The sequence below is a fragment of the Streptomyces sp. NPDC005202 genome (genome assembly GCF_040608235.1).
Lineage (GTDB): Bacteria > Actinomycetota > Actinomycetes > Streptomycetales > Streptomycetaceae > Streptomyces.
Map to the genome: position 1 here is coordinate 113802 of NZ_JBEXHW010000007.1, position 56503 is coordinate 170304.

At 71.8% G+C, this 56503-nt stretch carries 50 protein-coding genes, 7 pseudogenes and 1 riboswitch (2 of these 58 only partly in view); of the genes and pseudogenes, 23 read left to right on the forward strand and 34 right to left on the reverse strand.

Translation table 11 applies throughout. The features are described from left to right. Both ABZV31_RS14335 and ABZV31_RS14340 read left to right on the forward strand, forming a co-directional pair. Positions 1-675: the 3' portion of a 5-dehydro-4-deoxyglucarate dehydratase gene (locus ABZV31_RS14335; protein ID WP_355892736.1), read on the forward strand. The gene continues 267 nt to the left of window position 1, outside the view; only the last 675 of its 942 coding nucleotides appear in the window; its start codon lies off the left edge, out of view; it ends in the stop codon at positions 673-675. Further along, entirely contained in the window at positions 672-1835 is a 1164-nt protein-coding gene (locus tag ABZV31_RS14340) for a hypothetical protein (protein WP_355892739.1), read from the forward strand. The genes ABZV31_RS14335 and ABZV31_RS14340 overlap by 4 nt, the downstream gene beginning before the upstream one ends. Here ABZV31_RS14340 and ABZV31_RS14345 read toward each other — a convergent pair. Further along, positions 1772-3050, reverse strand: a pseudogene (locus ABZV31_RS14345) (MFS transporter). The gene ABZV31_RS14340 and the pseudogene ABZV31_RS14345 overlap by 64 nt on opposite strands. 141 nt (positions 3051-3191) lie before the next feature. Here ABZV31_RS14345 and ABZV31_RS14350 point away from each other — a divergent pair. The 6 genes and pseudogenes from ABZV31_RS14350 (at position 3192) to araD (ending at position 8269) form a co-directional block, all read left to right on the forward strand. Then, a pseudogene (locus ABZV31_RS14350) lies at positions 3192-3608 on the forward strand (DUF6010 family protein). A gap of 75 nt (positions 3609-3683) precedes the next feature. Beyond that, entirely contained in the window at positions 3684-4271 is a 588-nt protein-coding gene (locus ABZV31_RS14355) for a TIGR03086 family metal-binding protein (protein WP_355892742.1), read from the forward strand. Between the two features lie 144 nt (positions 4272-4415). Continuing rightward, a pseudogene (locus tag ABZV31_RS14360) lies at positions 4416-4786 on the forward strand (MBL fold metallo-hydrolase); the annotation flags it as partial. Positions 4787-4959: 173 nt separating this feature from the next. Then, on the forward strand, positions 4960-5628 hold the full coding sequence (locus ABZV31_RS14365) for a GntR family transcriptional regulator (RefSeq protein ID WP_355892745.1): 669 nt from the start codon (positions 4960-4962) through the stop codon (positions 5626-5628). Further along, complete coding sequence (locus ABZV31_RS14370; RefSeq protein WP_355892748.1) at positions 5625-6533, forward strand: dihydrodipicolinate synthase family protein; 909 nt, start codon at positions 5625-5627, stop codon at positions 6531-6533. The genes ABZV31_RS14365 and ABZV31_RS14370 overlap by 4 nt, the downstream gene beginning before the upstream one ends. Further along, the gene (araD, locus tag ABZV31_RS14375) at positions 6530-8269 is read left to right on the forward strand and encodes an L-arabinonate dehydratase (RefSeq protein WP_355892751.1); all 1740 of its coding nucleotides are present in this window, start codon (positions 6530-6532) and stop codon (positions 8267-8269) included. Before ABZV31_RS14370 ends, araD begins: the two co-directional genes overlap by 4 nt. A 108-nt stretch (positions 8270-8377) precedes the next feature. Here araD and ABZV31_RS14380 read toward each other — a convergent pair whose 3' ends face one another. Together ABZV31_RS14380 and ABZV31_RS14385 are read right to left on the reverse strand one after the other, a co-directional pair. Then, entirely contained in the window at positions 8378-8536 is a 159-nt protein-coding gene (locus tag ABZV31_RS14380; RefSeq protein WP_355892754.1) for a hypothetical protein, read from the reverse strand. After that, entirely contained in the window at positions 8497-9765 is a 1269-nt protein-coding gene (locus ABZV31_RS14385; protein WP_355892757.1) for a hypothetical protein, read from the reverse strand. Before ABZV31_RS14385 ends, ABZV31_RS14380 begins: the two co-directional genes overlap by 40 nt. A 157-nt stretch (positions 9766-9922) precedes the next feature. Between ABZV31_RS14385 and ABZV31_RS14390 the strand changes: the two genes are divergently transcribed. Further along, entirely contained in the window at positions 9923-10237 is a 315-nt protein-coding gene (locus ABZV31_RS14390; RefSeq protein WP_355892760.1) for a hypothetical protein, read from the forward strand. A gap of 330 nt (positions 10238-10567) precedes the next feature. Next, entirely contained in the window at positions 10568-11539 is a 972-nt protein-coding gene (locus tag ABZV31_RS14395; RefSeq protein ID WP_355892763.1) for an alpha/beta hydrolase, read from the forward strand. 2 nt (positions 11540-11541) lie between these two features. Here the strand turns inward: ABZV31_RS14395 and ABZV31_RS14400 are convergent. Next, positions 11542-11865, reverse strand: a pseudogene (locus ABZV31_RS14400) (hypothetical protein); the annotation flags it as partial. 23 nt (positions 11866-11888) lie between these two features. On the opposite strand from ABZV31_RS14400, the pseudogene ABZV31_RS14405 reads away from it, so the two are divergent. Then, a pseudogene (locus tag ABZV31_RS14405) lies at positions 11889-12476 on the forward strand (pectinesterase family protein); the annotation flags it as partial. Here the strand turns inward: ABZV31_RS14405 and ABZV31_RS14410 are convergent. The 4 genes and pseudogenes from ABZV31_RS14410 to ABZV31_RS14425 all read right to left on the reverse strand — a co-directional run bounded on the left by ABZV31_RS14410 (position 12458) and on the right by ABZV31_RS14425 (position 14184). Further along, the gene (locus tag ABZV31_RS14410; RefSeq protein WP_355893052.1) at positions 12458-13399 is read right to left on the reverse strand and encodes an RHS repeat-associated core domain-containing protein; all 942 of its coding nucleotides are present in this window, start codon (positions 13397-13399) and stop codon (positions 12458-12460) included. The pseudogene ABZV31_RS14405 and the gene ABZV31_RS14410 overlap by 19 nt on opposite strands. Further along, positions 13396-13938 carry a hypothetical protein gene (locus ABZV31_RS14415; protein ID WP_355893055.1) on the reverse strand — a complete coding sequence of 181 codons (543 nt, stop codon included), beginning with the start codon at positions 13936-13938 and terminating at the stop codon, positions 13396-13398. Before ABZV31_RS14415 ends, ABZV31_RS14410 begins: the two co-directional genes overlap by 4 nt. A 27-nt stretch (positions 13939-13965) precedes the next feature. After that, positions 13966-14013 (reverse strand): annotated as a pseudogene (locus tag ABZV31_RS14420) (hypothetical protein); the annotation flags it as partial. 42 nt (positions 14014-14055) lie between these two features. Beyond that, positions 14056-14184 carry an RHS repeat domain-containing protein gene (locus ABZV31_RS14425; protein ID WP_355892766.1) on the reverse strand — a complete coding sequence of 43 codons (129 nt, stop codon included), beginning with the start codon at positions 14182-14184 and terminating at the stop codon, positions 14056-14058. A 115-nt stretch (positions 14185-14299) separates the two neighbouring features. Here ABZV31_RS14425 and ABZV31_RS14430 point away from each other — a divergent pair, with 115 nt between their 5' ends. Together ABZV31_RS14430 and ABZV31_RS14435 are read left to right on the forward strand one after the other, a co-directional pair. Next, the gene (locus ABZV31_RS14430; protein ID WP_355892769.1) at positions 14300-15097 is read left to right on the forward strand and encodes an HAD family acid phosphatase; all 798 of its coding nucleotides are present in this window, start codon (positions 14300-14302) and stop codon (positions 15095-15097) included. Between the two features lie 276 nt (positions 15098-15373). Next, the gene (locus ABZV31_RS14435; RefSeq protein WP_355892772.1) at positions 15374-16825 is read left to right on the forward strand and encodes an NCS2 family permease; all 1452 of its coding nucleotides are present in this window, start codon (positions 15374-15376) and stop codon (positions 16823-16825) included. Positions 16826-16865: 40 nt separating this feature from the next. Here ABZV31_RS14435 and ABZV31_RS14440 read toward each other — a convergent pair whose 3' ends face one another. The 3 genes from ABZV31_RS14440 to ABZV31_RS14450 all read right to left on the reverse strand — a co-directional run bounded on the left by ABZV31_RS14440 (position 16866) and on the right by ABZV31_RS14450 (position 19719). Beyond that, positions 16866-18311: a penicillin-binding protein 2 gene (locus tag ABZV31_RS14440; protein ID WP_355892775.1), complete on the reverse strand. Its 1446-nt coding sequence runs from the start codon at positions 18309-18311 to the stop codon at positions 16866-16868. 160 nt (positions 18312-18471) lie between these two features. Then, on the reverse strand, positions 18472-18942 hold the full coding sequence (locus ABZV31_RS14445) for a GNAT family N-acetyltransferase (RefSeq protein ID WP_355892778.1): 471 nt from the start codon (positions 18940-18942) through the stop codon (positions 18472-18474). A 3-nt stretch (positions 18943-18945) separates the two neighbouring features. Further along, complete coding sequence (locus tag ABZV31_RS14450; protein WP_355892781.1) at positions 18946-19719, reverse strand: IclR family transcriptional regulator; 774 nt, start codon at positions 19717-19719, stop codon at positions 18946-18948. A gap of 176 nt (positions 19720-19895) precedes the next feature. On the opposite strand from ABZV31_RS14450, the gene ABZV31_RS14455 reads away from it, so the two are divergent. Both ABZV31_RS14455 and ABZV31_RS14460 read left to right on the forward strand, forming a co-directional pair. Next, positions 19896-21425: an aldehyde dehydrogenase (NADP(+)) gene (locus tag ABZV31_RS14455; RefSeq protein WP_355892784.1), complete on the forward strand. Its 1530-nt coding sequence runs from the start codon at positions 19896-19898 to the stop codon at positions 21423-21425. Between the two features lie 45 nt (positions 21426-21470). Beyond that, the gene (locus tag ABZV31_RS14460; RefSeq protein WP_355892787.1) at positions 21471-22079 is read left to right on the forward strand and encodes a DUF1349 domain-containing protein; all 609 of its coding nucleotides are present in this window, start codon (positions 21471-21473) and stop codon (positions 22077-22079) included. Here the strand turns inward: ABZV31_RS14460 and ABZV31_RS14465 are convergent. Next, a pseudogene (locus ABZV31_RS14465) lies at positions 22039-23344 on the reverse strand (MFS transporter). The gene ABZV31_RS14460 and the pseudogene ABZV31_RS14465 sit on opposite strands and share 41 nt — an antisense overlap. Before the next feature lie 73 nt (positions 23345-23417). Here ABZV31_RS14465 and ABZV31_RS14470 point away from each other — a divergent pair. Further along, positions 23418-24131, forward strand: coding sequence for a DsbA family oxidoreductase (locus ABZV31_RS14470; protein ID WP_355892790.1), 714 nt, complete (start codon positions 23418-23420; stop codon positions 24129-24131). A 71-nt stretch (positions 24132-24202) separates the two neighbouring features. Continuing rightward, positions 24203-25288 (forward strand): aminotransferase class V-fold PLP-dependent enzyme, encoded by a 1086-nt coding sequence (locus ABZV31_RS14475; RefSeq protein ID WP_355892793.1) that lies wholly within the window; start codon positions 24203-24205, stop codon positions 25286-25288. A 62-nt stretch (positions 25289-25350) separates the two neighbouring features. On the opposite strand, the gene thpD is transcribed toward ABZV31_RS14475, so the two are convergent. The 6 genes from thpD to ABZV31_RS14505 all read right to left on the reverse strand — a co-directional run bounded on the left by thpD (position 25351) and on the right by ABZV31_RS14505 (position 30652). Continuing rightward, entirely contained in the window at positions 25351-26238 is an 888-nt protein-coding gene (gene thpD, locus ABZV31_RS14480; protein ID WP_355892796.1) for an ectoine hydroxylase, read from the reverse strand. 7 nt (positions 26239-26245) lie between these two features. Continuing rightward, entirely contained in the window at positions 26246-26644 is a 399-nt protein-coding gene (locus ABZV31_RS14485) for an ectoine synthase (RefSeq protein WP_355892799.1), read from the reverse strand. A gap of 52 nt (positions 26645-26696) precedes the next feature. Further along, positions 26697-27968 carry a diaminobutyrate--2-oxoglutarate transaminase gene (gene ectB, locus ABZV31_RS14490; protein ID WP_355892802.1) on the reverse strand — a complete coding sequence of 424 codons (1272 nt, stop codon included), beginning with the start codon at positions 27966-27968 and terminating at the stop codon, positions 26697-26699. 64 nt (positions 27969-28032) lie between these two features. After that, positions 28033-28572 carry a diaminobutyrate acetyltransferase gene (ectA, locus tag ABZV31_RS14495; protein WP_355892805.1) on the reverse strand — a complete coding sequence of 180 codons (540 nt, stop codon included), beginning with the start codon at positions 28570-28572 and terminating at the stop codon, positions 28033-28035. Positions 28573-28876: 304 nt separating this feature from the next. Continuing rightward, positions 28877-29404 carry a DinB family protein gene (locus ABZV31_RS14500; protein ID WP_355892808.1) on the reverse strand — a complete coding sequence of 176 codons (528 nt, stop codon included), beginning with the start codon at positions 29402-29404 and terminating at the stop codon, positions 28877-28879. A 129-nt stretch (positions 29405-29533) separates the two neighbouring features. Continuing rightward, a complete protein-coding gene (locus ABZV31_RS14505; RefSeq protein WP_355892811.1) occupies positions 29534-30652 on the reverse strand; it encodes an aminotransferase class V-fold PLP-dependent enzyme in 1119 nt (372 codons plus the stop codon). A gap of 200 nt (positions 30653-30852) precedes the next feature. Between ABZV31_RS14505 and ABZV31_RS14510 the strand changes: the two genes are divergently transcribed. From ABZV31_RS14510 to ABZV31_RS14530, 5 genes are all read left to right on the forward strand, one after another. Further along, positions 30853-31701 carry a transporter substrate-binding domain-containing protein gene (locus ABZV31_RS14510; protein WP_355892814.1) on the forward strand — a complete coding sequence of 283 codons (849 nt, stop codon included), beginning with the start codon at positions 30853-30855 and terminating at the stop codon, positions 31699-31701. Continuing rightward, positions 31698-32543, forward strand: coding sequence for an amino acid ABC transporter permease (locus tag ABZV31_RS14515; RefSeq protein WP_355892817.1), 846 nt, complete (start codon positions 31698-31700; stop codon positions 32541-32543). Before ABZV31_RS14510 ends, ABZV31_RS14515 begins: the two co-directional genes overlap by 4 nt. Next, the gene (locus tag ABZV31_RS14520) at positions 32540-33340 is read left to right on the forward strand and encodes an amino acid ABC transporter ATP-binding protein (RefSeq protein WP_355892819.1); all 801 of its coding nucleotides are present in this window, start codon (positions 32540-32542) and stop codon (positions 33338-33340) included. The genes ABZV31_RS14515 and ABZV31_RS14520 overlap by 4 nt, the downstream gene beginning before the upstream one ends. Positions 33341-33540: 200 nt before the next feature. Next, positions 33541-34638, forward strand: coding sequence for an amidohydrolase family protein (locus tag ABZV31_RS14525; protein ID WP_355892822.1), 1098 nt, complete (start codon positions 33541-33543; stop codon positions 34636-34638). A gap of 247 nt (positions 34639-34885) precedes the next feature. After that, complete coding sequence (locus ABZV31_RS14530) at positions 34886-35794, forward strand: SCO1860 family LAETG-anchored protein (RefSeq protein ID WP_355892825.1); 909 nt, start codon at positions 34886-34888, stop codon at positions 35792-35794. Between the two features lie 187 nt (positions 35795-35981). Here the strand turns inward: ABZV31_RS14530 and cobC are convergent, their stop codons facing one another. From cobC to cobM, 6 genes are read right to left on the reverse strand one after another with little or no spacing between them, the layout of a single operon-like run. Continuing rightward, on the reverse strand, positions 35982-37148 hold the full coding sequence (gene cobC, locus ABZV31_RS14535) for an Rv2231c family pyridoxal phosphate-dependent protein CobC (RefSeq protein ID WP_355892827.1): 1167 nt from the start codon (positions 37146-37148) through the stop codon (positions 35982-35984). Next, positions 37138-38073 carry a sirohydrochlorin chelatase gene (locus ABZV31_RS14540; RefSeq protein ID WP_355892829.1) on the reverse strand — a complete coding sequence of 312 codons (936 nt, stop codon included), beginning with the start codon at positions 38071-38073 and terminating at the stop codon, positions 37138-37140. Before ABZV31_RS14540 ends, cobC begins: the two co-directional genes overlap by 11 nt. After that, entirely contained in the window at positions 38070-38657 is a 588-nt protein-coding gene (locus tag ABZV31_RS14545) for a precorrin-8X methylmutase (RefSeq protein WP_355892831.1), read from the reverse strand. The genes ABZV31_RS14540 and ABZV31_RS14545 overlap by 4 nt, the downstream gene beginning before the upstream one ends. Further along, positions 38654-40357 carry a precorrin-3B C(17)-methyltransferase gene (cobJ, locus tag ABZV31_RS14550; RefSeq protein ID WP_355892834.1) on the reverse strand — a complete coding sequence of 568 codons (1704 nt, stop codon included), beginning with the start codon at positions 40355-40357 and terminating at the stop codon, positions 38654-38656. Before cobJ ends, ABZV31_RS14545 begins: the two co-directional genes overlap by 4 nt. Continuing rightward, positions 40354-41601: a precorrin-6y C5,15-methyltransferase (decarboxylating) subunit CbiE gene (gene cbiE / locus ABZV31_RS14555; protein ID WP_355892837.1), complete on the reverse strand. Its 1248-nt coding sequence runs from the start codon at positions 41599-41601 to the stop codon at positions 40354-40356. Before cbiE ends, cobJ begins: the two co-directional genes overlap by 4 nt. Then, positions 41598-42416 (reverse strand): precorrin-4 C(11)-methyltransferase, encoded by an 819-nt coding sequence (cobM, locus tag ABZV31_RS14560; protein ID WP_355892840.1) that lies wholly within the window; start codon positions 42414-42416, stop codon positions 41598-41600. The genes cbiE and cobM overlap by 4 nt, the downstream gene beginning before the upstream one ends. Positions 42417-42500: 84 nt before the next feature. On the opposite strand from cobM, the gene ABZV31_RS14565 reads away from it, so the two are divergent. Beyond that, positions 42501-43229, forward strand: a complete 729-nt coding sequence (locus tag ABZV31_RS14565; protein WP_355892843.1) for a ZIP family metal transporter — start codon at positions 42501-42503, stop codon at positions 43227-43229. 17 nt (positions 43230-43246) lie between these two features. Here the strand turns inward: ABZV31_RS14565 and cobI are convergent, their stop codons facing one another. From cobI to ABZV31_RS14615, 10 genes are all read right to left on the reverse strand, one after another. Beyond that, positions 43247-43978, reverse strand: coding sequence for a precorrin-2 C(20)-methyltransferase (gene cobI, locus ABZV31_RS14570; protein WP_355892846.1), 732 nt, complete (start codon positions 43976-43978; stop codon positions 43247-43249). After that, positions 43975-45324 carry a cobyrinate a,c-diamide synthase gene (locus tag ABZV31_RS14575; protein ID WP_355892849.1) on the reverse strand — a complete coding sequence of 450 codons (1350 nt, stop codon included), beginning with the start codon at positions 45322-45324 and terminating at the stop codon, positions 43975-43977. The genes cobI and ABZV31_RS14575 overlap by 4 nt, the downstream gene beginning before the upstream one ends. Then, the gene (cobO, locus tag ABZV31_RS14580) at positions 45324-45932 is read right to left on the reverse strand and encodes a cob(I)yrinic acid a,c-diamide adenosyltransferase (protein ID WP_355892852.1); all 609 of its coding nucleotides are present in this window, start codon (positions 45930-45932) and stop codon (positions 45324-45326) included. The genes ABZV31_RS14575 and cobO overlap by 1 nt, the downstream gene beginning before the upstream one ends. Continuing rightward, the gene (locus ABZV31_RS14585; RefSeq protein WP_355892855.1) at positions 45932-47941 is read right to left on the reverse strand and encodes a putative cobaltochelatase; all 2010 of its coding nucleotides are present in this window, start codon (positions 47939-47941) and stop codon (positions 45932-45934) included. The genes cobO and ABZV31_RS14585 overlap by 1 nt, the downstream gene beginning before the upstream one ends. Continuing rightward, positions 47938-51600 (reverse strand): cobaltochelatase subunit CobN, encoded by a 3663-nt coding sequence (gene cobN / locus ABZV31_RS14590; RefSeq protein WP_355892857.1) that lies wholly within the window; start codon positions 51598-51600, stop codon positions 47938-47940. Before cobN ends, ABZV31_RS14585 begins: the two co-directional genes overlap by 4 nt. Further along, on the reverse strand, positions 51597-53129 hold the full coding sequence (locus ABZV31_RS14595; RefSeq protein ID WP_355892859.1) for a cobyric acid synthase: 1533 nt from the start codon (positions 53127-53129) through the stop codon (positions 51597-51599). Before ABZV31_RS14595 ends, cobN begins: the two co-directional genes overlap by 4 nt. Next, positions 53126-54067 carry a cobalamin biosynthesis protein gene (locus ABZV31_RS14600; protein WP_355892862.1) on the reverse strand — a complete coding sequence of 314 codons (942 nt, stop codon included), beginning with the start codon at positions 54065-54067 and terminating at the stop codon, positions 53126-53128. Before ABZV31_RS14600 ends, ABZV31_RS14595 begins: the two co-directional genes overlap by 4 nt. A 99-nt stretch (positions 54068-54166) precedes the next feature. Further along, positions 54167-54310, reverse strand: a riboswitch (cobalamin riboswitch). 132 nt (positions 54311-54442) lie between these two features. Further along, positions 54443-54664 (reverse strand): hypothetical protein, encoded by a 222-nt coding sequence (locus tag ABZV31_RS14605; RefSeq protein WP_355892865.1) that lies wholly within the window; start codon positions 54662-54664, stop codon positions 54443-54445. 33 nt (positions 54665-54697) lie between these two features. Then, complete coding sequence (locus tag ABZV31_RS14610) at positions 54698-55945, reverse strand: inorganic phosphate transporter (protein WP_355892868.1); 1248 nt, start codon at positions 55943-55945, stop codon at positions 54698-54700. Positions 55946-56087: 142 nt separating this feature from the next. After that, on the reverse strand, positions 56088-56503 hold the 3' portion of the coding sequence (locus tag ABZV31_RS14615) for a lysozyme (protein WP_355892871.1). It continues 334 nt past the right edge of the window; the window shows 416 of its 750 coding nt (coding positions 335-750); its start codon lies off the right edge, out of view — the gene reads right to left on this strand; it ends in the stop codon at positions 56088-56090.

A 56503-nucleotide genomic window follows, 5' to 3' on the forward strand; every position in this document is an offset into this window, starting at 1 on the left:
TACGGCACCGCGCTCGCCGTGCGGTACGCACGGCTGGCGGAGGCGGCCGGGGCGGACGGGCTGCTCGCCATGCCGCCGTACCTCGTGATCGCCGGACAGGAAGGGCTCCTGCGCCACTATCGTGAGGTGGCCGCCGCCACGGAACTGCCCGTCATCGTCTACCAGCGTGACAACGCCGTGTTCACCCCCAGGGCCGTGGTCGAACTGGCCCGCACGGACGGCATCATCGGCTTCAAGGACGGCCTCGGCGACCTGGACCTCATGCAGCGGATCGTGAGCGCCGTCCGCAGCGAGGTCCCCGGCGACTTCCTGTACTTCAACGGCCTGCCGACCGCCGAGCAGACCCAGCTCGCCTACCGCGGCATCGGCATCACCCTCTACTCCTCCGCCGTCTTCTGCTTCGTCCCGGAGATCGCCCTCGCCTTCCACCAGGCGCTCGCCTCCGGCGACGAGGCCACCGCGCACCGGCTCCTGGACGGCTTCTACCGCCCGTTCGTCGAACTGCGCGCCCAGGGCCGCGGCTACGCCGTGTCCCTCGTGAAGGCCGGGGTACGGCTGCGGGGGCTGGACGTGGGGGAGGTGCGGCCGCCGCTGCACGAGCCGGCCGAGGACCATGTCAAGCAGCTCGCCCAGCTGATCGAGCGCGGGTACGCGCTGCTCGAGGAGGACGTGTGAAGACGTCGGCCTTCGTCTACCCCTGGGACGTCAACGGCGATCCCGAGGCCCCCGCACGCATCGCCGCGCTCGGCGTGCAGCAGGTGACGCTCGCCGCCGCCTACCATTCCACGCGCGCGTTGACCCCCCGTCATCCGCGCCACCGCGTCGTCACCGCCGAGCACGCCGCCGTCCTCTACCCCACGGACGGCCGCTGGGAGGGCCGCGCCCTGCGCCCGTACCCGGCCGGTGACTGGGCGCCCGGGGACGCGTACGGCGAGGCCGCCGCCGCGCTCGCGGAAGCCGGTTTGGAGGTGCACACCTGGGTGGTGCTCGCCCACAACTCCCGCCTGGGCGCCGAGCACCCGGAGACCTCGGTCGTCAACGCCTACGGCGACCGCTACCCGTGGGCCCCGTGCATCGCGCAGCCCGTCACGCGCGCGTACCTGGTCGACCTGGCCGCCGAGGCGGCGGTACGGCCGGGGGCCCGCGGCACCGAGCTGGAGTCCCTCGGCTGGTACGGCCTCGCGCACCTGCACGCCCACGACAAGACGGCCGGGGTCGGCCTCGGGGATGCCGGGCAGTACCTGATGTCGCTGTGCTTCTGCCCGGCCTGCCGCGCGGGGTACGGCGAACGGGGCCTGGACGCGGAGGAGTTGGCGGACGCCGTACGGACCGCCCTGGAGCCGGTGTGGCAGGGCGCGCCCTCCGGCGGAGGCTGGGCGGGGGTCGAGAAGCTGCTCGGGGAGGCGAAGGCGACCGTCACGCGCGCGTGGCGCGACGACACCGCCCGCACGCTCCAGGAGGCCGCGGTCGCGGCGGTCCGCGCGGCGGCACCCGACGGCTTCCAGGTGCTGCTGCACGCCGACCCGGTGTCGTACCACTGCGGCGCCAACGCCGGCGTCGACCCCGCGCACATCCTGTCCGTCGCGGACGGCGTGGTCGTGCCCTGCACCGGAGGTTCCGGTCTGCTCACCCCGTTCGCCGAACAGGGGCGCGAGTGCGCCGTCCTGGCCGCCAACTTCACCATCGTCTCCGGCATGGGCGGCAGCTCGCGCCGGCTGGCGGCGGACGCCGCGCGGGCCCGCGACCTCGGGGCGACACAACTGCGCCTGTATCACGCCGGGTTGGCCTCGGACGGCGATCTGGCGGCGGTGCGTTCGGCGCTCGCCGGGCTCTGACCCAGCAGCGCCACCGTCACCAGCAGCGCCACCCCAGCAGCGCCACCCCCAGCAGCACCACCCCCAGCAGCACCACCCCCAGCAGCACCAACAGCAGCCGGTGGTCGACGAGTTCGACCAGCCCGGCCCCCGCGGCCAGTCCGATCACGTTCGGCACGAAGACCATCGTGTTGGCCGTGGCGGCCGCACGGCCGAACAGCTCTCCCGGCGTCTCGCGCTGCACGGCGGTGAACGCGGCGATCAGCACGCACGGCAGCCCCGCCCCGATCGCCGCGCTGCACCCGAGGGCCACCGGGGCGGACGGGATGGCCCGCAGGGCCACCGCGACCGCCGTGAGGGCGATCCCGCAGGCCGCGAACCGGCGCTCGCCCAGGCGTCGCAGCAAGGTCCCCGAGGCGAGCCCGACCGCGACCGACCCGGCACCCTGGGCGGCGTACAGCACTCCGGCGTACGCGGGGGAGTGCCCGAGGCCGTCCACGACGGCGTAGACCAGCGCGCCGTTGAGGCCCGCGAAGAGCATGGTGGTGCCGCCGGCCAGCACCAGCGGGCGCAGGCGCGCGTGGTCCCACAGATGGCGGGCGCCCTCGGCGGTCTGCTCCCGCCAGCTGCTCACGGGCCGGCCGGGCCTGTCCTCATGGACGCGCAGGAGCGCGTACAGGCCCGCGGCGAGCACGAACGTGACCGCATCCAGCAGGGCCACGCTCGGGCCGCCGTACGCCGCGTAGACGCCCGCGCCGGCCAGCGGGGCCAGGAGCTTCATGCCCTCCGTCGCGGTCGTCCGCAGTCCGTTGAAGTCGCCGAGCAGTGCGGGGTCGACGGCGGCGGCCAGCAGCGCCGACTCCGCCGCGTCGTGCACGATGCTTGCGGCGCCGTACCCGAACAGGACCGCGAAGAGCAGCCGGAGCCGGCCTGGGGAGTCGACGGTGAGGAGGGTGAGCAGGAGCGCGGCCAGGAGCAGGTTCGTGCCGATCAGCAGGGGCCCCCGGCGGGCGCGGTCGGCGAGCGTGCCGAGCAGCGGGCCGGCCAGGGTCGGCGCCCACAGAGCGAGCAGGCACAGCGCGGCCAGCCCGTCCGAGCCGGTGAAGTCCTTGACCCACACACCGACGCCAGCCACAGCGCAGACGTGCCGAAGCCGGAGACCACCACCGCGGCCAGACACAGTCCCGCCTCGCGGTTCCGCAGGACACGCACCGGTGTCCAGGTTGTCGTCGTCACGCCTGGTGATCGTGGTGCTGAGGCCCGGCCCCGCGGATGGGCCAGATGCCTTGGAAACGGCGCTCCCCTCGGCGGAAATCCGTCGGAACCTGTCAGTAATGATCCTGGGGCGCGTGCGGACACCGGCCTGGCGTCGGCCGCATGCGCTACCTCATGCCGATCGTCATCGCCGTCCTCTACGCGCTGGTCATGTCCCTCCCGCGCGAACCGCACCGTCGACGCCTCAACGCGATCATGGTCGCCGCGGCGGGCGCCGCCTACCTCAGCGGCGGTGGCCTCGGCGGCTGGGAGTTCGCGTTCGCCGCGGTCGCCACCTACGTCGCCTACCGTGGCCTGGAGTCGTGGACCTTCGTCGGCATCGGCTGGCTGCTGCACACCGCGTGGGACGTCGTCCACCATCTCAAGGGCAACCCCTTGATCCCGTTCTTCCACGACTAGTCGCTGGGCTGTGCGATCTGCGACCCGGTGATCGCGCTGTGGTGCCTGCGCGGAGGCCCGTCACTGCGCGAGATCATCCGCGGTGAGCGGTCCGCGCCGGTCGAGGAACCCGTCGCGTGACCCGGGCGGCGATGAGTTCCGGGATCGCCGTCGGTCCACCTCCTGAGCGGAGAACGAATCCCTGAGGAGAAACCGATGACCGACACGATCCTCGACCTCGGCCCGCAGGCGCGTGTCGTGGCGCGCCTGGCGGAGCACGTGAGCGACGAACAGCTCGCCGCCGGGACGCCGTGTCCGGACTGCGCCGTGCGCAACATGCTGGGGCACCTGGTGGCCCTGGCGGTGGCGTTCCGGGATGCCGGCCGCAAGCACCTGGGAGTCACGACGAACACCAGTCCGAACGCCGCCGTGCCGGACATCGGCCCAGGCTGGCGGGAGGAGCTGCCCAAGGTCCTCGACGAGCTCGCCGAGGCCTGGCGCGACCCGGCCGCCTGGTCCGGCATGACCCGCGCGGGCGGCGTGGACCTGCCCGGCGAGATCGCCGACGCCGTCGCCGCCGACGAGCTGGTGATCCACGGCTGGGACCTGGCGCGGGCCACGGGCCAGGCGTACGAGCCCGACCCGGCCGCGCTGTGGACGTCGTACGGCTTCCTCCGCGTGGCGGCCGATGACCCGAACCGCGGCAACGGCCTCTTCGGCCCCGTCGTGCCCGTCCCGGAGGACGCCCCGCTGCTGGACCGGGCGGTGGGGCTGAGCGGGCGGGATCCGGGCTGGAAGCCGTGAACGGACCGAACGGGCCGAACGGGTTGAGCGGGCCGAACGGGCCGAACATGCCGAACATGCCGAACGGGCCGAACCTGCCGAACGGGCCGAAAAGGGGAGCGACACGGGAGCCGTGACCGTGCCCTTTTCACCATGCCCCTGGGCCTCACGGTGCACGCCGGGCCCGGGGCCTTCGCGGAGTTGCAGCGGCATACGGACCCGGCGCGGCTCACGGCGATCCGGATCTCCCACCTCCACGCCGACCACGGCGCGGATCTGCTGTCTGCCGTCCATGCCCGGGGGGAGGCCCGCAAGGTTCATCGGACGGCCGGACGCGGGCTTACCCAGCGGCGTTCTCGACTTCCGGCCCCGGTACGACGGGCACGAGGCCCGGCAGCGGAACCTCCACCGCCGCGCGGGCCGGTGTCTTCCTCCGCGAGGCCGACATCGGCCGGCATCGCGACGGCGAACGTCCGGTGCGCCTCACCCCCGAGGACGCGGGCGCCTGCGCCCAGCACGCCCGCGAATGCCTCATCAGCCTCCGCCGGTCGGCAAGCTCAACTTCCTTTGTCGGAAGCATTGACGAAGCACAGGGCCGCTCCTACCTTCATCGCGTCGTACTTCATACGTCATATATGAGACGCGATACGCGAGAACAGATACACGCGATCCGATCCGTGATGTGATCGACGAGATCCGAGAGGCGCGCATGACCTCTGTGCCCACGCCGATTCCGTCCCGCACGCAGTTCGTGCTGGAAGGGATCAAACACCGCATCCTCACCAGGCAGCTGACGCCGGGTCAGGCCCTGGTCGAGACCGAGCTCGCCGCACAGTTCGGGGTGTCGAAGACCCCGGTGCGCGAGGCGCTCAAGACCCTGGCCGGCACCGGACTGGTCGTGATGAGCCAGTACAAGGGCGTCACGGTGCGCAGGGTGGACGCGGACATGGCGCGCGAGGTCTACGACGTGCGGCTGCTGCTGGAGCCGGAGGCCCTGAAGCGCTCCGTGCAGCGCGGCGCTTCCCTGGACGCCGCGCGCGACGCGCTGAAACGGGCCGACGAGGCCGCGGACACCGCCGAACGCTCCCTGGCCAACCGCGAGTTCCACCGCGCCCTGTACCTGCCGTGCGGCAACCCGCTGCTCGGCCGGATGCTCGACGAGGTCCGCGACCAGGCGGCCCTCGTCTCCGCCGTCGCCTGGGCCGCCGACCCCTCCTGGGCGCGGGAGGCCACCGAGCACCGGGAGATCCTGCGGCTCGCCCTGGAGGGCGACGCGGACGGCGCGGCGCGCGCCCTCCACGCACACATCGCGTCGTTCGTGCAACGGGCCTTCCCCGAATCGGAGTCCGAGGCCCAGGGAGAGGACGGTCAGGCATGACAACGACGTTCGAGACCCAGCGGGCGGCCCTGGCCGACGTGGTGGCGATCCCGGTGACCCCCTTCGCCGAGGACGGCACGATCGACCGGGACACCCACCGGGCCCTGCTGCGTCGTCTGCTCGACGGTGGTATCGGGACCCTCACGCCCAACGGCAACACCGGCGAGTTCTACGCCCTCACCCCCGAGGAGCGGCAGCTGGTCACCGAGGTGACGATCGAGGAGGCGGGGGACCGGGCGGTCGTGCTCGTGGGCGTTGGCCACGACGTGAAGACGGCCGTCGCCTCCGCACGGCACGCCCGCGAGCGCGGCGCGCAGATGGTCATGGTCCACCAGCCCGTCCACCCCTACGTCTCCCAGGGCGGCTGGGTCGACTACCACCGGGCCATCGCCGAGTCCGTGCCCGAGCTGGGCGTCGTCCCGTACATCCGCAACGCCCAGCTGCCCGGCGCCCGCCTCGCCGAACTCGCCGACGCCTGCCCGAACGTCATCGGCGTGAAGTACGCCGTCCCCGACGCGGCCCGCTTCGCCGCCTTCGCCCGGGACGCGGGGCTCGAACGCTTCGTCTGGGTCGCCGGTCTCGCCGAGCCGTACGCGCCCTCCTACTTCTCCGCGGGCGCCACCGGCTTCACCTCCGGCCTGGTGAACGTCGCTCCCGCCGTCTCCCGGAACATGATCGAAGCGCTTCGGTCCGGTGACTACCCGGCCGCCATGAAAGTCTGGGAGCAGATCCGCCGCTTCGAGGAGCTGCGCGCCGCCAACGGCAGTGCCAACAACGTCACCGTCGTCAAGGAGGCCCTCGCCTCGCTCGGTCTGTGCCGCCGGGACGTGCGTCCGCCGAGCAAGCCGCTGCCCGAGAGCGAGCGCGCCGAGGTCGCCGCCATCGCCGCCGGATGGTCGATATGAGCACGCCCGTCAGCAGAAAGCGTCCGGAGGAGCTCCGAAGCCACCAGTGGTACGGCACCGAGGGGCTGCGTTCCTTCAGCCACCGGGCCCGCACCCGCCAGCTCGGCTACCTGCCCGAGGAGCACCTGGGCAAGCCCGTCATCGCGATCCTCAACACCTGGTCCGACATCAACCCCTGCCACGTCCACCTGCGCGACCGCGCGCAGGCCGTGAAGCGCGGGGTATGGCAGGCGGGCGGTTTCCCCCTGGAGTTCCCGGTCTCCACCCTCAGCGAGACGTTCCAGAAGCCGACCCCGATGCTCTACCGCAACATGCTCGCGATGGAGACCGAGGAACTGCTGCGGTCCTACCCGGTCGACGGCGCCGTCCTGATGGGCGGCTGCGACAAGTCCACGCCCGCCCTCCTCATGGGGGCCGCGAGCGTCGGCCTGCCCACCGTCTTCGTGCCTGCCGGGCCCATGCTTCCGGGGCACTGGCGCAACGAGGTGCTCGGCTCCGGCACTGACATGTGGAAGTACTGGGACGACAAGCGCGCCGGCCTCATCGGCGACTGCGAGATGGCCGAGCTGGAGAGCGGCCTCGCCCGCTCGCCCGGCCACTGCATGACCATGGGGACGGCGTCCACGCTGACGGCCGCCGCCGAGGCGCTCGGTGTGACGGTCCCGGGAGCGTCCAGCATCCCCGCCGTGGACTCCGGGCACGACCGGATGGCCGCCGCCTCCGGCCTGCGCATCGTCGAACTGGTCCACAGGGACCGGAAGGTGAGCGACATCCTCACCCGGGAGGCCTTCGAGGACGCGGTGACGACGGTCCTCGGCCTCGGCGGCTCGACCAACGCCGTCATCCACCTGATCGCCATGGCCGGACGGGCCGGTGTCCGGCTCACGCTGGACGACTTCGACCGCATCGCCCGCACGGTCCCGGTACTCGCCAACGTCCGCCCCGGCGGCGAGCGGTACCTCATGGAGGACTTCCACTTCGCCGGCGGCCTGCCCGGGTTCCTCTCCCGCATCCCGGACCTGCTGCACCTGGACCGGCCGACGGTGTCGTACGACACTCTGCGCGAGCAGATCGCCGGCGCCCAGGTGCACGACGACGACGTCATCCGCCCCCGCGACAACCCGGTCGCGAGCGAGGGCGGGGTGGCCGTGCTGCGCGGCAACCTCTGCCCCGACGGCGCCGTCATCAAGCACATCGCCGCCGAGCCGCACCTGCTCAAGCACACCGGACCCGCGGTCGTCTTCGACGACTACCGGACCATGCAGCGGACCATCAACGACCCGTCCCTCGGCATCACGCCCGACAGCGTGCTCGTCCTGCGCAACGCCGGGCCCAAGGGCGGTCCCGGAATGCCCGAGTACGGGATGCTGCCCATCCCCGACTACCTGCTCAAGCAGGGCGTGCGGGACATGGTCCGGATCTCCGACGCCCGCATGAGCGGCACGAGTTACGGCGCGTGCGTCCTGCACGTGGCCCCCGAGTCGTATGTCGGCGGACCGCTCGCGCTGGTGCGCACCGGTGACTCGATCACTCTCGACGTCGAGGGGCGCACCCTCCAGCTCAACGTGGACGACGAGGAGTTGGAGCGCCGCCGGGCGCAGTGGACCCCGCCGCCCGTGCGGTACGAGCGCGGCTACGGCGCGCTCTACTCCGACCAGGTCACCCAGGCCGACACCGGCTGCGACTTCGAGTTCCTGGCCCGGCAGGGGAAGGTGCCGGACCCGTACGCCGGGTGAGGACGTCCCGAAAGCCCCACAGGTCCTGCGACGCCCCAGGCGGCCTGGTGGCCGCCGGCACCACGGGCTCCGCCTTGGCACTGGGCCGGAGGATGTGGTGCGGTGCGCTCAGCTCAGGTGCCACAGGGCGTACGCCGCGGTCAGCATCACCAGCCCGGCGATCGTCATGAACGCCCCGAGCATCCGGTGGTACCAGGGCTGGGCCCACATCAGCGCGGAGCCGCCGCTCAACTGGTTCTTGCTGCGGATGTTCTCCGCCCTCCGCACGGCGATGCCCCGCACGTTGAACGCAGCTCCAGGAACCGGGCGACCGACAGATCGAGGTACAGGGGCAGGCCGTGCGACCGCGTGGTGATCACGCGGCGGATGGGTTCGCTGATCAGTGGTCGGCCGTCGCGGGCGAGGCGGCGGGCGAGGTAGTCGTCGCAGTCCTCGGGGGAGAAGTCGCCGACGAGTACCTGCCGCCGCCCGGACCCGGTCGGCGGCGTGCGGTTGGCCGGGACGATCGGGGTGGCGAGGCCGGGCCAGGCGGTGGGGCCGGTGTAGTCGAGCTGGCCCTGGAGGGCGGGATCGGCCCACTGCAGGCGGGAGCGGCCGGTGATCACCCAGAAGGCGTTGGGCATGAGCCACACCGTGCGCTGGATCAGCCGCTCCAGGTCGCGGCGGGTGCGGTCGCCGATGTCCTCGAACGTGTCGAGCAGCACGACCGGCGTGACGCGCCTCCCCGCGGGGAGGCGGGCGAGCTCCCAGGCGAGCAGGTGCGGGTAGTAGGAGAGCGCGTCCAGGTCGGGCTCTGCCTCCAGCAGGTCGGCCAGGCGCGCGCATCCGGCGAGGGCGCGGACGGTCTGCCGGCGCTCGCGCAGCGCCCCCACCAGCGCACCGGTGACCTGGCCGACGACTGAGCCGACGGTGCCGGGCAGCAGCAGCGCCTGGGCGATGTCTGAGAGCGCGGACTGCATCTGCTGTGGCAGCGCCTGCCCGAACCGGGCGGCGAGCCCGCCGCGGCGCAGGTACTCCTCCAGCGGCTCCCCGGGATGGTTCGCCTCCCAGAAGCGGCGCAGCGCCAAGTCGAAGGCGGGCAGCGGGCGTCCAAGCCGGGCGAGGCCGAGCCGGATCATCAGCACGAATTGCTCGAAGTCACAGCTCGCGGAACGGGCGAGGTCGATCCGCACCGGAAGGATCCGATCAGCCGGCCATCCCGGTTCGCCCCACTGGGCGGGCCTGCGTCCGGCGTCGGCGAGCGCGGCCTCCAGCTTCCGGGACAAGGTGGTCTTACCGATGCCGCCCACCCCGTGGAAGACGAGCACGTGGTTGCGAGGCGCCTCGAGGTCTTCGACGTTGAACCCGCGCGAGGCGGTGTGCTGCAGATGCTCGGTGAGCGCGGCCGCGACCAGCTCCCACTGCGAGGCCCGGTTCGTGAACGCCTCATCCGTCTGAAGGCTGCGGTCGTTCGTACTGAACAGGGCCCTCAAATCCCGGCCGCCTGTCACGTCCACCCCCGAAAGATGATCGCCTGCGAGCCAACCTATGCCCGCCCGGCGGGATTTGGGGAGCGCGCCCTGCCGTCACGGCCCCGGGGGGTGGCAGTTTCCGGTTCGCCCGGGGCGCGCCTGAGTGCCCGTTTCTGAATAAGGCAACTTCGAGCTCAACGCCATGCAGCCGATCGTCATCAACAACTTCCTCCACTCCGCCCGGATCCTGGCCGACGCCTGCGAGAAGCTGCGTACGTACTGCATCGAAGGCACGGAACTGGACCACGAGCAGATCGGCCAGTACCTCGCGCGCTCGCTGATGCTCGTCACCGCGCTGTCCCCGGAAATCGGCTACGACAAGGCCAGCCAGATCGCCCACAAGGCAGACGATGAGGGAACAACCCTGCGCGAGGCTGCCGTGGCCAGCGGACACATCAGCGCCGAGGACTTCGACCGTATCGTCGACCCCTTGAAGATGGTTCGCACCACCACCTGAACCCGTTCCCGGGACACCCTGGCTTTGTCGGTGAGAGCTGAGAGCTGACACCGGCTGTCGGTCAGCGTCGACAGCACCGGGTGTCGCCGGCGAGTGATGTCGATGAGTTGTACGGGGCCATTCGGGTTGCAGTGCCTGGTATGCACAGGGGAAGGCGTGCCGCGTTCATCAGCACCTTGCCGTTGTTCTTCCTCTGCCCAGCTAGGACGGACCGGTGCGATCGCGGGCGCGCCGTCGCTCCCCTATCCTGATCAAAGGCGCATATACGTACAAATACTGCAGCTGGTGCCGTTGCTCGCCCCTCAACCCTGCAGGGAAAGGAAGATCAGCATGACTGCAGTGCTTCCCCCTCCCACTCCGATCCTGGAGCCCGCGGCGAAGGACCTTGCCGAGGCGACCTCCCCGCACCCGCGGATCTACGAGGTGCCGCCGGATCAGGGGCGTGACATCCTCGCCCGCCTGCAGACCGGAGAAGGTGTCGCGAAACCCGACGTCGAGGAGGAATGGGTGACCGTCGACGCCGGCAGGTGGGGGCAGGTACGCACCCGCATCGTGCGCCCGCGCGGCATCTCCGGGACGCTTCCGGTCATCCTCTACATCCACGGAGCCGGGTGGGTGTTTGGCGACGAGAACACCCACGACCGCCTCGTACGCGAACTCGCCGTCGGCGCCGGCGCGGCTGCGGTCTTCCCCGTCTACGACCGGGCCCCCGAGGCCAAGTACCCCACCCAGATCGAGCAGAACTACGCCGTGGCCCAATGGTCCGTCCGCGAAGGCGCCCAGCACGGCCTGGACGCCTCGCGCCTGGCCGTGTGCGGCGACTCCGTGGGCGGAAATATGTCCGCAGCCCTCGCCCTGATGGCCAAGGACAGGGGCGATGTCCGGGTCGGCTGCCAGGTCCTGCTCTACCCCGTCACCAACGCCGACTTCGACACCCCGTCGTACCTGCAGTTCGCGGACGGGGACTACCTGACCCGGGACGGAATGATCTGGTTCTGGGACCAGTACACCACCGATGCCGCCCAGCGCGCCGAGCCCTACGCCTCGCCGCTGCGGGCCAGCATCGACCAGCTGCGCGGCCTGCCCCCGACCCTGGTCATCACCGACGAGGCCGACGTCCTGCGTGACGAGGGCGAGGCCTACGCGGCCAAGCTGCGTGAAGCCGGCGTCGACGTCACCGCGGTCCGCGTTCTGGGCATGGTCCACGACTTCCTGATGCTGGACCTCCTGCGTGACACCAACGCCACCAAGGTCGCTCGTCACCTCGCCATCGACGCACTCAAGACCGCCCTGCACGACTGACAATTGCCCGCGGCGTCGGTGTGGGACAGCAGGTTGCCCTCGGCGTCCCAGGTCCACGACTCGCGGGTGCCGTCGGCCTGTTCGCGCCACGCAGGCTTGCCTTCGGTCGTCCAGCCCATGCGGGTGCTGTGGCCCAGGGGATCGGTCACCTCGACGATTCGGCCGAAGGAGTCCCGGCGGATCGTCGTCGTGTGGCCCAGCTCGTCGGTCAGGGCGATGGGCAGGCCCGCCCCGTCGTAGGCGACCCTGCGGGTGTGGCCCAGGGCGTTCGTGATCGACGTCGGTCGGCCTGATGCATCGTATGAGTACCGCGTCGCCGCCCCGGATCGGATCGACCGTCATGAGCAGCCGGGAAACGGTCATTGTGGACGCCACTCGTACGGACATGACGTGGATCGGCGCCACGGAGGACGCCCGCGACGTGGTGATCGTCTACGACAACGCGGCCGGCACGCCCAAGCCCGGCGGCGGCACCTACGGCACCACCGGATCGGCCACCACGACCGTGCAGGCCGACGGCTTCACCGCCCGCCGGATCACCCTCGCCAACGACTGGCTGCGCGCCGACCACCCCGACATCACCGGCACCCAGGCCGTCGCCGTCAAGGTGCAGGGCGACCGCTCGGCCTTCCACCACTGCCGCTTCCTCGGCCGCCAGGACACCCTGTACGCCGACTCCATGGCCTTCGGCACCTTCGCCCGCCAGTACTACGCGCACTGCTACGTCGAGGGGGACGTCGACTTCGTCTTCGGCCGGGCGACGGCGGTGTTCGAGCACTGCCACTTCCGCACGCTGAGCCGCACCGACCTGACCGCCGCCCCGTACGGCTTCGTCTTCGCGCCCTCCACGGTGGTCGCCAACCCGCGCGGCTACCTGGTCACCCGCAGCCGCATCAGCAGCGAGGCACCGGCCGCGTCCTACAAGCTGGCCCGCCCTGGGTGCCAGCGGCCGCCGTAGTCGAGTCCCTTAGGGGACCGATGCCAGCTGCCTCCGAGATCCTCGAGCTCGCAACCGTAGAGGCCGAGCGGGTCCGACCAGGTACCCGGGTGACGAATGTACGCCGTTGGGTTAGGGGCTGGTTTCAGGCCCAGCGGATCCTGACTGAGATAGCAGGCGGTCTGAGGGTCGTAGTAGCGGAAGTAGGCGTAATGCAGGCCGGTTTCGGCATCGGCGTACTGGCCTGGGAAACGCAGCGGGCAGGAGGTGGAGGTGGGTTCCGCGGGGCCAGGGAGGGGACTGCCCCACAGACTGGTTCGTCGCTGCCAGGTCATCTCGCCCTGGGCCGTGACCAGTTCGGTGGGTGTGCCGATGGCGTCCGTGATGACCACCTGGAACCGCGTCGTGCGGTCCGCGGTCGTGTCGTCGGCCAGCATGGCGAAGTACGACGAACCCTGCGGGTGGGCCCGCCTTCGATGATCGGTCTGCGTGAGTGGCCGGTGCGAGTCAGGGGCGTAGTCCCAGGTGGTAACCCTTCCATCCCGGAGGTGCTGTTCGGCGAGGCGCATGGTGTCCCAGACGAATTCTGTGCGGTCGGTTTCCGAACCGTCCTCGTCACAGCGGTACTTCGCGATGCGTCGGCCGAGCGGGTCGTACGCGTACCGCCAGCGGCCGCCGTCGGGTGTGAGCACCTCGGTGAGACGGTCCTCCGCGTTCCAGGTGTAGGCCCACGTCCGGTACTGCCCGTTCAGCAGCTTGCGCCGCTTGACGACGAGGCGGCCCTGGTTGTCGTGTTCGTACGTCGTGTTGCCCGTACGGCGGACCAGGGTGCCGTCGAAGGAGCGGTCGCCGGGCGCCTCATGCGTCGGCGCAGAGGCGTGGGTGGGTTGCCGGCGCTGTCGTAGGCGTAGTTCTCGCTTCAGCCATGGGCGCGTACGCCCCTGACCCGGCCCACGGCGTCGAGGTCGAAGTGGCGTGTGCCCCTCGTGAGCTCGCGGATTTCGGTCAGGTACCCGTCGGCGCGATAGGCGTACGCGCGGTGTTGCAGCAGCCGGTCCGCGTCGGCTGTGAGCGATGTCAGGGTCTGGGCGGTGAGACGGTCGGCCGCGTCCCAGGACTGGGTCAGCGCCACGTCGGTGCCGACACGGCGCTCCGTCTCGCGTCCCGCAGCGTCATGGGTGAAGGTCAGCGTTCCCGCGCCGGAACGAAGCTCCGCGGGCCGGCCGGCCGCGTCGTATGTCCATCGCGAGACCAGTCCTGACGGGGTCTCGCGTCGGACGCAGTGGCCCATGACGTCGTAGCCGTAGGCCGTGGTGCGGCCGTTGACGGTCTCGCTCACGGTGCGGCCGAGTGCGTCCCGTGCGATGACGACCTCGGCATCCGCGTTGACCGCCCGCGCCAGCAGCCCGTCCGCTCCGTACGCGAAGGCAGTGACCTCACCGGTGTCGGTGCGCTGCTCCACGACACGTCCTGACGCGTCCCGCGTGAAGCGCAGCGTCTCCCCGGCCCCGTTGGTACGGGAGACCAGCCGCCCCACCGCGTCGTGCGTCTACCTCAGCGTCCGGCCGTTGAAGTCCGTCTAGGCGACCAGGCGGCCCGCCTCGTCATAGGTGTACGACCAGGTCCTGCCCTGCGGGTTGGTGACACCCGTCAGGCGGAGTTCCGTGTCGTAGCAAGGGGAGGCAATGTCGCAACCATGTACGCGCAATGCCTCGTACGCCGGATTGCGTATCGATCGGATAAAGGGGGTCGCATCCCGCGTGTGATGCGCGTAGACAGTGCGGGACCTGGTGCCTTACCCACCAACCAGACCCGGAGATTCCATGCGGAAGTCCCTCAGAGCGGCGGCCATCGCCGCCAGTTGTGCCGTCGCCGGTGCCGCCCTCTACGGCGCGGGCGCGGCCACGGCCGGTCAGTCGACGGCCAACTCCACCCACGAGCCCTACAACATCGGGCTCCTGGTCAAGGACATCGACACCTACTACGGCACCACGCTCGACAGCAACGGCGTGTACCAGGCGTCCCCGGCCAGCCCGTATGCCAAGGACCTGGCGCGCATCGACGCCGACGCCAAGCGGTACATCGACAAGGCGGTGCACAAGGCGCACCACCGGGGCGAGAAGCCGGCCGTCGTCTTCGACATCGACGACACGCTGCTCCTCAGCCTCGACTACGAGAAGCGCAACAACTACACCTACAACTCGGCCACCTGGGCCGCGTACGTGAACCGGGCCGACCGCCCGGCCGTCTTCGGCAGCCCCGAGCTCGTGCAGTACGCCGAGAAGAAGGGCGTCGAGGTCTTCTACAACTCGGGTCTGAGCGAGGCGCAGCGCTCCGCCGCCGTGGAGAACCTGAAGAAGGTCGGCGCCGATGTGAACCTCGACGCCGACCACATGTTCCTCAAGGACAAGGACCACCCGCCGTCCTACCTGAGCGACTGCGCCACCCCGGGCACCTGGAACTGCACCACCGTCCAGTACAAGTCCGGCACCCGCAAGCACATCGAGGACGACCTCGGGTACGACATCGTCGCCAACTTCGGCGACCAGTACTCGGACCTCGACGGCGGCTACGCCGACCGGACGTACAAGCTGCCCAACCCGACGTACTTCGTCAGCTAGTCCGGACGGGCGGACCTCAGCGGCCTGATCGACTCCAGGGTCGGCACCACCGGCAGAATCGATCCGTCCGCCGCGAACCTCAGGCGGTCGACCGTCGTCTCCCGGTGCGTGCCGTCCCCGCCGGAACTGCATCAATGATCGGTACGGGGCTTCGAACGCCGTCGGGCAGGCCAAACCCGATTCCGTAACACGAAGAAGACCTGAAAGCGATTCAACGCGGGAACAATCCAGCCAGCATCCGCGCACCGATCACTCAGGCACCGAGGAGCACCAGCCATGTCCGAAACCAAGAAGGCGGCCGACCGGCCAAGTGCCGCGCCCCCTGCGGCCAGCGGCGTCGACCGGTTCTTCAGGATCTCTGAGCGGGGGTCCACCTTCGGCCGGGAGATACGCGGCGGCTTCGCCACGTTCTTCACGATGGCCTACATCCTTGTCCTGAATCCGATCATCCTGGGCAGCGCCAAGGACAAGTTCGGCCACCAGCTGGACACCGGCCAACTGGTCACCGCCACCGCCCTGGTGGCCTGTGTGATGACGGTCCTCATGGGCGTCGGCGGCAATCTGCCGCTCGCCATCGCCGCCGGCCTCGGCCTCAACGCCGTCGTCGCCTTCCAGCTCGCCCCGCTGATGAGCTGGGCCGACGCGATGGGCCTCGTCGTGATCGAGGGCATCGTCATCTGCGTCCTGGTGCTCACCGGGCTGCGGGAAGCGATCATGAACGCCATTCCGCAGCAGCTCAAGCAGGCCATCGGGGTCGGCATCGGCCTGTTCATCGCCTTCATCGGGTTCGTCGACGCCGGGTTCGTCAGCCGTGTCCCGGACGCCGCCAACACGACCGTGCCGGTGCAGCTCGGCGCCGTCGGGCGGCTGACCGGCTGGCCCGTGCTGGTGTTCTGTCTCGGTGTGCTGCTGACCATCGCGCTGCTCGCGCGGAAGGTGAAGGGCGCGATCCTGATCAGCATCGTGACCATGACGGCCGTCGCGATCGCCATCAACGCCGTCGCCGACATCAAGAGCTGGGGCCTGACCACCCCCAAGGTGCCCGACAAGATCGTGGCCACTCCGGACTTCGGACTCCTCGGTCACTTCAGCCTGTTCGGCGCCTTCGGAGAGACCGGCGCGATCACCGTCATCCTGCTGATCTTCACCCTGATCCTGTCGGACTTCTTCGACGCCATGGGCACCATCGTCGGCATCAGCGCGGAGGCGGGCCTGCTCGACGACAAGGGCCAGGTGCCGGGCATCGGCCGGGTCCTGTTCATCGACGGCGCCGCGGCGATCGCCGGCGGTGTGGGCTCCGCCTCGTCCAACACCGCCTACATCGAGTCCGCGGCCGGTGTCGGCGAGGGCGCGCGCACCGGCTTCGCCAACCTGGTCACCGGGGGCCTGTTCGGCCTCGCCCTCTTCCTCACCCCGCTGGTGACCATCGTCCCGCTCCAGGCCGCCGCACCCGCCCTGATCGCCGTCGGCTTCCTGATGATGACCCACGTCAAGCACATCGACTGGGAACGGTACGACATCGCCATCCCGGCCTTCCTCACCATCGCCGCGATGCCGTTCACGTACTCCATCACCGACGGCATCGGCGCCGGCTTCCTGTCGTACGTCGTCATCAAGACGGTCCTCGGCAAGGCCAAGGAGGTCAACTGGCTGCTGTGGGGCGTGTCGGCGCTGTTCCTGGTGTACTTCGCGATCGATCCGGTGGAGCAGATCCTCGGTGTTAAGTGAGGGTGAGGGGCAGCTCCGGTGAGCTGCCCCTCACCTGTGGCTACTTGAGTGCCGCCGTCATCATTGCCTTGGCCACCGGCGCCGCCAGCCCGTTGCCGCTGACTTCGGAACGCGCGGCGTCCGACTGCTCGACGACCACCGCGACCGCGACCTCCTTGCCCGTCGCGTCGGACTTGCCGTACGACGTGAACCAGGCGTACGGCACCTGGCTGTTGTTCTCGCCGTGCTGAGCCGTGCCCGTCTTGCCGCCCACCGTCACGCCGGACATCCGCGCGTTCGTGCCGGTGCCCTGCTCGACGACCGTCTGCATCGCCGACTGCAGCTGTGCGGCCGTCGAGGAGCTGACGATCCGCTGCGCTCCGGCCTTGTCGTCGTAGTTCTCCAGCACGTTGCCGTTGCCGTCGCTGATCTGCGACACCATGTGCGGCGAGACCAGCTTGCCGCCGTTGGCGATGGCCGCCGACACCATCGCCATCTGCAACGGGGTGGCGGTGACGTCGAACTGGCCGATGCCGGTCAGCGCGGTCTGCGCCCGGTCCATCCCCGACGGATATACGCTCGGGTACGCCCGCACGGGCACGTCCTGCGACCGGTCGTTGAAGCCGAACTTCTGGGCCATCGCCTTCACCTTGTCCTGGCCCAGGTCGACGGCCATCTTCGCGAAGACGTTGTTGCAGGAGTACTGCAGCGCGGTGCGGATCGTGGCGTTCTCGCAGGGGGCGTTCGGGTTCTCGTTCGACAGCACTCGGGCGGTGCCCGGCAGCGTGTACGGGTCCGGGCTGTCCGTCTTCTCGTCCACCGACGAGTACAGCCCGTCCTCCAGCGCGGCCGCCGCGACGACCAGTTTGAACGTCGAGCCCGGCGGCAACGGCTGGCGCAGCGCGCGGTTCGTCATCGGCTTGGTGGGGTCCTTGGTCAGCCTCTGCCAGGCGGTCGTGTCGCCCGCGCTGAGCGTCGTCGGGTCGTACGACGGAGTCGAGACGACCGCGAGGATCCTGCCGGTGGCCGGGTCGATGGCGACGGCCGCGCCCTTCTTGTCGCCGAGCGCGTCGTACGCCGCCTTCTGCACGTCCGGGTCGATCGTCGTGATCACGTCGCCCGGCGCGGCGCGCTTGCCGGAGATCGTGTCGAGCGGGTTCTTCAGCCGGCTGTCCGTGCCGTCGAGGAGGTCCTGGTAGATGCCCTCCAATTGCGTCGCGCCGTAGACCTGCGAGCTGTAGCCCGTGACGGCCGCGTACAGCTTGCCGTCCTTGTACGTGCGCTTGTACTTCAGGTCGCCGCTCGTCTGTGTGGAGCCGGTGATCGCGCTGCCGGCCACGATGATGTTTCCCAGCGGCTGCGCGTACGTCTCGATCGCCTTGCGCCGGTTGTCCTTGTCGTCCGCGAGGGCCCTGCCGTCGTAGAACTGCACCCAGGTCGCCCTGACCAGTAGAGCGAACACGAGCAGCAGCGCGAAGACGGAGGCCCGCCTGATCGTCTTGTTCATCCCGGTCAGGAAGACGAGCGACGGGGAACGAATCGTTCCCTTCCGCCCCGGTTTCTCATCGGACGTTCATGAACCCGCCCGCGCCGCTTTGAGGAGCCCGCCTCGTACGCGGCGATCACCGCTGGCGCGGTGGACGGGCCTCCCCCGCCCGTCGGTGCCCTCACCCCGTCAGCGTCAGCACCACCTCGTCGATCTCCTCGCCGCGCGCGTTCGCGTATCCCCGGGCCTGCGCGGTCTGCCGGAACCCGCACTTCTCGAGGACCCGGACCGAGCCCGCGTTGTCCGCCGCCGCCCGTGCGTACAGCGGACGTTCGGGCACCTCGGCCAGCAGCGCGCGCAGCGCGGCCGTGGCGATGCCCTGCCCCCAGTAGGCGCGGTCCACCCAGTAGGTGACCTCGCGCTCGCCGGGCTCGCCGTACACCGCGGCGCTGCCGACCACGTCGCCGTCCGCCAGGATCGTGCGCACCACGTCGGACGAGGCGCGGAGCCTCTCCCAGTGGGCGTCGAAGGCGTCGCGGTCGGCCGGGTCCTTGGGGGTGAACGCGGCCATCCGGAGGGCCTCCGGGTCGTTCAGCTGCCGGTAGAAGACCGGCAGGTCGCTGTCGTGGACCTCGCGGAGCGCGACCTCCATGTCTCAGAGCCTCCGGGTGGCGAGCGTCAGGCGGTCACGGGCGTCGAACAGGGCGTCCTTCACCATCTGTTCGTGGGCGGGGGTCAGGCGGGCCACCGGGATCGAGCAGCTGATCGCGTCGCGGGCCGGGGTGCGGTACGGGATCGCCACGCCGAAGCAGCGCAGGCCGAGCGTGTTCTCCTCGCGGTCCACGGCGTAGCCCTGCTCGCGGATCTGGTGCAGCTCCTCGATGAGCTTCTCGCGGTCCGTGATCGTGTTCTCGGTCAGTGCAGGGAGCGTCTCCGGCAGCATCTTGCGGACCTGCTCGTCCGTGTACGTGCTCAGCAGTGCCTTGCCCAGCGAGGTGGAGTGGGCCGGGAGCCGGCGGCCGACCCGCGTGAACGGGCGCAGGTAGTGCTGCGACTGGCGGGTGGCCAGGTAGACGACGTTCGTGCCGTCCAGGCGGGCGAGGTGGATGGTCTCCGTGGTGTCGTCGGACAGGCGGTCCAGCGTCGGGCGGGCCGCCGCGACCACCTCGTCGCCGTCGATGTAGGAGGTGCCGACCAGCAGCGCCCGGACGCCGATGCCGTACCGCGTGCCCGTCGCGTCGGTCTCCACCCAGCCCAGTTCGACGAGCGTGCGCAGCAGCATGTACAGGCTGGACTTGGGATAGCCGACCGCCTCCTGGACCGCGGCCAGGGAGTGCATACCGGGTCGGCCGGCGAAGTACTCGAGCAATTCCACCGTCCGCACCGCGGACTTGACCTGCGCCCCGCCGCCTGTCTCGCCTGCCGACATCGCCCTTGACCCCTTCGTTCGACGGGAAATAGTCTCCGACAGTGTATTCATCATCAGAGACAGCGTTCAGTATATCGAACGCTCCTGGTGGATGACCCGAATACGGCCGAAGGTACCGACCGAGTACTGCGGCACGACATGCCGAGTACTGCGGCAAACATGTGGAGGGACCCGCGGTGGCAGCAGCACCAGTCTGGAGTGTCGACCCCCGTACCGGGAAGCAGCGTGAACAGGTTGCGGTGGAGGCCACAGCCCAGGAGGTGGACGCCGCCGTCCGTGCCGCGCACGACACGCGCGGCGCCCTGGCCGACCGCGCCGTCCGCTCGGCCTTCCTGCGCACCGCCGCCGACCGGCTGGAGGGTGTCAGGGACCAGCTCGTCGAGGCCGCCGACGCCGAGACCGCGCTCGGCCCGGTCCGGCTCACCGGGGAACTCGCCCGCACCTGCTACCAGTTGCGGGCCTTCGCGGACATCGTCGACGAGGGCGCCTTCCTCGACGTGATCATCAACCACCCCGACGACACGGCGACCCCACCCATCCCCGACCTGCGCCGCTACAAGGTGCCGCTGGGCGTCGTCGCCGTCTACTCCGCCTCCAACTTCCCCTTCGCCTTCTCGGTCGCCGGCGGCGACACCGCGAGCGCGCTGGCCGCCGGCTGCCCCGTGGTCGTCAAGGCGCACCCCGACCACCCGGCCCTGTCCGAACTGGTCGCCAAGGTGCTGCGCGGGGCGGCCGGCGAGCACGGCATCCCCGCGGGCGTCCTCGGCCTCGTCCACGGCTTCGAGGCGGGCATCGAGCTCATCGAGCACCCGCTGATCGCCGCCGCGGGCTTCACCGGTTCCGTACGGGGCGGCCGGGCCCTTTTCGACGCGGCCGCCGCGCGGCCGGTGCCGATCCCGTTCCACGGTGAGCTGGGCTCGCTGAACCCCGTCGTCGTCACCGAGGCCGCGGCCGCCGAGCGGGCCGAGGCCATCGGCGCGGGGCTGGCCGGCTCCATGACGCTGGGCGTCGGACAGTTCTGCGTGAAGCCGGGCCTGGTACTGGTGCCGTCCGGCGCGGCGGGCGACGGCCTGGTCAAGGCGCTCACCGACGCCGTCAGCGACACCGAGGCCGGGGTCCTGCTCGACCACCGCATCCGGGACAACTTCCTCGCCGGGGTCGCCGAGCGGGCCGAGCTGCCCGACGTGGAGTCGCCGGTGACGCCGGGCGCGGGCGGGGAGCACACGGTGAGCGCGGGCTTCCTTACGGTGCCGGCGAGCAGGCTGGCGGAGGAGGGCGCGTACGACCTGCTCCTGGAGGAGTGCTTCGGGCCGGTCACCGTGGTGGCCCGCTACGAGGACGAGAGCGAGGCCACGGCCGTCCTGTCCCGGCTCCCCGGCAACCTCACCGCGACCGTGCATCTCTCGTCCGAGGAGGCGGCGGGCGAGGGCCGTGGGGCCGAGCTCCTCGCCGAGCTGACGCCGATCGCCGGACGCGTGCTCGTCAACGGCTGGCCGACCGGGGTCGCGGTGGCGCCCGCCCAGCACCACGGGGGTCCGTATCCGGCGACGACGTCGACGTCCACGTCCGTGGGCGGTACGGCCATTGAGCGGTGGCTGCGGCCCGTTGTCTACCAGAACGCGCCGGAGGCGCTGCTGCCGCCGGAGCTGCGGGACGACAACCCCCTCGGGCTGCCGCGACGGTTCAACGGCCGCCTCGAGCGCTGAACACCCGGGCCGGCACCGAAAAGCCGGGGCTGAGACACTCTGGCCATGGACGTGGACCTTCCCGAACTGCCCTTCCCCCTCCGTACCTACGGCCCCGACGGGCACTGGTCCTACGAGGACGGGATCCTCACCGGGTGGGCCGGCCCCCGGCAGGACCGGTTCGTGCCGCCCACCGGCGAGGCGCTGGACCCCGCGTCCGACGCGCCCCGGCTGCTCGGGGCGCCGGAGGGGGACTTCCAGCTGATCGCCCGGGTCACGGTCGGGTTCAACGCGTCCTTCGACGCCGGGGTCCTCTACGTCCACGTCGGCGAACGGGCCTGGGCCAAGCTCTGCCTGGAGTACTCCCCGGACGTGCCCACCGTCTGCACGGTGGTCACCCGGGGACACTCCGACGACGCCAACTCCTTCACCGTGGAGGGAAGTTCCGTCTGGCTCCGGGTGAGCCGCACCGGCCGCTCCTTCGCCTTCCACGCCTCCCGCGACGGCGTCCGCTGGACCTTCGTCCGCCTGTTCACGCTGGGCGGGGAGAAGGAGACGGGCGCGGCCCTGGTCGGGTTCATGACACAGTCGCCACTGGGGGAGGGGTGCGTCGTCACGTACGACCACATCGCGTTCAGGCCGAGTTGGCCGGACGACCTGAGAGACGGCAGCTGAGCAGGAACGTCACCGCGAACAGGGCCGCGCCGACTCCCGGGGCGGCCCGCATTCCCGCGGTGAACCCGTCGGAGACCAGCGTCCCGAACACCGCGACGCCCAGGCCCCCGGCCACCTGGCGCGCGGCGTTGAGCACGCCCGCCGCCAGCCCCGCCCGTTCCGCCGGCACCGCGTCCATCATCACCGCGGTCAGCGGCGGCACGGTCAGCGCGCAGCCGAGGGCCATTGGGACGAGGAGCACGGCCACCACCGCGGGAGACGTGCCCGCGTCGACGTACAGCAGGACGAGCAGCCCCACGACGGCCAGGCCCTGCCCCAGCATCGGCAGCCGCGCGCCGTACCGGCCCGCCAGCTTGCCCGAGACGACGTTCGTCACCGCGATCAGGCCCGTCATGGGCAGGAACATCAGCCCGGCGTACAGCGCGGAGCGGCCCTGCACCTGCTGGAAGAAGCGGCCCTGCACCTGCTGGAAGAAGAGGGAGAAGAGGAACACCACCCCGTAGAACGCCACGCTGCACGCGGCCCCCGTCGCGACCGCCACGGGCACGGTCCGGCTGCGGAAGAGGCCGAGCACCACCGGGTGGGCCTGCCGCCGCTCGACCCCGACGAACCCCGCCGCCCGGCATGACCGCGACCGCAGCCGCCACGGCTCCCGTCACCCCGCCCTCGATCACCGCGAACGTCACCGCCGTCAGCGCTACGACTGCCGTGAGCTGCCCCGGCAGATCGAGGGGCGTCGGGCGGCGCTCGGAGCGCGGGGCCCGTACCGGCAGGGCGAGTGCGAGTGCGCCGAGCGGCAGGTTGATGAAGAAGATGCCCCGCCAGTCCCAGGCCGTCGTCAGCGCGCCGCCCGCCACCGGGCCCAGCGCCACGGCCACCGAGCCGCCGGCCGCCCAGGCGGCCACCGCCCGCGCCCGCCGGGCCGGGTCGGCGTACGCCTGCCGCACCAGCGCGAGCGAGGCCGGCAGCACGACCGCTGCCGCGACGCCCTGGACGACGCGTGAGCCGATCAGTGACGGCAGGTTCGGTGCCGGCCCGCACGCCGCCGAGGCCAGCGTGAACACCGCGATGCCGGTCGCGTACGCCCGGCTCGCCCCGGCACGGTCGGAGAAGGCGCCCGTGGACAGCATCAGCGCGGCGAAGGCCAGCGTGTAGGCGTCCACCACCCACTGCCGGCCGGACATGCCACCGCCGAGCGACGAACCGATCGACGGCAGGGCCACCTGCGACCGGTGCGCGCCCGAGCCGGGGCCGGTGCCCACCACGGTACGCTGGTTGAATGTTCACGTACCGGGCGGAGAGAGTCTCCGTACCCGTACCACTTGGAGAGCCGAAGACATGCGCGTCGAGATCTGGAGCGACATCGCCTGCCCCTGGTGCTACGTGGGCAAGGCCCGCTTCGAGAAGGCGCTCGCGGCCTTCCCGCATCGCGACGAGGTCGAGGTGGTGCACCGCTCGTTCGAGCTGGACCCGCACCGGGCCAAGGACGACATCCAGCCCGTGATCACCATGCTCACCGGGAAGTACGGCATGAGCGAGGCGCAGGCGCAGGCCGGCGAGGACAACCTGGGCCGCCAGGCGGCCGCCGAGGGTCTCGAGTACCGCACCCGGGGCCGCGACCACGGCAACACCTTCGACATGCACCGCCTGCTGCACTTCGCCAAGGAGCAGGGGAAGCAGGAGGAGCTGCTGGACCTTCTCTACAGGGCGAACTTCGCCGAGGAGCGATCCGTCTTCAACGACGACGAGCGGCTGGTGGAGCTGGCCGTCGCCGCCGGTCTCGACGCGGACGGCGCCCGCAAGGTGCTCGCCGACCCGTCCGCGTACGCCGACGAGGTCCGCGCCGACGAGCGGGAGGCCGCGCAGCTCGGTGCCACCGGGGTGCCGTTCTTCGTCATCGACCGCACGTACGGCGTCTCCGGCGCCCAGCCCGCCGAGGTCTTCACGCAGGCGCTCACGCAGGCGTGGGGGGAGCGCTCGCCGCTGACCCTCCTCCAGGACGGGGACGCGGACGCCTGCGGCCCGGACGGATGTGCGGTGCCGCAGCGCTGAGTGCCGGCGCGGAGGCGCAGGTCAGGGCGGATGCATAAGCGTTCCTTGGGGAAGCCACGCAAAAACCCGCAATGGACTACGACTTCGTCGGACCGCACAGTGGTCCCATGGAGACCTTCGAGAGCCTCGTCCGCGCCGAGTTCACCCCGAAGAACACCTACCTCAACACCGCGAGCACCGGGCTGCTGCCGAACCGCACCGTGGCAGCGCTGCGGACCGCGGTCGAGGCGGCGGCCGTCGGCCGGCCGACCGACATGTTCGCCGACGTCGAGGCGGCCCGCGCCTCCTTCGCCCGGCTGCTGCGGATCCCCGTTCGCCGGGTGGCGGCCGGGGCCTCGGTCGCCGTCTACAGCGGGCTGATCGCCGCCTCGCTGCCCAAGGGCGCCGAAGTCCTCACCGCCGGGGGCGACTTCAGCTCCGTCGTGAACCCCTTCCACGTCCGCCGCGACCTGAAGGTGCGCAGCGTGCCACTGGAGCAGGTCGCCGACGCGGTGCGGCCCGGCACGGCACTGGTCGCGGTGAGCGCCGCGCAGTCGGCGGACGGCCGCGTCGCCGACCTGCCCGCGATCCGCGCGGCCGCACGCGAGCACGGAGCGCGGACGTACGTCGACGCCTCCCAGGCCGCCGGCTGGCTCGACCTCGAGGCGGACGCCTACGACTACGTCGCCGCCGTCGGCTTCAAGTGGCTCTTCTGCCCGCGGGGCGTGGCCTTCCTGGTCGTGCCGGAGGACCTCGGCGGCCTCACCCCGCTGTTCGCCGGCTGGGTCGCGGGGGAGCGGCCCTGGGACAGCTGCTACGGCCCCGTCGAGGAACTCGCCCACTCCGCCCGGCGCTTCGACGAGAGCCCCGCCCTCTTCTCCTACGCCGGCGCCCGTCGCTCCCTGGAACTCCTCGAGGAGCTCGGTGTGGACGCCGTACGCGCCCATGACCTGGCCCTCGCCGACCGTTTCCGCACCGGGCTGCACACCCTCGGGCACCAGCCGGTGCCCGCGCCGGGCTCGCCGATCGTGTCCGTGCCCGGACTCGGCCGGCGTCAGGGCGAGCTGAGCCGGGCGGGCATCGAGGTCTCCGACCGCGCGGGCAATCTGCGGGCCGCCTTCCACCTGTACAACACGCCCGCCGACGTCGACCGTCTGCTGGGCGTGCTGTCCGGCTGAAAACCCGGACCGGGACCTCCCGTCCCACCCGAGGAGGCCCCGGTCCGGTGGTCACGCCACGGTCACTTCACGGGGGTGAAGTCCCGCGCTCCGATGAACTCCGGCCTGCGCACCGGTGCCGCGAACGGCTCCACCGCCTTGTTCTCCACGCTGTTGAAGACGATGAAGACGTTGCTGCGCGGGTACGGCGTGATGTTGTCGCCGGAGCCGTGCATGCAGTTGCAGTCGAACCAGGTGGCCGAACCGGGCCTGCCGGTGAAGAGCCTGATGCCGTGCTCGTTCGCCAGGGCGGTCAGTGCCTCGTCCGACGGCGTGCCCGCATCCTGCATCTGCAGCGACTTCTTGTAGTTGTCCTTCGGCGTGGCCCCCGCACAGCCGAGGAACGTCCTGTGCGACCCCGGCATGATCATCAGGCCGCCGTTGGTGTCGTGGTTCTCGGTCAGGGCGATCGAGACCGACACCGTCCGCATGTTCGGCAGACCGTCCTCGGCGTGCCAGGTCTCGAAGTCCGAGTGCCAGTAGAAGCCGCTGGCCCCGAAGCCCGGCTTGACGTTGATCCGCGACTGGTGGACGTACACGTCCGAGCCGAGGATCTGCCGGGCCCGGCCGACCACGCGCTCGTCGCGCACCAGCTGTGCGAACACCTCGCTGATCCGGTGCACCTCGAAGACGGAGCGGATCTCCTTGGACTTCGGCTCGACGATCGACCGCGCGTCGGCCCGGATCTCCGGATCGGTCACCAGCCGGTCCAGCTCGCGCCGGTAGACGGCGGCCTCCTCCTCGGTGATCAGCTGGTCGACGGCGAGGAAGCCGTCGCGCTCGTAGGCCTGCAGGTCGGCGGGCGCGATCGGGCCGGGCGTGTCGGGGGCGCCCCAGACGACGGGGTCCTGCCGGGGGATGGTCACCTCCGTGGTGCCACGGGTGGGGTAGAGATCGGTGACGGTGGTCATGGGGATGTCACACCTCCTCGGTGAGCAGGGGGTAGACGCCGTTCTCGTCGTGGTCCTCCCGTCCGGTGACCGGCGGGTTGAACACGCAGATGCAGCGGAAGTCCTCCTTGACGCGGAGCGTGTGCCGCTCGTGCCCGTCGAGGAGGTACATGGTCCCGGGCGTGATCGTGTACGTCTTCCCGGTCTCGTGGTCGCTCAGTTCCGCCTCGCCCTCGACGCAGACGACGGCCTCGATGTGGTTCGCGTACCACATCGACGTCTCCGTGCCCGCGTACAGGATCGTCTCGTGGAGGGAGAAGCCGACCTTCTCCTTGGCGAGGACGATGCGCTTGCTCTCCCAGGTGCCGGACGCGGCCTTCACATGCCGGTCGGTGCCTTCGATCTCCTTGAACGAACGGACGATCACGGTGGAGTGATGCCTCCTTGTAGGGGGTTGCTCAGGTGGTGTCGCGGGCTGCTCAGGCGGTTTCGCGGACCGCACGGGCGAGGGTGCTCAGGCCCTCGTCCAGCTCGTCGGGCGTGATGGTGAGGGCCGGCAGCAGCTTGACGACCTCGCTCTCCGGGCCGGAGGTCTCGACCAGCAGCCCGAGTTCGAAGGCGCGCCGCGCGACCCGCTCCGCACGGCCCTTGTCGTGGAACTCCAGACCCCACACCAGGCCGCGGCCCCGGTACTCCTTGACGTCGGCGAGGTTCTCCTCGGTGATCGAGATCAGCCCCTGCACGGCCTGCTCGCCGCGGGTGCGGGTTTGCTTCTCCATCGCCGAGGCGTCGGTCCAGTACGCCTCCAGGGCGGCCGTGGCCGTGACGAACGCGGGATTGTTGCCGCGGAAGGTGCCGTTGTGCTCGCCCGGCTCCCAGACGTCCAGCTCGGGCCGGAACAGGCACAGCGACATCGGCAGCCCGTAGCCGCTGATGGACTTCGACACGGTGACGATGTCGGGCACGATCCCGGCCTCCTCGAAGGAGAAGAAGGCCCCGGTGCGCCCGCACCCCATCTGGATGTCGTCGACGATCAGCAGCATGTCGCGGCGTCGGCACAACTCGGCGAGCCCGCGCAGCCATTCGGGCCTGGCGACGTTGATGCCGCCCTCGCCCTGCACCGTTTCGACGATGACGGCGGCGGGCTGGTTGAGCCCGGACCCCTGGTCCTCGAGCAGCCGCTCGAACCACAGGAAGTCCGGGACGCGCCCGTCGAGGTAGTGGTCGAAGGGCATGGGCGTGCCGTGCACGAGCGGGATCCCGGCTCCGGCGCGCTTGAAGGCGTTCCCGGTGACGGCGAGGGAGCCGAGCGACATCCCGTGGAAGGCGTTGGTGAACGACACGATGGCCTCGCGACCCATCACCTTCCGGGCCAGCTTCAGCGCGGACTCGACGGCGTTGGTGCCGGTCGGGCCCGGGAACATGACCTTGTACGGCAGGTCGCGCGGGCGCAGGACGAGGTTCTGGAAGGTCTGCAGGAAGGTGCGTTTGGCGGCGGTCGACATGTCGAGCCCGTGGGTGACGCCGTCCCGCTCCAGGTAGTCGATCAACGCCCGTTTCAGGACGGGGTTGTTGTGCCCGTAGTTGAGTGAGCCGGCGCCCGCGAAGAAGTCCAGGTACTCGTGGCCGTCCTCGTCGTACATGCGGCTGCCCCACGCGCGGTCGAAGACGGTGGGCCAGCCGCGGCAGTAGCTGCGCACCTCGGACTCCAGGGTCTCGAAGACGCTCAGGTCGGGCTGGGTGATGGTCACGGCGAAATCGCTCCTCGGTGCGTGGGGGGAGTTGCGGGGAGGTGGTGGGGGCGGAGAGGGGAGGTCAGGGGGAGAGCGGACCGATGCGGTACAGGACCTCGGGGTCGTGCGGCCCGTCCGGGAACTGCTCGGTGGCGAACAGGACCTCGCGCTCGACGGTGGCGTGGTGACGGGCGGCGTAGGAGGTGAAGAGCCGCTCGGAGGCGGTGTTGCCCGGGGTGATCGTGGTCTCGACGGCGGTGAGCCCGCGCTCGGCCGCGACCCGGGCGGTGAGCGCGTCCAGCAGCCGGGCGGCCAGGCCGCGGCCGCGGTGGGCGGCGTCGACGGCGACCTGCCACACGAGGAGGGTGCGCGGGCGGTCGGGCCGCACGTACCCGGTGACGAATCCGACGGGCTCGCCGTCGGCCCCGCGCGCCACCGCCGACGTGGCGGCGAAGTCGCGGCACCACAGCAGATAGCTGTACGAGGAGTTCAGGTCGAGCGTGCCGGAGTCCTTCGCGATCCGCCAGAGCGCGGCCCCGTCGGCGACGGCCGGGCGGTCGATGCGCAGGGCCTTCGGCATTTCCGTGTGGGGTGTATGCAGGTCTGCTTGTGCGGCAGTCATGCGAAATGAACTTACCGAGCGGAATTCAAAAATGCATCGCTGCGCGGACTTACATGAAACGGCCCCATGTGTTATCGCGCGGGCGCGCGGCCGCGCGATGGGGACGTCAATATCTGCCGTTTTGCCCCCCAATGCCTGGACAAAAAGAATCGGCTTGTGGGGTACGTCACAGCGGCGCAACCCTCACGAGATCCCCCCGAATTACACCGCCCGACGTTCGCAGAATCTTTGCGTTTAGGTATTCGAAAACGGGGCAGAAGAATACGGGCAGCTGTCCGAATTGAATTGCAGAATTACCCCGATTTCAGGCCCCGGTAACCCCGTCGATCCGCTCCCGAAGGATGTCGGCGTGCCCGTTGTGCCGGCCGTACTCCTCGATCATGTGGACGAACACCCACCGCAGACTGACCTCCATCCCCGCCATCGGCCCGCCGGCGATCCGCCCGGTGTCGTCCAGCGACCGTCCCGCGCACAGCTCCTGCCCCCGGGCGATCTCCCGGCGCCAGGCGGCAAGCGCCTGGCCGAGCCCGCGCGCCGGATGGAGCGCGTACCCGGTCTCTTCCTCGAACACCGGCGGCACGTCGAGCCCGGCGAACACCCGCTGGAACCAGTTCCGCTCCACCTCCGCCAGGTGCTGGACGAGCCCGAGCAGGGTGAGCGCCGAAGGTTCGGCCGACGCGAGTCGCAGTTGTGCGTCATCCAGCCCGGCGCACTTCGACTCCAGCGTGGCGCGGTGGAAGGCGAGCCAGCTCTCGAGCATGGGGCGCTCGGCGCCGGTCATGAGGGGGATGGGGCGGCCGTCGGGCAGGGTCTGCGGGATGCCGGTGGTCATGAGGGGAGCGTGGCACGCGGGGATTGCCGGCGGGGCCTTCTCGGCGCAGATCGGCAGAATCCGGCCCCTTGGGTGTCTGACCGCGAGGTCGTTCGGGCTGAGGAGGTTTTCCGGGGGCAAAGACCCAGGTCAGACCTCTGCCGAGGGCTGCCGCCAGGCGTCCTCGATCGCCCGCCGGGCGCCCTCCACGTCCACGTCCAGACCCCGCTCGGCCAGCGCCTCGCCCAGGGCCGTCAGGCTTGCCTCGACCGCTTCCCGGGTCGCGTCCACCCCGTAGTGGTTGATGCGGATCATCTCCTTGGCCAGGGCGCCGCCGCCCGCGGCCAGCGGCAGGGCGGGGTCCGTCTCCAGGGCCCGGGAGACCAGTTCCGAGGCCACCACGCCCGACGGGGCCCGCAGGGTCGTGGCGACCGGGGCCGCCTCCGCCGCCTCGTACACGTACGGCTCCAGGCCCCCGCCCAGGGCCCGCGCCCCCGCCCGCGTCGCCGCGGCGGCCGAGCGGTGGCGGGTCATCACGGCGTCGAGGCCCACCGTCTCGATGCGTTCGAGGCACGCCTCCAGGGCGAGCATCTCCAGCTGTGCCGGCGCGTGCAGCAGCGCCTTGCGGCCGCCGTCGATCCACCGCTCCTTCCAGTCGAGGAGAGAGAGGTACGAGCGGCGCGGCGCCCGCGGATTCGCCGCCATCCGGGCCCAGGCGCGCTCGCTGACCGACACCGCGGACACCCCGGCCGGCCCGCCCATCGCCTTCTGCGCCCCGATCACGCACAGATCCACGCCCCACGCGTCCGGCAGCACCGGCTCCGCGCCGATGGACGCCACCGCGTCCAGGTAGAACAGGGCACCCTGTTCCCGTACCGCCTCTCCGATCTCCGCGACCGGGTTGGTGTTGCCGGTCGCCGCCTCCGCGTGCACCAGCGACACGAAGTCGATCTCCGGGTGCTCGGCGAAGGCCTCCCGGATCCGGGCGGCCGTGACCGCCGTGTGGTACGGCACCGACAGGTCGATCACCTTGGCGCCGCAGTCCCGCAGCCAGTTGCCGAAGGTCTGGCCGTACGGGCCCGTGATCACGTTCAGCGCCGTCGTGCCGGGACCGGCCGTCCCGCGGATCGCGCCCTCCAGCGGCAGCAGCGCCTCGCCCTGCATGATCACGACGTCCTGCTCGGTGGAGAGCAGCCGGGCCACCCGGTCCTCGATCGAGGCGAAGTGGGCGGCGCTCAGCGGGGCGAGGTCCAGGAGGGGGTGGGTCACGGCGGTGCTCTCTCTCGATCAGAGGTCGACGCAGTCGAGCGTATCGGCGGGCGTCGCACGGCTCCCACTGGTGACTTCTTAGGTCGGACGGCCCCGGAGCCATCGGTTTGATTTGAGAGACTCAAACTTCTCCTTATAATCGGAACCCGCAGTTCCCTTGCAGCACGATTCCCCCCATCTCCCCACAGAGAGGTCGCCCCGTGAAGACGCTCCTCGGGCGCCGGGCCCGCATCCTGGCCGCCACCACCGCGACGGCCGGGCTGCTGCTCGTGGCCGGCTGCACCTCGAGCGGCAGCGGCGGCAGCGGCAGCAAGACGGCCGCCGGCGGGGTCGAGCTCGTCAAGGCGGGCCAGCTCACCACCTGCACCCACCTGCCGTACCCGCCCTTCCAGTCGGAGGTCAACGGCAAGGTCCAGGGCTTCGACGTCTCGCTGATCGACCTGGTCGCCAAGGACCTCGGCGTGAAGCAGCAGATCCTCGACACGCCGTTCGAGAACTTCAAGACCGGCGCGTTCCTCAACTCCGGCCAGTGCGACCTCGCCGCGGCCGGCATGACCATCACCGCCGAGCGCAAGAAGCACGTCGACTTCTCCGACCCGTACTTCAACGCCACCCAGGCCGTGCTCGTCGACAAGAAGATCGGCATCACCTCGCTCGCCGACATCAAGGCCAACGGCAGGAAGCTCGGCTCCCAGGCGCAGACCACCGGCGAGGACTACGCGAAGAAGAAGGGCTTCGACCCGATCTCCTTCGAGTCCTCCGACGCCCTCCTCAACGGCTTGCGCACCGGCCAGGTCCAGGCCGTCATCATCGACTACCCGGTCGTCCAGGGCTGGCTGAAGGACAAGGCGAACGCCGACGCCTTCAAGGTGGTCGACAACCTCAACACCGGTGAGCAGTACGGCTTCACGGTGAAGAAGGGCAACACCAAGCTCCTCGCCGCCATCAACAAGGCGATCAAGGACGCCAAGGCCGACGGCACGTACAAGAAGCTGTACGAGAAGTGGATCGGCCCGTACGACGCCGCCGCCTCGCCCGCCGCCTCATGAGCGACTCCACCAACGCGGCCGGGGCCGAAGTACAACCCAGGAAGAAGGGGCTGACCCGGCGTCAGAAGCGCAGGCTGTCGCGCGGCATCCAGTACGCCGTCTTCGTCGTCGCCGTGATCGCCTTCGCGGTCACGGCCGACTGGGGGCGACTGCAGAACCAGTTCGCGCAGACGGACATCGCCCGGCAGATGTTCCCGGACATCATCACGCTGGCGCTGAAGAACACCGTGCTCTACACCCTCTCCGGCTTCCTCGTCGGCCTGGTGCTCGGCATGGTCATCGCGCTGATGCGGCTGTCGTCCGTGGGCCCCTACCGCTGGCTCGCCGGCATCTACATCGAGATCTTCCGCGGCCTGCCCGCCCTGCTGATCTTCATCTTCGTCGGCGTCGCCGTGCCACTGGCCTTCCCCGGCACGGAGATCATCGGCGGCACCTACGGCAAAGTCGCCCTCGCGCTCGGCCTGGTGTCGGCCGCGTACATGGCGGAGACGATCCGCGCGGGCATCCAGGCCGTGCCCAAGGGGCAGATGGAGGCCGCCCGTTCGCTGGGCTTCTCGCCCGGCCGGGCCATGGTCTCGATCATTGTCCCGCAGGCGTTCCGGATCATCCTCCCGCCGCTCACCAACGAACTCGTCCTGCTCTTCAAGGACTCCTCGCTGGTGCTGTTCCTGGGCGTCACCCTGGAGGAGCGCGAACTGTCCAAGTTCGGCCGCGACCTGGCCAGCACGACCGCCAACTCCACGCCGATCCTGGTCGCCGGCCTGTGCTACCTGCTGGTCACGATCCCGCTCGGCTTCGTCGTCCGCCGCATGGAGGCCAAGGCCCAGGAGGCCGTCAAGTGACCAGCCTTACGCCAGAAATCCGGATCCGGGACCTGCACAAGTCCTTCGGTGACAACGAAGTGCTGCGCGGCATCGACCTGGAGGTCGGGCAGGGCGAGGTCGTCTGCGTGATCGGTCCGTCCGGCTCCGGCAAGTCGACCCTGCTGCGCTGCGTGAACCTGCTCGAGGAACCCACCAAGGGCCAGGTCTTCGTCGGCGGCACCGAGGTGACCGACCCCGACGTCGACATCGACGCCGTACGCCGCCGCATCGGCATGGTCTTCCAGCAGTTCAACCTCTTCCCGCACCTGTCGGTGACGGAGAACCTCACGCTCCCGCAGCGCCGCGTGCTGAAGCGCGACAGCGCGACCGCCGCGCGGATCGCCGCCGAGAACCTGGAGCGCGTGGGCCTGTCCGAGAAGGCGGACGCGTACCCGTCCTCCCTCTCCGGCGGCCAGCAGCAGCGCGTCGCCATCGCCCGCGCCCTCGCCATGGGCCCGGAGGTGATGCTCTTCGACGAGCCGACCTCGGCGCTCGACCCCGAGCTCGTCGGCGACGTCCTCGCCGTGATGCGCATGCTCGCCCACGAGGGCATGACGATGATGGTCGTCACCCACGAGATGACCTTCGCACGCGAGGTCGCCGACCGGGTCGTCTTCATGGACGGCGGCGTGATCGTCGAGGACGGCGCCCCCGACCAGGTCATCGGCAGCCCCCGCCACGAGCGCACCCGCCACTTCCTCTCCCGCCTCCTCGACCCCGCGATGGCCGAGGTGGAGGAGGAGACCTCGGACCAGGTGGGCAAGGCCGACCAGTAGCTTCACCAGGCGCGAGCTGATCACCATGGAGCGCAAGCACGGGCGCATCGTGCACTCGGCTCGTGTGATGTCGGTCCGGGCCGGTCTCCACCCGGCTGATGCCTCTCGCAGAGGACTCGACCGTCCCGCCGGACGGCCGAGCGGCGTGAGCCGGGAATCCCCTCTCCACCAGGTGGGGAGGATTCAATAAGGTGCGGTACATGAGCGATCACGCGGTGCTGCACGTGAAGGGACGGGTGCTCGTCGGACCGGACGAGGGCCAGGTCCGGGACGAGCTGTGGGTCGTCGACGGGCGGATCTCCTACGACCGTCCCGTCGACGCGCGGGACGTGCGGACCGTCGAGGGCTGGGCCCTGCCCGGCCTCGTCGACGCGCACTGCCACGTCGGCCTCGACGCGCATGGTCCGGTCCCCGACGACGTGTCCGAGAAGCAGGCGCTGACGGACAGGGACGCCGGCACCCTGCTGATCCGTGATGCGGGCTCCCCCTCGGACACCCGCTGGATCGACGACCGCGAGGACCTGCCGAAGATCATCCGGGCGGGCCGGCACATCGCCCGCACCCGCCGCTACATCCGCAACTACGCACACGAGACCGAGCCGGACCAACTGGTCTCCTACGTCGCCCAGGAGGCGCGGCGCGGCGACGGCTGGGTGAAGCTGGTCGGCGACTGGATCGACCGCGACCTCGGCGACCTGTCGGCCTGCTGGCCGCGTGAGGCGGCCGAGGCGGCGATCGCCGAGGCCCACCGCCTCGGTGCGCGCGTCACCGCGCACTGCTTCGCCGAGGACTCCCTGCGGGACCTGGTGGAGGCGGGCATCGACTGCATCGAACACGCCACGGGCCTGACGGACGACCTGATCCCCCTGTTCGCCGAGCGCGGCGTCGTGATCGTCCCCACCCTCGTCAACATCGCCGTCTTCCCCAGGCTCGCCGACGGCGCCGAGGCCAAGTACCCGCGCTGGTCGGCACACATGCGCAGGCTGTACGAACGCCGCTACGACACCGTGCGCGCCGCCTACGACGCCGGGATCCGCGTGTACGTCGGCACGGATGCGGGGGGCACGCTGCCCCACGGCCTGGTGGCGGGCGAGGTCGCGGAGCTGGTGAAGGCCGGCATCCCGCCGGTCGATGCCCTCTCGGCGACAACCTGGGGTGCACGCGAGTGGCTCGGCCGGCCCGGGCTGGACGAGGGAGCGCCGGCGGATCTCGTGGTGTACGAGGAGGATCCGCGGGCGGACGTACGAGTGCTGGCGGCGCCGCGGCGGGTGGTGCTGAACGGGCGGATCGTCGGCTAGTTGACGGAGCGTTACCGGCGGCACGGGCGGGTCGTTGTGCACTCCGTCGTGTGCGCCGGTGCGTCAACCAGGTCGTTCGCACGGAAGGCGGTTCGGGGGTGCCCCTGGGGAACACGCGTGCCGGGAGATTCGAAAGAAGTCACGGAAACCCCACGATGGAGTGAAGTCACGAAGCGTCGCCGACCGTTCACTCTCGGTGCGTAATCCTTGCCGGGTCCCAAGCATCCTCTTCTGGGGGTGCCACACCGTGAACGGCCACACCTTCCGCTTGCCCGCACGCCGTTGCGCCATCGCCGCGGCGGCCACCGCCCTGGCCGCCGGTCCGGCGGCGCTGGCCGGCGCGGGCTCCGCGCACGCAACCGACGACCAAGGTCGCGCGAGCGCGGCCGTCCTGCGTACCCGGCTCGACGTGTCCCTGCTCAACAAGACGGTGAACGTCCCGCTCACCGTCTCCCTCAACGAGGTCCAGGCGCCGCAGAGCGCACAGCAGACCACGCTGACCGCCCGCCTGGACGGCGTCGACGGCGGAAAGCCCTTCAGCGTGCTCCGCGCCGACGTGGCGAAAGCGAAGGCGACGGTGTCGGCCCGGAAGGCCGAGGGCACCGTCGACCTGGCCCACGCCACACTCCATGTCCCCGGCCTGCCCCTGCTGTCCCTCATCGAGGTCGACCAGGTCACGGCGAAGGCCACCTGCGAGGCGGGGAGGACGCCGGCCGCCGCCTCGAACGTGCCGGGCGGGGTGACGGTGTTCGGCAAGCGGGTGACGGTCACCGCCGGCGGCACGACCGACGTACGGGTGCCGGGCGTCGGCGAGGTCACCCTCGACCTGTCCGAACGGGAGACGACGACCCGCACGGCCGCTGCCACGGCCCTCGAACTCAAGGTGACCGTCAATCCGTTGAAGCTGAACGTCGCCGAGGTGGAGGGGACGGTGACGCTCGCCAGGGCGACGTGCGAGACCCCGACGGCACCGGAGAAGTCGGCTCAGCCGACCACCGATCCGGGCGCCGACGTGAAGCCCCAGGGAGCACCCGCCGAGTCGGACCTGGCGGAGACCGGCGGCAGCTCCCTGACGCCATACCTCGCAGCAGGATCGGTCGCACTGCTGGCAGCGGGCGGAGGAGCGGTCGCGCTGGCCCGCCGCCGACGGGGCTGACCACGGCGGATCCGGGACGGCGCCCGCGGGGAAGAGGGGAAGACGGGGGAAGAGAGGGGCTGGGGCGGAGCCCCGGGGCGAGGATCGGTCCTCACCGGACCGAGTCGGGTGGGTGGTCGAGGCCCAGGGGTGGAGGGGACGGAGTCCCCGCCGGGGTCTGGGGCGGAGCCCCGGGGTGGGGCACTTCTCAGCCGACCGAGTCGGGCGGGTGGGTGGGCGAGGGCAGCGCCCGGTCCAGCGCCCGCAGGAATCCGTTCACCGTCACCCGGTCCCGCACCGCCAGCCGCACCCAGTCCTCCCCCAGCCCCGGAAAGGTGTCCCCGCGCCGCACCGCGAAACCGAGCTCCCGCAGCCGGCGTCGTACCGCCGCCGCCCCCGGCATGCGGACCAGTACGAACGGGCCCTCCGCCGGCTCGACCACCCGCACTCCGCGCGCCGCGAACGCGGCCAGGCCCGCCACCAGGTGGGCCCGGTCCGCGGCGACCCGGTGCGCCGCGTGGGCCCCCTCCGCCAGCGCCCGCGGCTCCATGCACGCCTCCGCCGCCGCGAGCGCCGGCGTGGACACCGGCCACAGCGGCTGGGCCCGCTCCAGCTCCGCGATCGTGTCGGCAGACGCCAGCACGTATCCGATCCGCAGGCCCGCCAGCCCCCATGTCTTCGTCAGGCTGCGCAGCACCACCAGGCCGGGCACGTCGGTCCGGCCCGCCAGCGCCTCCCGCTCGCCCGGCACCGCGTCCAGGAACGCCTCGTCCACCACCAACGTCCGCCCGGGCCGGGCCAGTTCGATGATCGTCGAGGCCGGGTGCAGAACCGACGTGGGGTTGGTCGGGTTGCCGATCACCACCAGGTCCGCGTCCTCGGGGACCGCCGCCGGATCGAGCCGGAAGCCGTCCTCCTCCCGCAGCAGCACCCGGTCGACCGCGTGCCCCGCGTCCCGCAGCGCCGCCTCCGGCTCCGTGAACTGCGGGTGCACCACGACCGGCCGGCAGACCTTCAGGGCCCGGGCGAGCAGCACGAAGGCCTCCGCGGCCCCCGCGGTCAGCAACACGTGCTCCACGGCGAGCCCGTGCCGCGCCGCCACCGCCGCCCGCGCGGCCCGCCCGTCCGGATAGGCCGCCAGGCCGTCGAGCGACGCGGCGATCCGCTCCCGCAGCCACGCCGGCGGGGTGTCGGCGCGGACGTTCACGGCGAGGTCGACCAGCCCCGAACCGTCGTCACGGACCTCGGCGTCCCCGTGGTGCCTCAGGTCGTGCCCACCGCGCCCGTCCCGCTCTTCGTACCCGTCGTGCCCATCGCGCCCGTCGAGCCCACCGTGCTCTTCGTGCCCGTCCCTGACGGAGTCCTCAGTGCGCATGCGAGTGAGCGTGTCCCCCATGATGGTGGTGCCCGTGCCCGTGGTGGTGGCCGTCGTCGTCCGGGTGGAAGTGCGGCTGCTGCGGCAGGCCCACTTTGTCCTCGAAGCCCGGCAGCGCGATGCGGTACACGCACGAGTCGCAGTTCATCCGCAGGTCGCCCTTGACGGCCTCCTCGTACCGCTCCATCACGAGATCCAGCAGCTCCGGCTCCGGGCCGATGACGTCCGCCGACCGCACCTCGATCTCCGGGTGCGCCGCCGCCCAGCCCTCCGCCTGCTGCCGGACCCGGTCCGGCAGGATCCCGGTGAACAGGAAGTACGGCAGGACCACGATCCGCCGCGCCCCCAGCTTCGCGCACCGGTCCAGCCCGCTCGGCACGTCCGGCGCCGCCAGCGACACGAACGCCGTCTCCACGCCCGCGTACCCGCGTCCCTCCCACAGCAGCCGCGCCGCCTTGAACACCTCGGCGTTGGCGTCCGGGTCGGTCGACCCGCGCCCGACCAGCAGCACGGTCACGTCGGCCCGGTCCTCGGGCGTGCGGGCCGCGCCGCCCAGTGCCTCGTCCAGCCGCCGCTCCAGTACGCTCAGCAGCGCCGGGTGCGGGCCGAGCGGACGGCCGTAGGTGTACGAGATGCCGGGGTGCCGTTCCTTCTCGCGGGCCAGCGCCGCCGGGATGTCCCCCTTGGCGTGCCCGGCGGACACCAGCATCAGCGGCACCGCGGCGAACCGGCGCACCCCGCGCTCCACCAGCTCGGTGACGGCCTCGCCCAGCGGCGGCGGGGACAGCTCGATGAAGCCGCCCGCGACGGGCAGCTCGGGGTGGCGGCGCCCCAGTTGCCGGACGAAGTTCCGGAACGCCTCGGCTCCGGCGTCGTCCCGGGTTCCGTGGCCGGCGATGAGCAGGGCGGGCGGCGGGGTGGTCACGAGGTCTCCTCAAGCGAAGTGGGGTGGTACAGCAGGGCGTTGAGCGCGGCCGCGGCGACCGCCGAACCGCCCTTCTCGGACACGTTGCTGACGGCGGGCAGCCCGCTCTCCCGCAACGCGGCCTTGGACTCGGCCGCCCCGACGAAACCGACGGGCAGGCCGATGACGAGCGTCGGCGAGGCGTCCAGCTTCAGCAGCTCCTCCAGGGCGGTCGGCGCGCAGCCGATCACCCACAGGGCCCCCGGGCCGACGTCCTCGTAGGCGAGCCGGATCGCGTGCGCCGAACGCGTCATCCCCGGGCCGGACCTGGCGTCCTTGAGCCGGCAGACGGTGTCGCGTCGGGTGATCCCGGCGGCCACCATCTCCACGTCCACGACCACGGGAGCCCCCGCGTGCAGCGCCGCGTGCGCCTTGGCCAGCTCGTCCTCGTCCATGACGAGGTCGTCGGCGTAGGCGAGGTCGGCGGAGGAGTGGATGACCCGCTCCACCACCGCCCGCGTCAGCGGCGGGAAGTGCGTGGTGTCCAGGCGGGCGCGCAGCCGCCGGAAGGACTCCTGCTCGATCGGGTGGACCACACGGTTCACTGGGCGTCCTCCTGCCGGTTGTCCTGCCAGCGGTAGCCGCGCGGCGTGACCATGCGGCCCGCGATCTCACGGGTCGCGGTGTTGCCCACGGTCACGACCGTCATCATGTCGACCGTCGTCGGGTCCAGGCCGGCCAGCGTCGTCAGACGGCTGGTCTCGTCCGGCCGTGACGCGTTCCGTACGACACCGACCGGCGTGGTCGGCTCCCGGTGCTCGGCGAGGATCGCCAGCGCCTTGGGCAGCTGCCAGTCGCGGCCCCGGGAGCGCGGGTTGTAGAAGGTCACGACGATGTCCGCCTCGGCCGCGGCCCGCACCCGCCGCTCGATGACCTCCCACGGCGTGTGCAGGTCGGACAGGCTGATCGACACATGGTCGTGCCCGAGCGGAGCTCCGAGGATCGCCCCGGCCGCGAGCGCCGCCGTGACGCCCGGCACGCCGACGACGTCGATGTCGTCGGACGCCTCGGCCAGTGCGGGGGAGGCCATGGCGTACACGCCGGCGTCCCCGCTGCCGATCAGCGCGACGGCATGACCTTTGCGGGCCTCGGCGACCGCGGTGCGGGCCCGTTCCTCCTCGGCCCCCAGCCCCGACTCCAGGATCCGGGTGCCGGGCCGCAGCAGGTCGCGGATCTGGTCGACGTACTGGTCGAGGCCGACGAGCACGGACGCGCGGCGGAGTTCGGCCCTCGCGCGCGGTGTCAACAGGTCCCGTGCACCGGGCCCGAGTCCGACGACGGCGAGTCGCCCGCGCCCCGGCCGGCGGACGACCGCGCAGGTCGCCATCGCGGGCCGGCCGTCCTCCCGCTCCGACTTCCGCTTGGGAACGACCAGTTCACCCCCGTGGACGAGCGCGGCGGCCTCCGCCACGGAGGGGGTGCCGACGGCGGCGAGCGGCGCGTCGGAGGGGTGGGGCACCTCGACCCCGGCCAACTCCGCGGCGGAGTACGTCACCAGGGGAACGCCGAGCCGTTCCGCCGCCTCGACGATGCCCGGCTCGTCGGCCTTGGCATCGACGGTGGCGAGTTCGGCGACGGACCGCGCCGAGAGCCCGGCCTCCCGCAACGCGCTCTCGACCAGCCCGAGCACCTCCTCGACGGGGGCACCCTTGGAGGCGCCGACCCCGACGACGAGGGACGGCGGCCGGAGGACCACCTCACGCTCGGCGGGCTCGACCGCGCGGTCCGTCAGACGGACGGTGTACGACCCCTGCGACGCCAGCGGCAGCGGAGGCAGCGGCCACGGCACCTCGGCCTGGAGGGCGACGGGCTCGCCGTCCAGCAACGCCCGCGAGACCGCGGCGACGTCCCCCTCCACCGGGAACCCAAGGGTGTCCAGCCCGGGCAGCCCCACCGAGTCCGTGGCCGTCGTCACCACCGGCTCGGCGCCCAGCAACTCCCCGACCTCACGGGCCAGTTCATTCGCCCCACCGGCATGGCCGCCGACCAGCGACACGGCGAACCGCCCGCCCTCGTCGACGCACACCACCCCGGGGTCGGACGCCTTGTCGCCCAGCAGCGGTGCGATCAGCCGTACGACCGCGCCCGTCGCCAGGAAGCACACGAGCTGCTCGCACTCCGCGAAGGCGGCCCGCACGGCGTCCCCGACGGGCCCGTCGTACACCCGCGTGCGGTCCGGCCACGCGGCCGCCAGCCGGTCCCGCGCAGCCGCTCCCGCCGCGGTGGCGGAAATGAGGCCGATCACTGAGCAACTCCTTCGATGTCGGTGTGCGCCGGAGGCCTGACGCCCCACAGCAGGAAAACGGGATTGGTCGCCGCGAGCCGGGTCACGTCCCCCGGCAGCGGCGCGAGCCGCGAGGACTGCAACAGCACCCCGTCGCAGGCGAACCCGGCGTTCGTGAGGGCCGCGCGCGCCGCGGGCACCCGGTCGAGCGCGGCCATCGCGACGACCACCGTCCGCCGGGCCCGCCGCGCGCACGCGGTGACGACGGCCGGCAGCTCGCGCCCCCCGCCGCCGACGAACACGGCGTCGGGATCGTCGAGGCCGGACAGCACCTCCGGCGCCGAGCCGTGCACGACCGCCACGTCGACCCCGTGCGCCTCGGCGTTGGCGCGGATCCGCCCAACCCCGTCCGGAGTCTTCTCGACCGCGACGACGGCGGCGCCCAGTCGCGCGCACTCGACGGCCACGGATCCCGAACCGGCGCCGACGTCCCAGACCAGGTCGCCCAGGCGCGGCCCGAGCCGGGCCAGGGCCAGCGCCCGCACCTCGAACTTGGTGATCATCGAGTCGCGGTGGGCGAACTCGGCCTCGTCCAGCGCCCATCCGGCGGGCCTGACGGCCGGTCCCGCGACGGTCCGTACGGCGCCCGGCGCCCGCGCCTCGTCCAGGCACAGCACCACGCTCACCGCCGTACCCCAGTCCCGGGCCGCGGCCTCGGCGGGCGTGACGCGTTCGACGCGCTCGCGAGCGGGGTCGCCCAGCGCGGAGGCGACGACGAGCACGCGGTCGCCGAAGGTACGGGCCAGCGCGGCCCCCAGTTCGGCGGGTCCGGCGCCAGGCCCCGTCAGCACGGCGACCTTCGGGTGCGCCCGGCAGGCGTTGACGGCCGTACGAAAGTCGCGCCCGTGCGCGCTCACCACGACCGCGTCGTCCCACGCCAGCCCGAGCCGCGCGAAGGCGGCCGCGACGGAGGAGACGCCGGGCCGGACGTCGAGCAGCCCGGCCCCGAACCGCTCGGCCAGCACCCGAACGATCCCGAAGAACCCGGGGTCGCCGGAGGCCAGCACGACCACGCGCCGCTCCTTCGCGACGTACCTCTCGATCACGTCGAGCGCGGGCGCCAGCGGCCCGAGCACGATCCGCTCGGCCGTCTCCGGCAGCCGTACGGCGTCCAGATGCCGCCGTCCGCCCACGACGAGCTCCGCCCCGGCCAGCGCATCCGCGTCGGGCGGCGCGCCCGTGCCCGTACCGACGACCGTGATCACGTGCTCGCACCCCGTGTGCGCAGGGCCTTGCGGGCCTCGGGGTCGGCCTTGCGGTAGCCGTGGAAGTGGCCGGGGTGGTACAGGTGCGAGCGCGTGCCGTGCGCGTCGAGGGCCGGGCCGACCAGGAAGAGGGTGTGCTTCCAGAGCTTGTGCTCCTTGACGGTCTCCTCCAGGGTGCCGATCGTGCACTTCACGATCAGCTCCTCGGGCCAGGTCGCCTGGTAGGCGACGACGACCGGGGTGTCGGTCGGGTAACCGCCCTCCAGCAGCTCGCGCACCAGCTGGCCGCTGCGGGCCGCCGACAGGAAGATCGCCATGGTGGTGCCGTGCCGGGCGAACTCGCGCACCTCCTCGCCGGGCGGCATCGGCGTCTTGCCGCCGCCGAGCCGGGTCAGGACCACCGACTGCGCGACCTCGGGGATGGTCAGCTCCCGCCGGGCGAGCGCGGCGACGGCGGAGAAGGACGAGACGCCGGGCACGACCTCCGTCTCGATGCCGATCTCGGCACACCGGTCCAGCTGTTCCTGCGTGCCGCCCCACAGGGCCGGGTCGCCGGAGTGGATGCGGGCCACCTTCAGTCCCTCGGTGTGCGCCCGCTCGTACACGCCGACGACGTCCTCCAGCGACATGGTCGCCGAGTCCAGGATCTCCGCGTTCTCACGCGCGTGCTCGAGGACCTCCGCCTGCACCAGGCTGGCCGCCCAGATCACGACGTCGGCCTCGGCGATCGCGCGGGCGGCGCGGAACGTCAGCAGGTCGGCGGCGCCGGGGCCGGCACCGACGAAGGTCACCTTGCCGGTGGGGGCATCGGCCATGGGTTCGGGTCCTCTCGTGCAGAAAATTCAGTGGGAGTGCGGCTGGACGTGCACGACCGCGGGTCGATCCGATAGCAAGGGCGTATGGCGGTCTTCGTCGCGCTCGGCGCGTTCCTGATGACGCTGGCCGGCGGCTGGACCGCACAGCGTGTGACCGACCGCCGTCATCTGGTCCTGGGCCTGGCCGGCGGTCTGATGCTGGGCGTGGTCGGCCTGGACCTGCTGCCGCAGGCGCTTCGGGCGGCGGGCACCGAGGTGTTCGGGGTGCCGGTGGCGCTGCTGCTGTTCGTGGCCGGCTTCCTGCTGGCCCATCTGGTGGAACGCCTGCTGGCCGCGCGGCAGGCCGCGCACGGCGCCGAGGAGCACGGCCACCGGGCGCCCGAGGTGGGCCTGACGGCGGCGGCCGCGATGGTCGGCCACAGCGCCATGGACGGCGTGGCGATCGGCGCGGCCTTCCAGGTGGGCGGCGGCATGGGCCTCGCGGTCGCACTGGCCGTCATCGCCCACGACTTCGCGGACGGCTTCAACACGTTCACCCTCACGACCCTGTACGGCAACGCGCGCCGCAAGGCGGTCGCCATGCTCGTCGCGGATGCCCTGGCGCCGGTGGTGGGAGCGGCCTCCACCGCGTTCTTCACCATCCCGGAGGCGTTCCTCGGCAGCTATCTCGGCCTCTTCGGCGGGGTGCTGCTCTACCTCGCCGCAGCCGAGATCCTCCCCGAGGCCCACCACGCGCACCCCGCCCGCTCGACCCTGCTGTGCACGGTCGCGGGCGCGGCCTTCATCTGGCTGGTGGTGGGCCTCGCGGGCTGACCCGGCTCGGGTGCGGTTCACAGCTTGCCGCCCCGCCCGCCGTCGCGCCGCGCTGGCGCGATGAGCGTCGACAGGTAGGGCAGGGGAGCACCGTCGAGGTCGGCGGCCGGCCGGATGGACTCCTCCGGCAGCCCGAGCGCCGCCCCCCACACGGCGTCGTCGATCCGCCCGCTCTCCCGCAGCGCCTCGGCGACCTGACGCGCCTGCCGCCCGAACTTGTACGCGACGACCGTGCCCGGACCGCTCAGGGCGTCCTTGAGCACGGCGGCCCCGGCGGTGACCGGCACGAGCGTCAACGGCTCGGTGCCCTCGGTGAGCACGGCCCCCGAGCGCGCCGCCAGGTCCTGCATGGCGGTGATGCCGGGCACGGTCTCCACGACGGTCCCCGGCACCAGCTCGGTGACGGTCTGCGCGAGATAGGTGAAGGTCGAATAGACGTTGGGGTCGCCGATGGTGGCGAAGGCGACGCTGCCGTGGCGCCTCAGCAGCGCGGCCACCCGCTCGCCGGCCGCGTCCCAGGCGGCCTCGCGCCGCGCCCGGTCGGTCCGCTCGTTGAGCGCGAACACGACCCGGAGGACCTTCTCCTCGGGCACGTAGTGCAGCACGGTCGCCTCGGCCCGCCCGCGCTCGCCGGTGTCCATCACCGGCACGACGACGACGTCGGCCGCCCGCAGAGCATTGACTCCCTTGACGGTCACCAGCTCCGGATCGCCGGGCCCGACCCCGACCCCGATCAGCCTGCTGCTCATGACGTCCGGCACCTCTCGACGAACCGACGGGCGACACCGGGCGCGGACGCCCAGTGCATGTGCAGGTAACTCGCGTGCACACCTTGTTGTACGAAACCTTCGACCCGCCGGTGAGGGGCGCGCACGCCCCAGGCGGGAGCCGCCCCCGAGCCGGGCTCGACGACGGTCCGGTGGAACTCGTGCCCCCGCATCCGCGTCCCGGCCGCGGCGAGCACGCTGTCACCGACGGCGACGGCGTCCCGGTAGCCGAGGGTGAGCCGCTCGGTCATACGGGCGGTGGCGTCCAGCACCCCGCACATGGGCTGCCCGTCGAGTTCACGGCAGAGGTAGAGGAGTCCGGCGCATTCGGCGGCGACGGGGGCACCGCTCAGCGCGAGCTCGCTGATGGCCTTCCGCAGCGGCTCGTTGGCGGACAGCTCGGCGGCGTACACCTCCGGGAAGCCACCGCCGACGACCAGTCCGCGGGTGCCGTCGGGGAGTTGCTCGTCGCGGAGGGGGTCGAAGGTGACGACGACCGCTCCGGCGGCGGTGAGGAGCTCGGCGTGCTCGGCGTACGAGAAGGTGAAGGCCGGCCCACCGGCAACGGCGACCACCTCACGCCTTCCCGTGGCGGTGACCGGGGGTTCCCACGGTTCACCCGGCAACGCACCCGCACTCCGCGCCAGCGCGAGCAGGGCTTCCAGGTCGCACCCCTGCCGCACCTGCGCGGCCATCGCCGCCACCGCGTCCACGGCATCCGCCCGCCGCTCGGCGACCGGCACCAGGCCGAGGTGACGGGAGGGGGTGTCCACCTGCGCGGCCCGCCGCAGGACGCCCAGCACCGGCACCCCGGCCGCGTCCAACGCCTCCCGCAGGAGCGCCTCGTGCCGGTCCGACGCGACCTTGTTCAGGATCACGCCGCCGATCCGCACCTCCGGATCCCAGGAGGAGAACCCGTGCACCAGCGCGGCCACCGACCGCGACTGGGACGAGGCGTCGACGACGAGCACCACCGGCGCCCGCAGCAGCTTCGCCACCTGCGCCGTGGACGCCAGTTCACCCTCCCCGGCGGCCCCGTCGTACAGCCCCATGACCCCTTCGACGACGGCGATGTCGCACCCGCGGGCCCCGTGCCGGAACAGCGGCCCGATCAGGTCCGGCCCGCACAGGTACGCGTCCAGGTTGCGCCCCACACGCCCGGTGGCGAGCGCGTGATACCCGGGGTCGATGTAGTCCGGCCCGACCTTGTGCGGGGACACGGCGAGCCCCCGCTCGGCGAACGCGGCCATCAGCCCCGTGGCGACGGTGGTCTTGCCGCTGCCCGAGGAGGGCGCGGCGACGACCAGCCGGGGCACGGACGAGGACATCACCACTCGATGCCCCTCTGGCCCTTCTGCCCGACGTCCATCGGGTGCTTGACCTTGGACATGTCGGTGACGAGGTCGGCGAAGTCGACCAGCTTCCCGGGCGCGTTCCGCCCGGTGATCACCACATGCTGGGTGCCCGGCCGGTTGCGCAGCACGTCGACGACCTCGTCGGTGTCGACCCAGCCCCAGTGCATCGGGTAAGCGAACTCGTCGAGCACGTACAGCTTGTACGTCTCGGCCGCCAGGTCCCGCTTGACCTGCTCCCAGCCCTCGCGGGCCTTCTCCTCGTTGGTCGCGTTGTCACCCTGGATGTCCCGCTGGACCCAGGACCAGCCCTCGCCCATCTTGTGCCAGGCGACGGTCCCGCCCTCACCGGAGTCGCCGAGCACGCGCAGCGCCCGCTCCTCGCCGACCTTCCACTTCGCCGACTTGACGAACTGGAACACACCGATGGGCCAGCCCTGATTCCAGGCGCGCAGCGCGAGCCCGAACGCGGCGGTGGACTTGCCCTTGCCGACCCCGGTGTGCACGACCACGAGGGGACGGTTCCGCCGCTGCCGCGTCGTCAGCCCGTCGTCCGGAATCACACTCGGCTGTCCCTGAGGCATTACGCGGCCCTCCTCTTCCCGGCACCCTGCACATCCCGTACGAGCCCGGCGATGCTGTCCGCCCGCAGCTCGTCCAGCGTCACCGCCGTACCGCCCAGCTCACCCGCGAGCTGCCCGGCGAGCCCCAGCCGCACGGGCCCCGACTCGCAGTCCACCACCACCGACGCGACCCCCTCGGCCGCGAACAGCCGGGCGGCGCGCCCCGCCAGCGCGACCGGCTCGGGCCCACCGGTGGCACGGCCGTCCGTCACCACCACGACCAGCGCCCGCCGCGCCGGATCCCGCAGCCGCTCCACCCGCAGCACCTCGTGCGCCTTGAGCAGTCCGGCCGCGAGCGGGGTACGGCCGCCGGTCGGCAGCGACTCCAGCCGGGCCGCCGCCGCGTCCACCGACGAGGTCGGCGGCAGGGCGACCTCGGCCGCCGTCCCCCGGAAGGTCACCAGCCCCACCTTGTCGCGCCGCTGGTAGGCGTCGAGGAGCAGCGACAGCACGGCACCCTTCACGGCGCTCATCCGCTGCCGCGCCGCCATCGACCCGGAGGCGTCGACCACGAACAGCACGAGGTTCCCCTCGCGCCCCTCCCGGGTCGCCTGCCGCAGATCGTCCCGGCGCACCACGAGCCCCGGCCCCGACCGCCCGCGCGCCCGCTGGTGCGGGGCGGCGGCCTGCACGGTCGCCGCCAGGTGCAGCTTGGTGAGCGTCCCCCGGGGCCGCCGGGCCCCGGTCGTCCGCCCGTGCTCGGTCCGCGCCCGCGAGCGCCGCCCGGCCGCGCCCTCGCCGAGGCCGGGCACGCTCAGCACCTTCGTACGGAAGGGCTCGGCGGCGCGTACGGGCGACTGCTCGCCGGAGCCGGAGGCCCCTGGCCCGCTCTCACCGGCCTCGGGCCGGGCGGCCGTGTCACCGCCCTGAGGTGCGTCTGGGCCGTCCTGCGGAGGCTGCCCGCCACCGCCGCCGGGGCCGTCGGGATCCGGGTCGGGGCCGGGGTCGTCCTGGTCGGACCCGCCGAACTCCTCCAGCGTCTCGTCGAGCTTGTCCTCGTCGAGTCCCGGCGCGTCAAAGGGATTGCGCCGCCGCCGGTGCGGCAGCGCGAGCAGCGCCGCCTGCCGTACGTCCTCGGCGAGCACCTCGGTCCGCCCGGCCCAGGCGGCGAGCGCGGTCGCGGTCCGGGCCATGACGATGTCGGCGCGCATGCCGTCCACCTCGAATGCCGCACAGGTCGCCGCGATCTGCCGCAGCGCTCGGTCCCCGAGCCGCACGGACGGCAACAGCTGCCGTGCCGCCACGATCCGCGCCCGTACGGCGGCCTCCTCGTCCGCCCAGCGGGCGGCGAAGCCGGCGGGGTCGTCGTCGTACGCGAGGCGTCGCCGCACGACCTCCATCCGCTGCTCCGGCTCCCGGGAGGCGGACACCTCGACGGTCAGCCCGAACCGGTCGAGCAGCTGTGGCCGCAGCTCGCCCTCCTCGGGGTTCATGGTGCCGACGAGCAGGAAGCGAGCGGCGTGCCGTACCGAGACGCCCTCGCGCTCGACGTACGAGGCGCCCATCGCGGCCGCGTCCAGCAGCAGGTCGACGAGGTGGTCGTGGAGGAGGTTGACCTCGTCGACGTAGAGGATCCCCCGGTGCGCGTCGGCGAGCAGGCCCGGCTCGAAGGCCTTCACGCCCTCCGCCAGGGCCCGCTCGATGTCGAGGGCGCCGACGAGCCGGTCCTCGGAGGCGCCCACCGGCAACTCGACCATCCGCGCGGGCCGTTGGACACCGGGCCCCGCCTCGTGCGGCCCGTCCGGGCACGCCGGGTCGGGGGCGACCGGGTCGCACGAGAAGCGGCACCCGGGGACCACGTCCACCTGCGGCAGCAGTGCCGACAGGGCACGCACGGCCGTCGACTTGGCGGTGCCCTTCTCGCCTCGCACCAGCACACCGCCGACCGCCGGCGATACAGCGTTCAGCAGCAGCGCGAGCCGCAGGTCGTCCTGGCCGACGACGGCCGTGAACGGGAACGGGGTACTCACTTCTCGTCGCCCTCCAAGTCGCCTTCGAGCTCCAGGTAGGTGGCGCGCAGCCGCTCCAGCGTGTCCGCGTCCGGCTCGGCCCACAGCCCGCGGTCGGCGGCCTCCAGGAGCCGTTCCGTGATCCCGCGCAGCGCCCACGGGTTGGACTTCTTCATGAAGTCCCGGTTCTCGGCGTCGAAGACGTACTCCGCGCTGAGCTTCTCGTACATCCAGTCGTCGACCACGCCCGCCGTGGCGTCGTACCCGAAGAGGTAGTCGACGGTCGCTGCCATTTCGAAAGCACCCTTGTAGCCGTGCCTTCTCATCGCGCTCATCCAGCGCGGGTTGACCACTCGCGCGCGGAACACCCGGTGCGTCTCCTCGCCGAGGGTGCGGGTCTTCACCTGGTCCGGTACGGCGCTGTCACCGACGTACGCCTCCGGGCTCGCGCCCGTCAGATGGCGCACCATGGCGACCATGCCGCCGTGGTACTGGAAGTAGTCGTCGGCGTCGACGAGGTCGTGCTCGCGGGTGTCGACGTTCTTGGCCGCGACGGCGATCCGCCCGAACGCCGTCTCCATGTCCCCGCGGGCCGCCCGCCCGTCGAGTCCGCGCCCGTAGGCGTAGCCGCCCCACACCGCGTACACCTCGGCGAGGTCGGCGTCGGAACGCCAGTTGCGGGCGTCGATCAGCGGCAGCAGACCGGCGCCGTACGCGCCCGGCTTGGAGCCGAAGATACGGGCCGTCGCGCGCCGCCGGTCGCCGTGCTCGGCGGTGTCCTGGTCGGCGTGCGCACGGATGTAGTTCCGGTCGGCGGGCTCCTCGAGCTCTGCCACGGCCCGCACCGCGTCGTCGATCAGGCCGACGACGTGCGGGAACGCGTCGCGGAAGAAGCCGGAGATACGGACCGTGACGTCGATGCGCGGCCGGCCCAGCTCCTCGAGCGGGATCACCTCGAAGCCGGTCACCCGGCGCGAGGCGTCGTCCCAGACAGGGCGGCAGCCGAGCAGCGCGAGGATCTCGGCGATGTCGTCGCCCTGTGTGCGCATCGCGGATGTGCCCCAGACCGTCAGGCCGACGGACTTGGGGTACTCGCCCGTGTCCTGCAGATAACGGGCGACCAGCGAGTCGGCGAGCGACTGGCCGACCTCCCAGCTCAGCCTCGACGGAATGGCCTTGGGGTCGACCGAGTAGAAGTTGCGGCCGGTCGGCAGGACGTTGACGAGGCCGCGGGTCGGGGAGCCGGACGGGCCCGCCGGGACGTAACCGCCGTCCAGCGCCTTGAGGAGGTGGCCGATCTCGTCGGTGGTGCGGGCGAGACGGGGGACGACCTCGGTGCAGGCGAAGTTCAACACGGAGGCGGCGTCCGGGAGTTCGGTGCCGAGGACTTCTCGTACCAGAGTGGCGCTCTCCTCGGCCGCCCAGCCGCGCTCCTCCATGCCCTCCGCGATCCGTCGGCACAGCTGCTCCAGCAGGTCGATCGCGTCGGCGGCGGTACGGGCGGGGCCGTCCACCAGGTCCGTCAGCTCCACCGGCACCTTCACCGGGGCGCCCGGCTCGGCGAGCAGCTCCTTCTCCACCAGCCCGAAGTGCTCGGCCAGCGAGGCCCGCAGTCCGGGCAGCGCGTTTGCCTGCCCGCCCCACACCTGCGAGGCGCGCAGCACCGCCAGCACGAGGTTCACGCGCGGCTCGCCGACCGGGCCGCCGCCCAGGATGTGCAGACCGTCGCGGATCTGCACGTCCTTGATCTCGCACAGATAGCCGTCGATGTGCATGACGAACTCGTCGAACTCGTCGTCGTCCGGCTGCTCGTCCACGCGCAGGTCGTGGTGCAGCTCGGCCGCCTTGACCAGGGTCCAGATCTGGGCCCGCACGGCAGGCGCCTTGGCCGGGTCCAGGTCGGAGACGAGCGCGTACTCGTCGAGGAGCTGCTCCAGCTTGGCCAGGTCGCCGTAGGTGTCGGCGCGGGCCATGGGCGGTACGAGGTGGTCGACGACCGTGGCGTGGCCGCGGCGCTTCGCCTGGGTGCCCTCGCCCGGGTCGTTGACGATGAACGGGTAGATCAGGGGCAGGTCGCCGAGGACGGCGTCCGGTGCGCACCCCTTGCCCAGGCCCAGGCCCTTGCCCGGCAGCCACTCCATCGTGCCGTGCTTGCCCATGTGCACGATCGCGTCGGCGCCGAAGCTGTTCTCCAGCCAGCGGTAGGCCGCCATGTAGTGGTGCGACGGCGGCATGTCGGGGTCGTGGTAGATCGCGATCGGGTTCTCGCCGAAGCCGCGCGGCGGCTGGATCATGACGACGACGTTCCCGAACTGGAGTGAGGCGAGCACGATGTCGTCGCCGTCGACGTACAGCGAGCCCGGCGGCTCGCCCCACGCCTCGAGCATCGCCTCCCGCAGCTCGGGGTCGAGCGTGTCGAACCACGCCCGGTAGTCGGCGAGCGGCACGCGGGCGGGCGCGGCGGCCAGCTGCTCCTCGGTGAGCCACTCGACGTCGTGGCCACCGGCATCGATGAGGCGGTGGATCAGCTCGTCGCCGTTGTCGGGGTACCCCTCGACCACGTACCCGGCATTCCGGAGGGCGTCGAGCACCCGTACGGCCGAGGCGGGCGTGTCGAGCCCGACCGCGTTGCCGACGCGCGAGTGTTTGGTCGGGTAGGCGGTGAAGACGAGCGCGAGCCTCTTCTCCGCGTTGGGCTTGTGCTTCAACCGGGCGTGGCGTACGGCGATTCCGGCGACGCGCGCGGCCCGCTCGGGGTCGGCGACGTACACCGGGACGTCGGCGCCGTCCTCCAAGACCTGCTCCTTGAAGGAGAAGGGGACGGTGACGAGCCGGCCGTCGAACTCCGGGATCGCGACCTGCATCGCCGCGTCCATGGGGGAGAGGGCGGCATCGGACTCCTCCCACGCGGCACGCGAGGAGGTCAGACACAGCCCCTGGAGCACCGGGACGTTGAGGTCGGCGAGCGCCCCGATGTCCCAGGACTCCTCGTCGCCGCCGGCCGAGGCCTGCGAGGCGTGCGTGCCGCCGGCCGCGAGGACCGTGGCGACCAGGGCGTCGGCCCGCCCGAGGATCTCGTACAGCCCGGCGTCGGCACCGCGCAGCGAACCGCAGTACACGGGAAGAGCGTTGGCGCCGTGCGCCTCGATCGCGTCGCACAGGGTGTCCACGAAGGCGGTGTTGCCGCTGAGTTCGTGGGCGCGGTAGAAGAGCACGCCGACGGTCGGGCGGCCGTCGTCGAACTCACGCTCGCCGTGAACCCCGTACTCCGGCATCTTCTGCGGCTCGGCGAACCCCTCGCCGGTCAGCAGCACGGTGTCGGACAGGAACCGGGCGAGCTCGGTGAGGTTGGCGGGGCCGCCCTCGACGAGGTACCGCAGCGCCTCCGCCACCACACCCGCCGGCACGGACGACTCGGCCATCAACTCGGCGTCGGGCACGGCCTCCCCGCCGAGCAGCACGGTCGGGATGCCGGAGGCCCTGAGGGCGGCGAGCCCCTCCTCCCAGGCGCGCTTGCCGCCCAGCAGCCGTACGACGGCCACGTCCGCGCCCTCGATCAGTCCCGGAAGCTCCTCGGTGACGTCCACCCGGGCCGGGTTGCCGATCCGGTAGGGCGCGCCGGAGGCACGGGCCGCCAGCAGATCGGTGTCGGCGGTCGACAACAACAACACTGTGCTCATGCGGGCGCTCCCGGTGGAATGAAAGGCAGTCCTTGCGGCGCGCCCGACTCGATGAGCCGCCACAGCGCGTCCGTGTCCGCGTGCTGTTCGATCAGGTCGCCGAGCAGGTCGAGCTGTTCCTCGCGCAGCGCGGCGAATGAGGTGCCGGCGGCCGGTACGAAGCGGCGGCCCGCGGCGGCCGCCACCTCGCGCAGGAACGCCCGCCGGAAACCGTCCGACTCCATCGAGCCGTGCCAGTGGGTGCCCCAGGTCTGGCCGACCCGGCAGCCGTCCAGACTGTGTCCCTTGTCATCGGAGATGAACGTGTCGCCGCCCCTGACATCGGCGACCCCGTGATGGATCTCGTACCCCTCGACGCGCTCGCCGAGGGCCTCGCCCACCGGCCGGGTGAGGGTCTTCTCACGGGCGAACCGCACGCGCACGGGCAGGATCCCGAGGCCGTCGACATGGCCCCTGCGGCTCTCGACCTCGTCCTCGATGTGCTCGCCGAGGATCTGGAAACCGCCGCAGACGCCGAGCACCGGCCGTTGCTCGGCGGCCCTGCGGGCGATGGCCTCCGCGAGGCCGCGCTCCCGCAGCCACTCCAGGGCCCTGACCGTGCCGCGGGTCCCGGGAACCACGACGAGGTCGGCGTCGGCCAGCTCCTCCGGCCGGTCCACGAACCGCACGACCACACCCGGCTCGGCGGCCAGCGCGTCCACGTCGGTGAAGTTGGACATGAGGGGGACGGCACAGACGGCGACCCGCAGCACGTCCTCGCCGACCGGAGGGGCCACCACGGACTCCCGGACCGCGCCCCGCAGGGACACCCGCAGCCCGTCCTCCTCGTCGATCCCGAGCCCATGCCGGTACGGCAGCACCCCGTACGTGCGGCGCCCGGTGAGTCCGTGCAGCATGTCCAGCCCCGGCTCCAGCAGCGAGACGTCCCCCCGGAACTTGTTGACGAGGAACCCGGCGACGAGCTCCTGGTCCTCGCGCGACAGCAGCGCAACCGTCCCGAAGAAGGAGGCGAACACGCCACCGCGGTCGATGTCGCCGACGACGAGCACGGGGAGCCGGGCATTCCGAGCGATCCCCATGTTCACGATGTCGGTCCGCCGGAGATTGATCTCCGCCGGACTGCCCGCCCCCTCACAGATCACCGCGTCATACGTGCCCCGCAACTCGGCGAGACAGTCCAACACGGTCCCGAGCAGCCGCTGCTGCCGCCCGCCGTGATACCCGCGCGCGCTCAGCTCACCCACCGGCTTGCCGAGCAGTACGACCTGACTGCTCTGCTCGCCCCCCGGCTTGAGCAGCACCGGATTCATCAGCGCGGTGGGCTCGATGCGGCACGCCTGGGCCTGCATGGCCTGCGCCCGCCCGATCTCGGCACCGTCGCGCGTGACGAACGAGTTGAGGGACATGTTCTGCGCCTTGAAGGGCGCGACCTTGACGCTCTGCCGCACCAGCCATCGGCAGATCCCGGCGGTGACGACGCTCTTGCCGGCGTCGGAGGTGGTGCCGGCGACGAGGAGACCACCGCTCATGACGTACGCCCCTTCTTCAGCATCCGTGCGGCCGCGCACACTCCGAGCGCCAGCCAGCTCACGCGCCGGGAGAGCCGTACGGCACGCTCGATGTCCTGCACGACGACGGCGCGCCCCGTGCCGTTGAGCACGGGCCGGTGCTCCACGCGCCCCCCGTACGACAGCGTCCCGCCCAGCCGCACCCCGAGCGCCCCCGCGAACGAGGCCTCCACGGGCCCGGCGTTGGGGCTCGGATGCTTGGCGGCATCGGCACGCCAGGCACGCACGGCGCCCCGCGGATCCGGGCCCGCCGCTGCCGCGAGTACGGCGGTCAGGCGCGCCCCCGGCCACCCGGCGAGGTCGTCGAGCCGCGCGGAGGCCCACCCGTAGCGCCGGTACCGGGGCGACTTGTGCCCGACCATGGCGTCAAGGGTGTTGACGGCCCGGAAGCCGACGAGACCGGGCACCCCGCCGACGGCACCCCACACCAGCGCGCCCACCACGGCGTCGGAGGTGTTCTCGGCGACGGATTCCACCACGGCGCGCGCGAGCCCGTCGGCGTCGAGCGCCTGCGGATCCCGCCCGCACAGATGCGGCAGCCGGGCGCGGGCGGCCTCGACGTCGCCCGCTTCCAGGGAGCGCCCGACGATCCGGGCCTCCCGGGCGAGTGAAGTGCCCCCGACGACCGCCCAGGTGGCGGCGGCGGTGAGCGCCACGGAGGCGGCGGGGGAGCTACGTACCAAGCGAGCGGCGACGGCCCCGAGCGCCATGGCGCCACCGGCGCACACGGCGGTGTGCAGCGCGCCCCACCCGCGGTGGTCCCGCCACAGCACGCGTTCCACGGCACCGGCGGCCCGCCCGAACACGGCGACCGGATGCCCGCGGCGCGGATCGCCGAGGAGCAGGTCACCGAGGAGGCCGGCGGCGGCGCCGTACGCGAAGACGCGATCGGCACCCATCGGTTCAGCCGGCCGCGGGGTGGGGCAGGGGCCGGGTACTCAACCTCGAACGGCAGCCGCGCATCGCGATATGTCCTCACTCAGGGTGTCCACGCCCTGGTTCGACGAGACCGGCGGTGAGAGTTCCTGGCTCCCGGGGAAGTTCTTCCCCGGTCACAGTGGCGGGACCGCGCCGGATTCACACCGGCTTCCTCTCCTGCCGCCGTACATGGCTCCGGCAGTCCACCATGGCCCGCGAACACCCGTCAACTTGCCGTTGACCTGCGGGGGGGAGAGTGTGCCGAGGCCCACATGCGAGCGGTCGGCGGGGTCACAGAAAGGCGGGGTGCGGGACGTATCACCGTCCCGCACCCCGCCGGTGCCCGGGCGCGGCCGTCAGGCCACGATCAGCTGGATTCCGTACACCACCGCCGCCGCGCAGGCCGCGAAGCAGACGTAGGCGCCGGTGAGGGCGAGGGCGGTCGAGCCGCCGCGGGAGGCTGCGCGCTCGCGGTGGGAGAGGGCGGTGATGCCGAGGGTGAACAGGGCCACGAGGCCCACGGTGACCGCGAGGCTGACGCCGAAGACGGAGCCGAGGGCTGCCCAGTCGATCTTCATGGTGCTTCTCTTCCTTCTGCCTGGGGCGCGGGCTCAGACGGCGGCGGCCGGCGGGGTCGCCCGGTCGGCGGCGGGCGCGGACGCCGGGGCGGGGATCGTGGCCGCGAGGTCCTCGGTCACCGGGGCCGCCGGGGGCGGGGTCACGGCGGCGATCGCCGCGGTCACCACGCCGGCCGGCTCCTCGGTGTCGTTGACGTTGGTGTGGTCGACGACCTGGCGGCGGGAGACCTTCCAGATCGCGGCGCTGGAGGCGACCAGGAAGACCACGACGAGGGCGGTGCCCCAGTCGCCGTGGGCCGTCACGGCCTCCGCGCCGGCGCCGACCAGGGCCGCGGCCGGGAGCGTGAGGGCCCAGGCGACGACCATGCGGGTGGCGGTCGACCAGCGGACCACGCCGCCCTTGCGGCCCAGGCCCGCACCCATCACCGAGCCGGAGACCACATGCGTGGTGGAGAGGGAGAAGCCGAGGTGGGAGGAGGCCAGGATGGCCGTGGCCGCGCTGGTCTGGGCGGCGAAGCCCTGCTGCGGCTGGAGGTCGGTCAGGCCCTTGCCCATGGTGCGGATGATGCGCCAGCCGCCGATGTAGGTGCCGAGCGCGATAGCGAGGCCCGCGGAGAGGATGACCCAGGTGGGAGGGTTGGAGCCGGGGGCGATGGCGCCGCCGGCGATCAGGGCGAGGGTGATGACGCCCATCGTCTTCTGCGCGTCGTTGGTGCCGTGGGCCAGCGAGACCAGGCCCGCGGAGGCGATCTGGCCGACGCGGTGGCCCTTCTCGGCGGCCTCGCCGTCCGCCTTCCTGTCGATGGTGTACGACAGCCGGGTCGCGACCGTCGCGGCGACGCCCGCGACGACCGGGGCGGCGACCGCCGGGATCAGCACCTTGGTGACCAGGACGTCACCGTGGACCGCGCCGACGCCGGCCGAGGCGACGGTGGCGCCGATCAGGCCGCCCATGAGGGCGTGCGAGGAGCTGGACGGGAGTCCGACCAGCCAGGTCAGCAGGTTCCAGAGGATCGCGCCGACCAGGGCGGCGAAGATGACCTCGGGACGGATGCCGGTCTCGTCGACAAGACCCTTGGAGATCGTGTTGGCGACCTCCACGGAGAGGAAGGCGCCCACAAGGTTGAGTGCGGCGGACAGGGCCACGGCGACCTTGGGCTTGAGCGCGCCCGTGGAAATGGTCGTGGCCATCGCGTTGGCGGTGTCGTGGAAACCGTTCGTGAAATCGAACGCGAGTGCGGTCACCACCACAATCGCGAGGATCAGCGAGAAGCTTTCCATTTACCCAGGCAATCGTTCGAGGTCATTGGCTGGTTGAACGTAGGTAACCAGGGTGAACGGAAGATGAACTGGGGCGGTCTTTGCGGTGTCCGTAAGAGGGGGTCGTCGCTCCGTCGGGCTCGACGGCCCCCGTGGTTCCGGGCTAGGAGCCCCGTGCGAACTGCTTCAGCTGGTCCTGCGACCCGTTGTAGAGATTCTGGTCACCCGGGAGGCTGCCGCTGTTGTCGTACTGCCAGAACGTCCAGAACGACCAGCCGGCCGGCAGCGCCCCCGTGTCCGCCGATTCGTGGCGGGCGATCCACAGCGCGTGGTCCGCGGCGAAGGCGTCGCTGCCGCCGGTGCAGGTGTTCCACCAGTGGGTGGTCGTGTAGATCACCGGCCGGCGCCCGGTCTCCCGCTTGATCTCGTCGCTGAAGGCCTTGATCCAGTCGACCATCTTCGCCTTGCTCAGGCCGTAGCACTTGTGCTTCTTGTCGTACGGGTTGTACTCGATGTCGAGCGCGGGTGGCAGCGTCCAGCCGTCCGCCCGCCAGGCGCCGCCGTTGCGCACGAAGAACG

Coding starts and splice junctions, on each gene's coding strand:
- ABZV31_RS14355 (WP_355892742.1), top strand. CDS start 3,684: ATGACCGACACGATCCTCGACCTCGGCCCGCAGGCGCGTGTCGTGGCG.
- ABZV31_RS14365 (WP_355892745.1), top strand. CDS start 4,960: ATGACCTCTGTGCCCACGCCGATTCCGTCCCGCACGCAGTTCGTGCTG.
- ABZV31_RS14370 (WP_355892748.1), top strand. CDS start 5,625: ATGACAACGACGTTCGAGACCCAGCGGGCGGCCCTGGCCGACGTGGTG.
- araD (WP_355892751.1), top strand. CDS start 6,530: ATGAGCACGCCCGTCAGCAGAAAGCGTCCGGAGGAGCTCCGAAGCCAC.
- ABZV31_RS14390 (WP_355892760.1), top strand. CDS start 9,923: ATGCAGCCGATCGTCATCAACAACTTCCTCCACTCCGCCCGGATCCTG.
- ABZV31_RS14395 (WP_355892763.1), top strand. CDS start 10,568: ATGACTGCAGTGCTTCCCCCTCCCACTCCGATCCTGGAGCCCGCGGCG.
- ABZV31_RS14430 (WP_355892769.1), top strand. CDS start 14,300: ATGCGGAAGTCCCTCAGAGCGGCGGCCATCGCCGCCAGTTGTGCCGTC.
- ABZV31_RS14435 (WP_355892772.1), top strand. CDS start 15,374: ATGTCCGAAACCAAGAAGGCGGCCGACCGGCCAAGTGCCGCGCCCCCT.
- ABZV31_RS14440 (WP_355892775.1), bottom strand. CDS start 18,311: ATGAACAAGACGATCAGGCGGGCCTCCGTCTTCGCGCTGCTGCTCGTG.
- ABZV31_RS14445 (WP_355892778.1), bottom strand. CDS start 18,942: ATGGAGGTCGCGCTCCGCGAGGTCCACGACAGCGACCTGCCGGTCTTC.
- ABZV31_RS14450 (WP_355892781.1), bottom strand. CDS start 19,719: ATGTCGGCAGGCGAGACAGGCGGCGGGGCGCAGGTCAAGTCCGCGGTG.
- ABZV31_RS14460 (WP_355892787.1), top strand. CDS start 21,471: ATGGACGTGGACCTTCCCGAACTGCCCTTCCCCCTCCGTACCTACGGC.
- ABZV31_RS14470 (WP_355892790.1), top strand. CDS start 23,418: ATGCGCGTCGAGATCTGGAGCGACATCGCCTGCCCCTGGTGCTACGTG.
- ABZV31_RS14475 (WP_355892793.1), top strand. CDS start 24,203: ATGGACTACGACTTCGTCGGACCGCACAGTGGTCCCATGGAGACCTTC.
- thpD (WP_355892796.1), bottom strand. CDS start 26,238: ATGACCACCGTCACCGATCTCTACCCCACCCGTGGCACCACGGAGGTG.
- ectA (WP_355892805.1), bottom strand. CDS start 28,572: ATGACTGCCGCACAAGCAGACCTGCATACACCCCACACGGAAATGCCG.
- ABZV31_RS14500 (WP_355892808.1), bottom strand. CDS start 29,404: ATGACCACCGGCATCCCGCAGACCCTGCCCGACGGCCGCCCCATCCCC.
- ABZV31_RS14515 (WP_355892817.1), top strand. CDS start 31,698: ATGAGCGACTCCACCAACGCGGCCGGGGCCGAAGTACAACCCAGGAAG.
- ABZV31_RS14525 (WP_355892822.1), top strand. CDS start 33,541: ATGAGCGATCACGCGGTGCTGCACGTGAAGGGACGGGTGCTCGTCGGA.
- cobC (WP_355892827.1), bottom strand. CDS start 37,148: ATGCGCACTGAGGACTCCGTCAGGGACGGGCACGAAGAGCACGGTGGG.
- cobM (WP_355892840.1), bottom strand. CDS start 42,416: ATGGCCGATGCCCCCACCGGCAAGGTGACCTTCGTCGGTGCCGGCCCC.
- ABZV31_RS14565 (WP_355892843.1), top strand. CDS start 42,501: ATGGCGGTCTTCGTCGCGCTCGGCGCGTTCCTGATGACGCTGGCCGGC.
- cobI (WP_355892846.1), bottom strand. CDS start 43,978: ATGAGCAGCAGGCTGATCGGGGTCGGGGTCGGGCCCGGCGATCCGGAG.
- ABZV31_RS14575 (WP_355892849.1), bottom strand. CDS start 45,324: ATGTCCTCGTCCGTGCCCCGGCTGGTCGTCGCCGCGCCCTCCTCGGGC.
- cobO (WP_355892852.1), bottom strand. CDS start 45,932: ATGCCTCAGGGACAGCCGAGTGTGATTCCGGACGACGGGCTGACGACG.
- cobN (WP_355892857.1), bottom strand. CDS start 51,600: ATGAGCACAGTGTTGTTGTTGTCGACCGCCGACACCGATCTGCTGGCG.
- ABZV31_RS14595 (WP_355892859.1), bottom strand. CDS start 53,129: ATGAGCGGTGGTCTCCTCGTCGCCGGCACCACCTCCGACGCCGGCAAG.
- ABZV31_RS14600 (WP_355892862.1), bottom strand. CDS start 54,067: ATGGGTGCCGATCGCGTCTTCGCGTACGGCGCCGCCGCCGGCCTCCTC.
- ABZV31_RS14605 (WP_355892865.1), bottom strand. CDS start 54,664: ATGAAGATCGACTGGGCAGCCCTCGGCTCCGTCTTCGGCGTCAGCCTC.
- ABZV31_RS14610 (WP_355892868.1), bottom strand. CDS start 55,945: ATGGAAAGCTTCTCGCTGATCCTCGCGATTGTGGTGGTGACCGCACTC.